This window comes from Brucella sp. MAB-22 (genome assembly GCF_025908475.1).
Classification (GTDB): domain Bacteria; phylum Pseudomonadota; class Alphaproteobacteria; order Rhizobiales; family Rhizobiaceae; genus Brucella; species Brucella anthropi.
In genome coordinates this window covers 397871-445000 of the sequence record NZ_CP109781.1, presented here as the reverse complement: position 1 = coordinate 445000, position 47130 = coordinate 397871, and the positions used below count along the sequence as shown (strand labels likewise).

Below are 47130 nucleotides of genomic sequence, written 5' to 3'. Positions count from 1 at the left end.
ATTGAATTGAAGCCCCAGTAAACGGCGGCCGTAACTATAACGGTCCTAAGGTAGCGAAATTCCTTGTCGGGTAAGTTCCGACCTGCACGAATGGCGTAACGACTTCCCCGCTGTCTCCAACGCAGACTCAGTGAAATTGAATTCCCCGTGAAGATGCGGGGTTCCTGCGGTTAGACGGAAAGACCCCGTGCACCTTTACTATAGCTTTACACTGGCATTCGTGTCGGCATGTGTAGGATAGGTGGTAGACTTTGAAGCAGTGGCGCCAGCCATTGTGGAGTCATCCTTGAAATACCACCCTTGCCTATATGGATGTCTAACTGCGGCCCGTTATCCGGGTCCAGGACCGTGTATGGTGGGTAGTTTGACTGGGGCGGTCGCCTCCTAAAGAGTAACGGAGGCGCGCGATGGTAGGCTCAGAACGGTCGGAAATCGTTCGTCGAGTGCAATGGCATAAGCCTGCCTGACTGCAAGACTGACAAGTCGAGCAGAGACGAAAGTCGGTCATAGTGATCCGGTGGTCCCGCGTGGAAGGGCCATCGCTCAACGGATAAAAGGTACGCCGGGGATAACAGGCTGATGACCCCCAAGAGTCCATATCGACGGGGTTGTTTGGCACCTCGATGTCGACTCATCGCATCCTGGGGCTGGAGCAGGTCCCAAGGGTATGGCTGTTCGCCATTTAAAGCGGTACGTGAGTTGGGTTCAGAACGTCGTGAGACAGTTCGGTCCCTATCTGCCGTGGGTGTAGGAATATTGATAGGATCTGTCCCTAGTACGAGAGGACCGGGATGGACGTATCTCTGGTGGACCTGTTGTCGTGCCAACGGCATAGCAGGGTAGCTATATACGGACGGGATAACCGCTGAAGGCATCTAAGCGGGAAACCCACCTAAAAACGAGTATTCCCTATCAGAGCCGTGGAAGACTACCACGTTGATAGGCCGGGTGTGGAAGTGCGGCAACGCATGTAGCTTACCGGTACTAATAGCTCGATCGACTTGATCACTCCCATTTACAATATCCATCAAGCGTAGCTTGATGAAAACTTTGCCCCTCACGCCTTATTCACTTCGTGAATGGCGTCCTAAGAGGGCGGCGCAAAGGCGCCGGCACACAGTCGTGTGCTTATTGTTTATCAGCGTTTATCGCTGATTTATCTGCACGAAAGACAACCAGCTTCTCATATTTGTGTTCTTCGCCGACCTGGTGGTTATGGCGGAGCGGCTGCACCCGATCCCATTCCGAACTCGGCCGTGAAACGCTCCAGCGCCAATGGTACTTTGTCTTAAGACACGGGAGAGTAGGTCGCTGCCAGGTCTGCCAAGCACACAAATAACATTCCATCTTCTCAAAACATACAAAACAGCTTTCGTAAGCGCGATGCGCAAAAACTACCCAACCGGTTCAAAATAAACACCCATAGCGCGGGGTGGAGCAGCCCGGTAGCTCGTCAGGCTCATAACCTGAAGGCCGCAGGTTCAAATCCTGCCCCCGCAACCATCTTTACTTGCGACCCCGTAGCACCCGCTGCGGGGTTTTTGCTTTGCGTGGAAATCGTAAGGATTCCAGCGAGATCGCCCTGAACGTCGATCTCCACCTTGCCGTCGACTGGGGTCAGCACGATCTGATCCACGAGCGAGCGCAGCGTGTCGGCGGCCTCGATCCGCTTCCCCTCATCTTCGTCCTGCAGAGCGTCGTAAAGCTGTTGGACCCGCTTGCGGTATTGCAGTGCCATGCTCGGGTGCAGCAGCGGTGGCGGCTCGTCGGCTTCGGCCAGGAACTGTTCCAGTTCGGTCTTTCGGGCCTCGAGCTTCTTGCTGCGTTCTTTCACCATGTCGACCGAAAGGGCGTCGCTCAGGTACAGGTCGAGGATCTTTTCCAGTTCTCGGTTGACCTTGGCCAGTTCCGCCTCGGCCGACGCGATACCCGCACGGCCTTCCATGCGCAGGCGGTTCATCTCCTGCGTGAAGACCTCGCAGAAATGGGCGAAGAGCTCCGGATCGACGAGCTTGGTGCGCAGCGCATTGAGTACACGCGATTCAAGCTCGTCGCGGCGGATGTTGACCCGGTTGTTGCAGGTCCCCTTGTTGCGCGCTGTCGCACATCCGATCAGCGTCGCCGAAATCGCGGAATAGCCGCCACCACAGCAGGAACATTTGGTCAGTCCCGAGAAGAGGTATTTGGGACGGCGGCGGGTATTGATCCGGGAGAGATCGGCCTCGCCGTTTTCCTTCCGTGCGATCTTGTTCTTTTCCTGTCGCGCCTTCACCGCGCTCCAGAGGTCGTCGTCGAGAATGCGCAGCTCCGGCGCCTCCTGGATGACCCATTCCTCTTCCGGGTTGGGGCGGGCCTGCCGCTTGCCGGTGCTCGGATCTTTGACGAAGCGCTGTCGGTTCCAGACGATCTTGCCGACATACATCTCATTGTTGAGGATGCCGTTGCCCCGTTTCGGGTTGCCGTTGATCGTGCTGAAGCCCCAGTCGCCGCCTGACGGAGCGGGAATGCCTTCCTTGTTCAGGGCGAAGGCGATGGTCTTGGCCGATTTGCCGGCGGCATAGTCGCGGAAGATGCGGCGCACGACTTCGGCCTGGAATTCGTTGATGGTGCGATCGCCGCGGATCGGCTCGCCGTTCGCATCGAACTTCTTGACCACATCGTAGCCATAGGCATTGCCGCCACCCGATTTGCCTGCCTCGACGCGGCCGCGCTGCCCGCGGCGGGTCTTGTCGGCCAGATCCTTCAGGAACAGCGCATTCATCGTGCCCTTGAGGCCGACATGCAGATGCGTCACCTCGCCTTCCGACAGGGTGAACATCTTCACGTCGGCATAGGACATGCGCTTGAAGATGCCCGCGATGTCTTCCTGGTCGCGGGAGAGGCGGTCCATCGCCTCGGCGAGGATCAGGTCAAAGCGGCCGCCCATTGCGTCGGCCATGAGCGCCTGAATGCCCGGCCGGATCAGCGAGGCGCCGGAGATCGCGTGGTCCGAATACTCCTCGACGATGTGCCAGCCCTGCTTCTCGGCATGGAGACGGCACATACGGAACTGGTCGGCGATGGAAGCGTCGCGTTGATTGTCGGAAGAATAGCGAGCGTAGATCGCGACTTTCAAAACTTGGCTCCCATCCATATCAGGAGGAGCGCTTCCTCCTTTGCCGTGACATCATCACTTCCTCTGCATAGCACTCCTGCGCCGCCTGCCTCGCCAGGATGCCGACCAGTCGCAGAAGGCGTGGGTCGGGATTGCCGCGTGGCGTAAACGTCAGCTCCGGCACGTCCAGCAGCAAGGATTCGAGCAGCGCTTCGCGCTCTCCTCCTGTCATCTTTGCCGGGTTTCCTGGGGCTCGCAAGGTCATAACTTGCAGCATTCGCCCCGAGGGAAGCATAAGCAACGGAAATTGAAGGCGAATATTCGGCGGCAATTGGCGCGGGTGAGCGTGCTATCGCGTAGCTCAGCGTGTCCTGGCGAGCCATGGCGTAGCAAAATAACCTATCGGAATCCCTCGCTGGCCCGGTCATCATTGGCCTCGTCGCCTCTCCTCATGAGGTCATTGACTGTAGGCGCAACCTTATCGTATTGTAATTCGCGATACAAGGCGCTATATGCCGACCAAGGAGATTCGCCATGGCCACGACCGCCGAACGCAAGGAATACCCGATCTCGATGCGCTTGCCCGAGGCGGATGTCGCAATGATCGATCGCGCCGCCAGCTTGCGCGGCCGCTCGCGCACCGATTTCGTGCGCGACGCCGCTGTGCGCGCGGCCGAGGAGGTCGTCATGGAGCAGGGCCTGATCCGGATGAGCCCGGAGGGCTTCGCCGAGTTCATGGATGTGCTGGCGCGTCCGGCCGCTCCCGTTCCGGAGATGGTAGACGTTCTGAAGCGGCCCGCGCCATGGGAGCCCGGCTACGTGGCGAAGCGGTAAGCTCTTGCACCTTTCGGGTCCTGAACCGCTCTCTGCCGAACACGATGTGTCCGAGTTCACCTGTGGCAAGCCCACGCTTGACCACTGGCTGAAATCACGCGCCCTCTCCAATCAGCAGAAGGGCTTCACCGCCGTCCTCGTCGTGCATGAGGCTGGGCGCGTGGTCGGCTTCTACGGCCTCGCGCCTACCGGTGTGGTGCCTTCGGTTCTGCCGCGTTCGATCAGGACGGGGCAGCCGCCCAACCCGGTCCCCTGTATGCTGCTCGGCCAACTCGCAACCGACACCGGATGGGCAGGGCTGGGCATCGGGACCGGTCTTGTGAAGCATGCTCTCCAGCGCTGCGTTCAGGCCGCATCGCTGATCGGCGGGCGGGCCTTGCTGGTCAACGCCGTCGACGGGGAGGCGGCCAAGTTCTGGAGGCGGCGTGGCTTCGAGCCTTCCAGGGATGATCCCCTGGTTCTGCTCCGCTCGATCAGCGACATCGCTGCCTCGCTCGGCGAGGGCGGTGGGTGAAAGCTTGGCTGGCCTCCAACCGTAGCGATCCGCCCCTTCAGTCAGATTGAAGTAGATCAGATCCGCCCATGCAAATTCGTCCTCCCCCATTGCCCACATTCCACTGGCAGATGTTCGTGCTTTCCTTCGCGCTATTCTGGGCGGTCGGCGGCATGCCCGAACCTGCCAAGGCTCAGCCTCGGCCGCAGATTGCGAAGTGCGTTCCCGGCCAGGCCCGTACCGCCGACGAATATTGCCTCGTTGATGGCGACACGATCTGGATCGACGGGGAAAAGCTGCGCATGGAAGGCTACGACACCCCGGAACCGCAAACCCACATCTGTGGTGGCGACGCCGAAATCGCGCTGGCACACCGAGCCAGTGATCGGGTGATCGAGCTGCTGAACTCGCACGACTGGACCGTCGAATATGGAGAGCCGGACAACACCGGCACGCGGACGCTCGTGACGATCAGAATCGGTGGTCGCGACATCGGTGACATCCTGATTGCCGAAAGGCTGGCCAGACCCTGGCCCGATGGCGAAGAATGGTGGTGCAACCCGTAGACGTTAGTTCCACGCCGTCGACCGCCTGGCGAGATCAAACTAACTCACTGTGCGCCCCTTCTCTGTCGTTTCGACGATGATCCGCTGATCCTGGAAGCAGCTTTTCAGCGCCCAGTGTGACCAAGGCTTTGCCGTGCGAGGTAGGCGCGACTTGATGGAGTAGCTGTTCATCGCACTTGCATTCCCGCCGCTCGGATTCGACAACTGGTGTACTCGGGGGAAAATGCCATGCAGCTTGAGCGTGCTCGCATCAGAAATTTCCGTTCACTTCGCGATGTCGAAGTCGTTTTTGGCGCACACACCGCATTGATCGGCGGCAATGGCGCAGGAAAGTCTTCAATCTTGAAGGCTATCGAGAAGTTCTACTCGACTACGAAAAACTGCGACGCTGACGATTTCTTTGGACGCGATCAAGGGCAGCCGATCGAGATTGAACTAACCTTTCACCAGCTTAGCGAGCAAGAAGCCGCAGCGTTCGAGGATCGGGTGCGGGATGGTAGGTTGGTCGTCACCCGCATTTTTGACGGAGGTCCATCAAGTGGACGCTATCATGGTGTCGTTCCACAGATTCCCGACTTCGTCGCTGTTCGGGCTCATTCCGCAGCCACACCCAAGCGCGCTGCTTATAATGCCCTGCGCGAGAATAACCCACTCTACGCCGACCTTCCCACTGCTGGCAGTGCGGCAGCGGTCGACCAGGCGATGCTAACCTGGGAGGCTGAGCATCCCGATCAGTTGGTGCTGCTGCCCGACGATGGTCAGTTTTTCGGATTCCAGAACAACAGCCGAGGCAAGCTCCAGCAGCACACGAGCTTCGTGTTCATTCCGGCGGTTCGCGACGCATCAGCGGACGCGGCGGACGGCAAGACGAGCGTCATCGGCAAACTACTCGAACTGCTAGTGCGCAGTCAGATCCTTCAGCGGCCGGACGTTCAAGCGTTCAAGGCGCAGTTGACCGAGGCCTACCAGGCCTTGGTATCCGCCGAAAATATGCCTGAACTCGGTGCGCTCGCTGGGACCCTCACCGCCGACCTGCGGGGTTTGTATCAAGATGCTGAAGTTTCGTTGGCCTGGCGCGAGGTCGGCGAGATGCCAGTCCCGTTGCCAATGGCGGATGTGTTTCTCAAGGACGAAGGCTTCGGTGGACCGGTGGACAGGCAAGGTCACGGCCTCCAGCGTGCCTTCATCTTTACACTTCTCCAGCATCTTGCGCGAACTGCCGTGCCGGAGGGCGACGAGGCACCCCCTGATAGTGACGTTGACGGCAGTGATGACGCGCCCGCTGCGGCTGCGGCTGCGGTCATGGCGCAGGCACCGACGCTTATCCTCGCAATTGAAGAACCCGAACTGTATCAGCATCCGACCAAACAGCGGCACTTCGCGGAAGTGCTGCGGGGCTTGAGTAGCGGTACGCTCCCTGGCGCGCAGGGCCACACACAGGTTATCTTCGGTTCGCACTCGCCAATGTTCATTTCGATGGGGAAGGCCGACGAGATCAGGCTTACCCGGCGCTCGCATTGTGACGACAGTGAATTCAAGCAATGCAGCCTGCAAGCGCTGGATCTCGGCACCGTTGCGCAGAAGCTCGAACGCGGCTGGAATAAGCCCGCTGGCACTTTCAGTGCACAGACTTTGATGCCGCGGTTGCACATTCTCGGTGCTGAATTGGCCGAAGGCTTTTTCGCCACCGGTGTGATTCTGGTTGAGGGCCGAAGCGATAAAGCGGCGCTCACCGCGACGGCGCGGATGCTCGGCGTGAATTTCGAGGCGGCCGGCATCGCCATCCTGTCAACCGAAGGCAAAGCCAATCTCGATCGTCCCTATGTGATTTTTCGCGAGCTGGGTATTCCAACCTTCATGCTATGGGATTGCGACCAGCAGTTACCCGAGGCTAAACGAACGCCGGCAACCGATCTTGCTTTGAGCAAGCTCGCTAAGCCGAACGATCAGATCGACGCCGCGCCCACTAGCGACCTCATCAGCGATTGTTACGCGCATTTCGAAAAGACATTGGAGCACAAGCTCAAGGAGGATCTCACGCCTGAAGTACACACGGCGTGCCTTGCTGCTGCCTGCGAACCCTTTGGTGTGCATCCGAGCAACGATGCGCAGAAGATACCGGAAATCGTCTATCAGACACTTCTCCGTGCTAAAGAACAGGGCCACGAGAGCGAGATGCTGAAGAGCCTCGTCCGTGCCATGTGGCGTTTCTTCCGCGATGAGGAAATCCCGGACCCGACGGAGGCGCAAGCTCCGGTAGCAGTGGGTGCGTGATCCATGTGTGGCACTGTAACGAGGAACTGATTCGTGGCGACGCTCAAGATCATCCATACGGCTGACTGGCAGCTCGGAAAGCCGTTCGGGCGCTTTCCGCAGGAGGTGCGTAGTGCGTTGGCTGAGGCTCGCCTCGATGCCATCGATCGCCTCGGTGCTGCGGCAATATCCAGCGGTGCCACGCACATCGTCGTCGCCGGTGATGTGTTCGACAACGTCGAACCCGGCGACCGCATCGTCACGCAGATGCTGTCACGTATGCAGCGGGCGTCGGTCACCTGGTGGCTGATGCCGGGCAACCACGATCATGCGCGAGCCGGTGGACTCTGGAGCAGGCTGCGCGGGCGTGCGCCTGCCTCAGTCCGGATCGTGGACACTCCCGAGCCTATTGAGATGGAGCAGGGTGCTTGGCTTCTGCCGGCGCCCCTGGAGCACCGGAAGACGGTGTCCGATCCTTCCGCGGCGATGGTCGATATGACGACGCCGCCGGGGGCACTCCGCATCGGTCTCGCACATGGCTCCATCACAGAGTTTGGCGCCACCGGAGAGAGCTCCAATCTGATCCCGCCGGATCGCGCCAAGTCCGCGGGCCTTGACTACCTCGCGCTCGGGGACTGGCATGGCTTTTTGACGGTTGGCGACCGGACCGCTTACAGCGGGACCCCTGAAATTGACCGGTTCGGGCGCGATGAGCCGGGCGGCTGCATCGGCGTGAGCCTGCGATCCAACGAAACGCCCGAGCTGCAGCGGATCGAGACCGGTCGATATCGCTGGATGTCGCGCCGCTGGAGTATGGAGAACATGGAAGACTTGGACCGTGAACTCGCCGCGCTCCGCAGCGAGGCGCGTTTGTCGGACGTGCTCCTTTCGCTCCATCTCGTCGGTGTGGTGAGTCTCGCCGACCGCGTCACGATGACGTCGGCCGTCCAGGACTGTCTGGCGCACGAACTGCGGCATTTGGAACTCGACGCGGATGGCCTGACCGCGCGTCCGACGGCAGAGGACGTCGCCCAAATCGATGTCCAAGGTGCGCTCGCCGGGGCGACTGCTACCCTACAGGCCAGGGCTACCGGATCGGGTTCCGATGCCCAGATCGCCGCCGCGGCGCTGGAGCGTCTCTATGTCGAGGCGATGCGATTCGATGCGGAGGTTGCGCGATGATCCTCAAATCCCTGGAGGTCGAGAACTTCCGCAAGTTCCGCGAACCGCTACGCATCGACGGCTTCACCGACGGTTTGAACATCGTAGTCGAGCCGAACGAGACGGGCAAATCTACCCTATTGGAGGCCCTGCGTGCGGCCTTCTTCATCCGCTACTCCGCCAAGACCGAACTCGTCCGTTCCTATGTCCCGACTGGTGATGACGTGGCGCCCCGTGTCACTGTCGGCTTCGGCCTCAACGGGCAGACTTGGAGGCTCGAGAAGCAGTTCATGAAGTCTCCCTCCGTGCGACTTACCGGCGCGAGCGGGCGACGAGAGAGCGATGCGGCCGAAGAAGCGCTGCAGGAGCTGCTCGGATTCGAGCGGGGCAACAACCGGGGCAGCGATCCCGAAACGCGCGGGCCCCTTGGCATGCTCTGGGTCGAGCAGGCGACGGCACTCTCCGTGGAGAGTCCAAACCGCATCGTGCGCGATACCGTTCGGGGAGTGCTCGAGGCGGAAGTCGGCGCGGTGACGGGTGGTCGACGCTTTGACGCGATCCGGGCCAGCATCGAAGCGGCATATTCAGCGCTGCGCACATCGGCGACGGGCAAGTCGCGCGGCGACTTAGCGGTGGCAGAGGCTCGCGTGTCCACGGCGACGGCTGCCCGCCAGGCGGCCGAGACCAACTTCCATGAATACGAGAACACTCTCACCGAGTTGGACGCGGCGAGGTCACGGCTTAGGATTATCGAGCGTGATCTCGTCGACCCAGAGGCGGCGGAGCAGCGAAAAAAGCTCGAGGCGGACCAGAAGGTCGCGGAGACCGCCTCTCTGCGGTCGACTGCGGCGGAGGCGCAATTCGGACGCGCCGACGAGGTCGCGAAGACGGCTTCGTCGAGGATCGAGCGATTGGACGCAGCCGAGGCTCGCGTCGGATCCGCCGGCACATACCTCGAAGAGAAGGCTCGTCTGCGGGACGAAGCCAAGGCTGAGGCTGCTCGTGCCGGTGAGGAGGAAAAATCACTCCGCGCCGCGCTCGACGAGGCTCGCGCGGAAAGGGAGAAACACGAGGAGGCACTGTCCTCCGCACGCGCGCGATTGCGCGGGTTCGCTAATGCCGCGGGCGCTCGTCGCGCGATCGATGCGCGAAAAGCTCTAGCCGAGCTAGAGGAGCGTGAGCGTGCGCTGGTTGATGACTCCGCCGGGGCCGTCGATAGTGACGACCTTGAGGAGATTACCGAACTCGAGCTTGCCGCCATCCAGGCACGCGCCCGGTTCGAAGCAGGCGCTGTGAAGGTAGAAGTCGAACTCGGGGCGGGCGCATCTTTGAGGATTGACGGGTTGACGACCGACGTCACCAGCGTTGACGTCCTCAAGACCACCAAGTTCGAGTTGGGTGATGCGGGCAGCCTAGTCGTGCGCCCGCCGCAGGGTTCGGGTCAGTCCATTGAGGCCGATCTTGCAGCGGCGACGGAAGAACTCGCTTCCGCCTTGCGGTCGCTCGGCATCAAGTCGCATGCGGAGGGCGTGGCCCGGAACGAACGGGCCTCCGCTGCCAAGCGCGAGTTGAAGGCGCTCCGGACACAGATCGCCTCGGCATGTCCTGGAGATCCGACAATCGGGTTGGCGCCCGGGGCAGATGCCCTGCGCGCCTTCGTGGCCGAGCTGGGCGACATCGCCGACGTTGTCGCCCCAACCGACAATGTCGACACGCTGGAGAAGGCGGTGGTCGACGCCAAGCTCGCCGAGGCTGCCGCATCCGGAAAGCGCGAAGACGGGAGGACGGCTCTGTCGAAGGCGGAGAGTACGCTCGCAACGGCCGAAGCCGATTATTCCGCAGCCATCCGCGAATCCGAGGCTGCGGCTGAAGATCTCCGGAACCTCCTAGAGATCGGGGATCGGGAAACGCTCGAAGCGGCGCGCGGTGAGGCTCAGCGGGAGCGTGCCGCGAAGTTCGAAGCTCTCGAGAAGGCGCGCGAAAGCGCCACGTCTTTCGACGCCGACGCTATCCGACGCCGCATTGTGAACCTCGATCGTGCCGCCAGCCGGGCCGGCGAGGAACGACTTGAACTGACCGCCCGGATCGCGTCGCTCGAATCCACGATCGTTAGGGAAGGGACAAACGGGCCTGCCGGTCGCCTTGCCGAAACGCGGGAGGAAGAGGAGGCCGCGATCGCCGCTTGCGATCGTTTGCGGCATGAGGCCGACATGCTTGAGGTGCTCCGCGAGGCGCTGTCGGATGCCGCGAATGAAGCGTCGAGGACATTCCTCGCACCCGTCACGGCTCGGGCTAGTCGATACATCCAGCAGCTTCTTCCCGGATGTGATCTGTCATTCAACGAGGAGCTCGGGCTGACCGGCCTCACGAGGGCGGGGATCGATGAATCCTGTGGTGATCTCAGTCGAGGCACGCAGGAGCAGTTGGCGATATTGACTCGGCTCGCGTTTGCGGACCTCCTGCTCGAGGATGGAGCGCCGATCTCTCTGATCCTCGACGACCCTCTCGTCTATTCCGATGATGCCCGCTTGGAGACGATGACCGACATCCTGCAGGACGCTTCGAAGCGGATGCAGGTGATACTTCTCACGTGCCGGTCGAAGGCTTTTCGTCACGTCGAAGCCAATAGGATCACGCTGAGATGAGCAAACGGATGGATGCGGCGAACCGCTACAGGCTCGCCTTCACTGAAGCGGAGGAGGCGCTGGTCGCACGGATCGATTTGCGTTGATCGCATGCCAACCATGCCGAGGCCCGTGCTGCCTACCTCGCGAACCAAGCCGATCTTGGATATGTTGAGATCGCTGAGAGAGCGGGACGCCGTGCCTGCTCAACGGATCAGCTATTGGACCCAGATTATCAGCCTGGACGCTTGAAGGGCTCATATGAGCAGCCGTTCGAGCGCAATGATTGCCGGAGCGAGGAAATCTATACTGGCCTTCCCGCGAGGCGCTCGTCGAGAACCGGCTCGTCCCAGGTGCGCGTCACCCCGAGCCACTTGTCGATCACCGCCTGAAACTGGGGCTCTGCGAAACAGGTCTGGAACGTGTAGAGGCGATTGACCACTTGCCGCATCAGGTCGCGCATCTCCTCATCGTCGAACCGCGACACGCTTCCCCAGGGGATGTGGTTGCCGTCGGCGTCGATGACGAAGACATCGGAATAGTCACCGGTCTTCGTGACCGGGACCGGCCCCGCATGCAGGTCCTCCAGCATGCTGTTGCGGACGCAGATCATCGCCATCGCCTTGGCGAGCGTCGCCGCTAACTGTTCTTCTTCCTTCCGGCCCATTTTCGTCCTCCGGATCATTGTCAGAGGCCCGGCAACATGCCATCGGCGGCTGCGCTCGCTGGCGTCTCCGCGATCACCAGCCGCTCGTCGGGCAGCGGCCGTTGCAGGTCCTTCGCTTCCTTCCAGTCGGCGGTTAGCCAGGTCTCGACTTCGTCACGGCCCGTCAGGATGACGGGCATGGCCTTCGGATGGATCGGTTTCACCACGCCATTGGCCTCGGTCGTCAGGAAGGCGAACAGCTGATGATCGCCCGGACGCGGGGTCCGGTTCGATCCGCGGGTTCCGCGCCATGGCGTCCAGATTCCCGCGAAGAAGAACAGGGGCTGGGTCTCATCGAGGGCGAACCAGTGCAGCGGTTTGCGCTTCGTGACCGGATCGGGCTTTTGCCCATATTCGGAAAAGGCGGTGGCCGGGACCACGCTGCGATGCTCAACTCCGAGCCATTTGCGCCAATGGGGGCTGGCCGTGTTGCGGATATTGGTGACGCCGGTGTCCGGTGCATCGCGGGACTTCAGATATTCGATGGGCGTCGGCATGCCCCAGGTCAGCGAAGCCAGTTCCCGTCCGCCATCGGTGTTGCGCACCACCGGAGCCGGCCGGTCGGGATAGACGTCGATCGAAGGTTCGAGATTGCCGATGCTGTCATGGGTGGCGGCCACGAAATCCCTGATCGCCTGCTGATTGGTCGTAATGCGATACAGGTTGCACATCGCCCCACTACTCTCCTTGCGAATACTTTACGCCACCATAGGGCATCGCGCGCCGTCGATCACTTCCGGGATGGCCGAGATTGACTCTCGACCCACAAGAGAACAAATAAAGAACATAGCAACAGAATCGACCAGTGCAAAGCCCCGGAGACGCCATCCTCATATGCCCAGCCGTGCCGACAGCCCAGCCATTGCCGAACTTCGGGCGCGCATCGCGCGGCTCGAAGGCGATGGCGTGCGTCCGCACGAGGTGCTGCCCTTCGGGATCGCGCCGCTGGATCGCAAGCTGCCCGGTGGCGGACTGGCGCTCGGATGCCTCCATGAAGTCGCCGGAGGCGGCAACGGGGCGGTGGATGGCGCGGCTGCCGCCTGCTTCACCGCCGGGATCGCCGCCCGCACCGCCGGCCAGGTGCTCTGGTGCGTGGCGCTCCAGGATCTCTTCGCACCGGGGCTGGAGCAGGCCGGATTGCCGCCCGGCCGGGTGATCTTCGTCGAAGCCGGGGACGACAAGGCGACTCTCGCCTGTATGGAGGAAGGGCTGCGGCATGGCGGGCTGGGGGCGGTCGTCGGTGACGTCGCGCGCCTGCCGATGCCCGCCTCGCGGCGGCTGCATCTGGCCGCGAAAGGTTCGGCGACGATCTGCATCGCGTTGCGCCGCTGGCGGCGGCAGGCGGAGGCGAGCGATTTCGGGCAGCCGACGGCGGCGATGACCCGCTGGCGGATCTCGGCGCTGCCGTCCGCGCCCCTTCCGGTTCCCGGTGTTGGACGGCCGCGCTGGCTCGTTGAGTTGATCCGGGCGCGGGCGGGCGAATGTCTCGATATCGAACTGGAGGCGTGCGATGGCTCGGGTCATCTCTGTCTTCCTGCCGAACTGGCCGACAGACCGGTTGCGGCGGAAGGCGGGCGACGCAGCGCCGCCCGGTGAGGCGCCGCTGGTCATCGCCGGAAAGGAGAAGAACCGCCGGGTGGTGACGGCGGCCGATCCGGCCGCGCAGGCGCTCGGCCTGCGCGCCGGAATGCCTGTCACCAAGGCCCAGGCGATGGTGCCCGGCCTCCACATCGAGCCCGCCGACCCGCGGGCCGACCTGGACAGCCTCGAACGCCTCGCGCTCTGGGTGCTGCAACGCTTCTCACCTATCGTCGCCGCCGACGCGCCGGACGGGATCGTCATCGACGCGACCGGCGCCGACCATCTGCATGGCGGTGAGGCGGCCATGCTGGAGGTGCTGACCGGTCGGCTTGTCATGTCCGGCGTCACCGCCCGCGCCGCCATTGCCGATAGCTGGGGCGCGGCCCATGCGCTGGCGCGCTACGCGGCCGATCCGCTGTTTGTCGCCCCTCCCGGCGAAACCGTCCCGGTCCTCGCGCCGCTGCCGCTGCAAGCACTGCGCCTGCCGCCCGCGATCGCGGTGGGGTTGAATGACCTGGGCTTTGTCCGCATCGGCGACCTGATCGGGCAGCCCCGTGCGCCCCTGACCCGGCGCTTCGGCCCGGAGCTCTGCCGGCGTCTCGATCAGGCCCTGGGTGCGGTCGCCGAACCCATCGAGCCGATCCGACTGGAGGAGCTGGTCTCCGTCCGCCGCGTCTTCGCCGAACCCATAGGCGCCGCCGAGACCATCGCGCGCTATATTCGCAAGCTGGTCATGGCGCTCTGCGAGGCGCTCGAAGGGCGGGGTCTTGGCGCGCGCCGTCTCGACCTGCTCTGCTACCGCGTCGACAACCGGGTCGAGACGGTGCGCATCGGTCTGGCCATGCCGGTGCGGAATCCCGCGCGCCTGACCCGGCTTCTCTGCGACAAGATCGAGACGATCGCGCCAGGCTTCGGCGTCGAGATCATGTCGCTGACCGCCACCCTGGCCGAACCGCTGGCCCTGAAACAGGCGGCCAGCAGCCTGATCGAAGAGGGGGCGCCGGATCTCTCCGGCCTGATCGACACGCTGGCGAACCGGGTCGGCGCGCGGGCGGTCTATCGCTTCGCCCCGGTGGCGAGCGATGTGCCCGAACGCTCGGTCCGCCGCCTGCCGGCGCTTGCCGAGGATACGGGCGCAGGCTGGCCGGACCATTGGCCGCGCCCCTCGCGGCTGCTCTCCCAGCCGGAGCCGATCGAGACCATGGCGCTGCTGCCGGACCATCCTCCGAACTGGTTCTCCTGGAAGGGCGTGCGCCGCCGTGTTCGCCGGGCCGACGGCCCCGAGCGCATCTTCGGGGAATGGTGGAAACGCGATGCCGAGCTCATCGCTGTGCGGGACTATTTCCGGGTCGAGGACGATGCCGGCGAACGCTTCTGGATCTTCCGCTCCGGCGATGGCGAGGATGCGGCCACCGGCTCGCATCGCTGGTTCCTGCACGGGATATTCGGATGAGCGCGCCCGCTTACGCCGAATTGCAGGTGACGTCGCATTTCTCCTTCCTGCGCGGCGCGTCCTCGGCCGAGGAGCTGTTCGCCGCGGCGGCCGCGATGGGGATCGAGGCGCTCGCCGTGACCGATCGCAACACGCTGGCCGGCATCGTGCGCGCCCATGAGGCGGCGAAGGAGGCGGGGGTGCGGCTGATCGTCGGCTGCCGCCTCGATCTTGCCTGCGGCATGTCGGTGCTGGTCTATCCGACCGACCGGGCGGCCTATTCACGGCTTTGCCGATTGCTGTCGCTGGGCAAGGGGAGGGCGGGCAAGGCGCGCTGTCATCTCGAATGGGACGATCTGGTCGCCTATGGCGAGGGGTTGATCGTGGTCCTGGCGCCGGACCTCGCCGACGAGACCTGCGGTCTGCGGCTGCGGCGCCTGCGCGATGCCTTTGGCGATCGCGCCTATCTCGGCCTGACGCTGCGCCGGCGGCCCAATGACCAGATGCGCCTCTGGGAGCTGTCGACGCTCGCTGCGGGCCTAGGTGTGCCCACCGTCGTGACCAATGACGTGCTCTTCCATGAGCCCGGACGCCGCATCCTGCAGGATGTCGTCACCGCGATCCGGCACAATCTCACCGTCGATGCGCTCGGCACCCGGCGCGATCGCCATGCCGACCGCTATCTGAAGCCGCCTGCCGAAATGCACCGGCTCTTCGCGCGCTGGCCCGAGGCTTTGGCCCGGACGCGTGAGATCGCGGATCGCTGCCGCTTCTCGCTCGACGAGCTGCGCTATCAATATCCCGAAGAGCGCGACGATCCGGCGCTGACCCCGCAGGAGACCCTGGAGCGGCTGACCTGGGAGGGCGCGGCGAGCCGCTATCCCGAGGGTGTCCCCGACGAGGTGACAGCGGCGCTGAAGCATGAGCTGGCCCTGATCGGCAAGCTCGACTACGCGCCCTACTTCCTGACGGTGAACAGCATTGTCCGCTTCGCCCGGTCGCGCGGCATCCTCTGCCAGGGGCGCGGATCGGCCGCGAACTCGGCCGTCTGCTATGTGCTCGGTATCACCGCGATCGATCCCGGCCGCAACGATCTCCTCTTCGAGCGTTTCGTCTCCGAGGAGCGCCGGGAGCCGCCGGACATCGACGTGGATTTCGAGCATGAGCGGCGCGAGGAGGTGATCCAGTGGGTCTATGAGCATTACGGCCGCGAGCGCGCCGCGCTAACCGCCACCGTCATCCGCTACCGCTCCAAGGGCGCGCTGCGGGACGTCGGCAAGGCCCTGGGGCTTCCCGAAGACCTGATCCAGACGCTGTCCGGCCAGCTCTGGGGCTGGTCCGAGGCCGGTGTGACCGAGCAGCAGCTCCGCGATCTCAATCTCAACCCGCAAGATCGCCGATTGCGCCTGACGCTCGAACTGGCCGCCCAGCTTCGCGGCGCGCCGCGGCATCTGTCGCAGCATCCGGGCGGTTTCGTGCTGACCCACGACCGGCTCGACGATCTCGTCCCCATCGAGCCCGCGGCGATGGAGGGGCGCCAGATCATCGAATGGGACAAGGACGATATCGACGCGCTGCGCTTCATGAAGGTCGATGTCCTGGCGCTCGGCATGCTGAGCTGCATGCGCCGGGGGCTGGACCTGCTGGCCGAGCACAAGGATATCCGCCTCGATCTGGCGTCGATCCCGGCCGAGGATCCGCGCACCTATGCGATGATCCGCAAGGCCGACACACTCGGCACCTTCCAGATCGAGAGCCGGGCGCAGATGTCCATGCTGCCGCGCCTGAAGCCCCGGACCTATTACGACCTGGTGGTGCAGGTCGCGATCGTGCGGCCGGGGCCGATCCAGGGCGATATGGTTCATCCCTATCTGCGCCGGCGCGAGGGTCTGGAAGAGGTCGACTATCCCCGGCCCGAGCTGGAGAAGGTGCTGGGCAAGACGCTCGGCGTGCCGCTGTTCCAGGAACAGGCGATGCGCGTTGCCATCGAATGCGCGGGCTTCACCGCTGGCGAGGCCGATCTCCTGCGCAAGAGCATGGCGACCTTCAAGCATACCGGCGGGGTCTCGAAGTTCCGCGACCGGCTGATCTCGGGGATGATCGAGCGTGGCTACGAGCAGGACTTCGCGGAGCGGACCTTCCAGCAGCTCGAAGGCTTCGGCTCCTATGGTTTTCCGGAAAGCCATGCGGCGAGCTTTGCGCTGATCGCCTATGCCTCGGCCTGGCTCAAATGCTGGCACCCGGATGTCTTCTGCGCTGCGCTCCTCAACGCCCAGCCCATGGGCTTTTATGCGCCGGCCCAGATTGTGCGCGACGCGCGCGAGCATGAAGTGGAGGTCCGCCCGGTCTGCATCAATGCCTCCCGCTGGGACTGCACGCTGGAGCCGACCGGAGACGAAAGCCGATTCGCCGTCCGCCTCGGGCTGCGGATGGTCAAGGGTCTCGCCAATGCCCATGCCGCCGCCATCGTCGCGGCCCAGGGCGATGAGATGTTCACCTCGGTCGACGATCTCTGGCGGCGGGCGGGTGTACCCGTGGCGGCGCTCGATCAGATCGCGGCGGCCGACGGATTCCGCCCGGCGTTCGGTCTGGCCCGGCGCGAGGCGCAATGGGCCATCAAGGGGCTGCGCGACGAGGAACTGCCGCTCTTCGCCGCCGCCTCGGAGCGCGAGGGACGGACCGTTCCGGAACTCGACGAGCCGGCGATCGCGCTCAGAGCGATGCCTGCTGGCCGCGAGGTGGTCGAGGATTATGGGCATATCGGCCTGTCGCTGCGTCGCCATCCGGTCTCCTTCCTGCGCGAGGACCTGGCGAGGCGCCGGATCGTCACCTGCGCCGAGGCGATGGCGGCCCGTGATCAGCGCTGGCTGGAGGCTGCCGGGATCGTGCTGGTGCGCCAACGCCCCGGTTCGGCCAATGGCGTCATGTTCATCACGCTCGAGGACGAGACCGGCATCGCCAATCTCGTCGTCTGGCAGAAGATTTTCGAGCGCTATCGCCGGGTCATTCTCTCATCGAGCATGATCGCCGTGCGGGGCCGCGTTCAGCGCGAGGGCGAGGTCGTGCATCTCGTCGCCCATCGGATCGTCGATCTGTCGCGGGATCTGGCGACTGTCGTGCAGCGCGAGGTGGCGACGGACGGGCAGCAGGGGCCGGGGGCCGGCGGTATCAGGGTGAAGGCGCGGGATTTTCGGTAAAGCCGGTGGCTTTGACAGAAGGCGGTATCGGTTCGAACCAACGAATCGGCCTGCCTCTCGGGGGTCACAAATCTTCTGGCCGGATCGACCATTCTGCGATTTCTCTATCGATCAATCGCCATTGCTCTAAAAGGTCGGCAAGGTCGGCGCTGTCTACGACCGCATGATCGAGGCCCTCGAATTGGTCACCGAGATATGTGGCGAGGCCCGCACCGCCTTCGTTGGCGAACCACACTCCGACCAGATCCGCGATTTCCTTCAACTGCCTGAGAGTCTTTTCGGCATCGCGAATGTCGAAATCACCAAGCTCCCTGTCCTGCCGACTTTGCTTGTTCCCGGCATGAGCAACATGCGAGTTAACGTGCTCGGCAATTCGATCAAGGCTGGCGAGCCGAGTTTCGATCTTCTCCAATACCGTGGCTGAGATCAGATCGCTCGGGTTACGCCCTGATGGAGACACGCCGCTCAAAACATCGAAATGCCGATGCGCGGCCTGACTTTTCATGAGCTCTGGATCACCCCACACCGGACGCCCATTCGCGGCGACGAGGTGGTCATGTTGTTCTTGATGCAGGCGATCGAGATCGTATTGCGCGTCAAGCACTTTCTCGACGTAGATTCTCCTGGTCAACCAGTTTTGGCTCGCTTTCACGTCGTTGACGACAGATCGGATCGAGTAAACTCCCTTGGGGCCATTGATCGGGGCCTTATCGAGAAGTCGGCGAGTGCCGAGAAGCAGGCTTGACCAGTATCCCTCGGAAACGAGATTGAACATCATCTGGTTAAGCGGGGGTCTCGAGCCTCTCTTCTCATTTGCAAGACGGACGATCCGAACCGTCGTGCGAAAGGCGGCGTAGTTCCAGAGCAGATCCTGAATGGTTCTGTGGATGCCCGTTGTCTCGTCGCGAAAAGCATCCCGCCACGTGGCGATGTGCTGGTCATGCTGCGTCATTAGTTTTCCAAGCCTGAGCGCCAAACTCACCTCATCATACCGGCAGACGCCAACACCGGCGACGGCTATTCGCTTCTGATTCTTCATTCGCGCGGGCTCTTTTTATTGTTCCCGCGAATAAACGCGCATCTTGCCGTGGGCCTGACGGGGGAAGGCCTTCCCCCTGGCCGGCACTATCGTTGCCGGCGCACCCCCTTCAGCGGGGAGACCCCGCAACGCCCCCTGAGAGGGAGAGTGCGGACGGGTTTTCCGTGACGGGTTGAGTGCTGGAGGAGTGGCCTCCGGCGCCCGTCGCGGAGATCATCCCGATGGCCAGACAGGACCGCGCTCGCCCAGGCGGCGCCCGCAGCAATCTCTATGACGACATCACCGACAAGATCATCGCCGAGCTGGAGGAAGGACGGCTTCCCTGGGTCCAGCCTTGGGGGACTGCGGCGAAAGCGCCGCTTGCCATGCCGCGAAACGCCGCGACCTCGCGGCAGTATTCCGGGATCAATGTGCTGATCCTCTGGGGTGCCGTGGTCCAGAACGGCTATCCGACCCAGCATTGGCTCACCTATCGCCAGGCGGCAGCCCTCGGCGGCAATGTCCGTAAGGGCGAGCACGGCACGACGGTCGTCTATGCCGACCGCTTCACCCCGGAAGACGAGAAGCGCCGAGCCCGCGAGACCGGTGAAGAACCGGGACGCGTCCCGTTCCTGAAGCGTTTCACCGTGTTCAACGCGGCGCAATGCGAAGGCTTGCCCGAGGACATCGCTGTCGAGGCACCACCACCACCGCCAGGCATGATCGAGCCGAGGGTCGAGGCGCTGATCTGTGCCACTGGTATCGATTTCCGCATCGGCGGGGATCGCGCCTTCTATGTTCCGGCGCTCGACTATGTCCAGGTGCCGCCACCGGCCGCCTATTTCGAACCGATCAACTGGCACAGGACGGCGCTCCACGAGATGGGTCACGCCACAGGCCATGCCTCGCGCCTGGGGCGGGATTTTTCGGGCAGTTTCGGCACGAAGAAATACGCCTTCGAGGAGCTGGTGGCTGAGATGAACGCGGCCTTCTGCTGCGCCTCGCTCGGCATCGTGCCGACCGTGCGCCATGCCGACTACATCGGCTCCTGGCTGGAGGTGCTGCGCGAGGATAACCGCGCCATTGTCCGCGCGGCCTCACAGGCCAGTAAGGCGGCCGACTGGCTGCTGGCGCATCTGCCGGCCGAAGATGCCGGGGAACCGGATCCGGCTGCAATCGACGGGAGGGTCGCGGCATGATCCTCCTGACCGGAACACAGCGTGACCGGCTTCTGGCCAATGGATGCCAGCGCGGCGGGGATCACATCCCCGTCGTGAAATTCTTCAACCCCTTCGGCGCGGGCGTCTGGCTCGCCACCGAGCTGGATCAGGGCGGCGACATCATGTTCGGCCTGGCCGATATCGGCTACCCCGAACTCGGCTCGTGGAGCCTGGAAGAGCTGCGTGGGGTCCGGTTGCCCTTCGGCATGGGGATCGAGCGGGATCTGCTCTTCACCGGGGATTTCCCGATCTCGGTCTGGGCGGAGGCTGCGTGGGAAACCGGCAGCATCCAGGCGGCGGAACGAGCCCTCTACCGCGCCGGTGCGGCATTCACCCGCACATCCACAGATACGGAAAGCCGGGAATCCTGATTTCCGGTTGCCGGCTTTGTGGCCTGGCGTCGCACTCTTCAGAGGAAGAGGGCGGCGCTTCGCTTCGTGACGGGTTGGAGGTCGAGAGAGTGGCTCCCGGCCGCCCGTCGCGGAGAAATCACCATGGCCAAAGCTGCCAGGAAGAAGCCCGTCGCCCCGATGATCGTCTTTTCACGGGCGCGCGACATTCCGTTCAACCGGATCAGGCTGTCGGACAGCAATGTTCGCGAGGCTGACGTCGAGGCGGGTCTGGACGAACTTACCCATGACATCGACCGGCGCGAGGATCTCGTGCAGGGCCTCAACGTTCGCGCCATCCTCGACGCGGACGGCGTTGAGACCGGCGATTTCGAGACCCCGGCCGGCGGCCGCCGCTACAGGTCCATCGCGCGCCTCGTCGAAGCCGGTCGCTTCCCGGCCGATGGCCTCGTCCCCTGCATCGTCAAGAAGGCCGATGCCAAGACCTCGGCAGTCGACGACTCGCTGGCCGAGAACCTGCTGCGCCTCGCCCTGCATCCGCTCGACCAGTTCAAGGCGTTCAAGCGGATGTTCGACATGGGCATGTCGAAGGAGGAGATCGCCGACGCCTGGCGGACCACGCCGCGCTACATCATGCAGCGCCTTCGTCTCGCGACGGTCGCGCCGGCGCTGCACGACGCCTATGCGCGGAATGAGATGACGCTGGCGATGCTGGAAGCCTTCACCGTCAATCCCGACCACGAGCGCCAGCAGCAGGTCTGGGAGCGGATCAGCACGTCGTGGCAGAAAGAGCCCTGGCACATCCGCAGCCTGCTGACCGAGACCACGGTTCCGGCTGCCGACAAGCGCGCCCGCTTCATCGGCATCGACGCCTATGAGGCGGCGGGCGGCCCGGTGCTGCGCGATCTCTTCTCCGACGAGAACGGCGGTTGGTTGCAGGACGTCACGCTGCTCGACCGCCTGGTTGACGATAAGCTGCGCACTGTCGCCGACGAGATCGCCGGACAGGGCTGGAAGTGGATCGACGCGGCAGTCGAACTTCCCTACGGCTACGCCAACGGCCTGCGCAGGCTGGTCGGTGTGACCCAGGAGCTGACCGACGAGGAGCGCACCGCCCGCGAGGCGCTGCGCGACGAGTATGACGAACTCGAAGCGCAGTATGCAGAAGCCGACGACCTGCCCGATGAGATCGACCAGCGGCTCGGGGAGATCGAAGCCGAGTTGGAAGGCTTCGAGAACCGGCCCGTCACCTTCGCGCCGGAAGACATCGCCCGTGCCGGTGTTTTCGTCAGCATCGACCGCGATGGCGAGTTGATCGTCAGTCCCGGTTATGTCCGCCCCGAGGACGAACAACCCGAGAGCGTCGATGGTGAGGATGCGGGCGAAGGTGCCGACCCGTCCGATCCCGATGCGGTGCAGCGCGCGGTTATCACCGTCGGCGGCGAGCCGGTCCCGGACGGCGATGAAGAGGAGGACGATGCCGTCAAGCCGCTGCCCGAGCGGCTGGTGACCGACCTGACCGCCTGGCGGACGCTGGCGTTGCGCAATGCGCTTGCCGAGAATCCGCGCGTCGCCATGACGGCGCTGCTGCACAAGCTGGTTCTCGATACTTTCGAGCGCACCGCCACCTCGGGAACCAGCCTCTATGCCGCCGTGCGTCACATCTATCTTCCCACGGATGCGACCGGGCTCGCTGACAGCGCCGCCGCGAAGATGATCGACGAGCGCGCGGACGCCTGGCGGGGCGACATCCCCGCTGGCGATGACGACCGGCTCTGGGACTGGATCGACGGTCTCGACGATGCCAGCCGCCTGGCGCTGCTCGCCCATTGCGTCAGTTTCGGGGTCAACGCGCTTTACGAGCGGCCCAACCCCTATTCGGGGAATGGCATCTCGCAGCACGGTCTCGACCGCCGCATGGCCGAGGCCGAACGGCTGGCACAGGCCACCGGCCTCGATCTCGTCGAAGCGGGCTGGAGGCCCACGGTCGAGAACTACCTGGGTCGCGTGACCAAGACCCGCATCATCGAGGCGGTGCGCGAGGGCGCCGGCGATCGCGCGGCCGATCTCATCGCGCATCTCAAGAAGGGCGATATGGCGAAGGAGGCCGAACGGCTCCTGGCCGATACCGGCTGGCTGCCGGAGCCGCTGCGCCCCGCCATCGAGGCGCAGGCCGTGGATGGCGCGACCGATCAGGACGAGGACAGCGTGGCGCTGCCCGACTTCCTCGCCGGTGGCCATGAGGACACGGCCGAGGCCGCCGACGATCCAGAGGCCCTCGTCGCCGCCGAGTGACGCGCAGCAGCGGGGCGGCCTCCGCCGCCCCGCATTCCATCCCTTCCATCTGAAGGCCCGGCATCTCGCCGGGCCGCTTTCGTTTCAGGAGCAAGATCATGTCCGCTTCCCTCATTTTCGACATTGCGCCTCTCGGCTCGCTCGTGGCCTATAGCGACGGCCAGCCGAAACCGCCCGCACGTTTCACCAAGAAGCTCGCCGCGTGGAAATCCCGCAACGGGGCCGGTCGCCTCGTGCGCAAGGAACCGGGCCGCGAGCGCCCGACCTACACGACGCCGCCGTCCTTCACCCTGCATGAGGGTGATTTCGGCGAAGGCGGCATCATCCTCATCACCATCATGCGCAGCTACGGCATCGACAGCGATCTGAGCTTCCGGGTTGTCGAACGCCCGAAGATCGGTCAGGTCCGTGTTGTGCAGGATGTCGGAGAGAACGTCGAATTGCTGCACCTCGCGGAGAACCACGAGGCGGCCGAACTCTGGCTAGCCAGGAACGGCTACAGCCGCGCGCGCCTCGAGGAGATCACCGCCGACGAGGCAGGCGCCGATGCCGTCGAGGGTCGAGCTGCCGCGTGACCATCGCCGATCCCGTTCATCCGGCCCGCTTGTCCCGTGACGGCGGGCCTTCTTCGTTTCAGGAGAACACAATGGCCATTCCCGATCCCGTTCGAACGAACTTCGACACTCTGCTTCGTGCTGCCGATGACGGCAATCTCGCCCTTATGGAATGCCTCGACGCCGCGACCCGTGAGACACGCTATGTCCTGTGCGCGGTCGGCCGCGACGGGGGTGATTACGTCTTCACGCCGTTCGGCCATCTCGCAAGCGGCAACCCCTATGACGCCTATCTGCCGCCGGATCCCGACGATCCTGCCGGCTTTGTCGAGAAGGCCGAAGATGGGGGCGCATCATGATGACGGTCGATGAAATCTTCGCCGATGACCGCCGCAATCCGCCATCGGAGCGCTCGCTTCCCTGGGAGGAAACCCGCAACGGCGTCACCGTCATCGTGGAACCGAAACCGCATTGGGCCGAGGACATGCGCGCCTTCCGGCTCGATGCCCGCGAATACTGCCGCTATGCCGACTGGACGGCCCATGGCGCCCGGACGCGCTTTTTCGGTCATATCGACACCTCCGGCGACGATGTGATGATGAAGGCCCGCGCCATGATCGCCCGCGAAATCGCCGATGGGTTCTGGGACTGACCGGCCCTGAAAGCCGAACCTTGCACACGGGGCTATCGGGTATCGCTGCACAAGCAGCGATGGATCGAGTTCGAGCTTCACCATTGCGCCAACTCCTTGGTGTTGTGGGGGCAACGGGTTCCGTCCCCGGCCTGAAACACACCCTGAATATCCGCCGGCAACGAGGCTGGCGCAGCAAAGCATCTGCGACGGGTTTCCGGCACCGGCTCGACGCAAAGCACCATCCCCCGCTTCCATTCGCTAACCTTGGTCCGACCGTCTCTTTGCATTCAACCCCGGTGGGGTCGGCTTACGCGCGCGTGCCGCCCTCGGGGATTCGGAAAGAATCCGAACGCCCGAGGGTGATTGCAGATCCGGTCAGACACTTCGGGCGCCTGTCGCGCGGGGGATGGTCCCCCGCCTCCAAAGACAGGAGCCGGAACCCATGTCCTACGCAGATGCCACCGCTTTCGCCGCCAGCCTCGCCACCACGCTGATGGTCGTGATCGTCGTGTTCCAGGCCGGGGACGGCACCCACGGCGTTTATCTGAACAGTCAAGCTGTCTCACTGGCATTTCGCTGAGCTCGCCGGCTCCCGGAACAGCGTCTCGATCAGCGGACATTCCCGCCGATTGCCTTCTGTGCATTGGGCCACCACGTCCTTCAGCACTCGCTCCATGCGTTTCAGGTCGGCGATCTTTTCACGCACGTCGTCGAGATGCGCGGCGGCAACGGCGCTTGCCTCGGCGCAGGGCTGGTCGCGCTCGTCGACGAGGCGCAGCAGTTCACGGACTTCATCGAGGGAGAAGCCGAGCTCGCGCGCCCGCAAGACGAAGCGAAGCCGTCGCTCGTGGGTGCTGTCGTAGCTGCGATAGCCGCTCGCCGTGCGCGGCGGCTCCGGCAGGAGGCCGACCTTCTCGTAATAGCGGACCGTCTCCAGATTGCACCCTGTGCGCTGTGCGAGTTCGGCGCGCTTGAGGCCTTTCACGCCAGCGTGATCGCGCATCCAAAAATACCCCTTGACCCTGTAGTTGCTACAGACCGCACATTAGCGCCTGGATAGGTTTTCGACAAGAAGAGCGAGGTCGAACATGAATGCATCCCGACACGGACCAGCAGACGTTGCACCGACTGCGGCAAACCTGACGACGCCAGAGCGAAGCGAGGCCGGGCGACAGCGCCTGGTCGCCGTCGGCGGCATACTCGGCGCCATCGCCGCCTCGTCCTGTTGCATCATTCCGCTCGTCCTGTTCAGCCTCGGCATCGGCGGCGCCTGGATCGGCAATCTGACGGCGCTTGCGCCCTACAAGCCACTGTTTGTCGCCGCAACGGCGGGCATGCTCGGCTACGGCTTCTACCTTGTCTACTGGAAGCCGCGACAGGCCTGTGCCGATGGGGCTGCCTGCACGCGCGCCGTCCCCAGCCGCCTCGTTCAGATCGCGCTCTGGTTCGCGACCGTACTCGTCGCCGCTGCTTTCGCCTTCGACTACGTCGCGCCGCTGCTGCTTTCCGCCTGACACCAAGAGGAGACTACCCCATGAGGAAGAGTTTGAGCGCTTTCACTTTGATCGCGTCGGTGATGACTGCGCCTGCCGCCTTCGCCGCCGAACGCACTGTGACGTTTGCCGTCGACAACATGACCTGCGCCTCGTGCCCCTACATCGTGAAGACCACGATGGCGGCAATCCCCGGTGTCGCGAAGGTGACCGTCTCCTTCGAGGCGAAGTCCGCGACCGTGACCTTCGACGACGCTAAGACGAGCACCGATGCCATCGCAGCCGCCAGCATGAATGCTGGTTATCCGGCCCACCCGACGCAGCAAGGCAGCTAGATGACTGATCGCGCCGTAATCCGCGCAGGTGCCGTTGGCGCCGTCCTCGCCGCGATCTGCTGCGCGGCGCCGCTCCTCGCCGTCGGCCTGTCTCTGGCGGGTCTTGGCACGTGGCTGACAGGTGTGGGTGCAGTGGTGCTTCCCCTGATCGTCGCGGGCTTCGGCTTCGGCGCGTGGGGGCCCCATCATCGCCGGGCAAGAGCCACGGCCTATGAGACGAAGATTCGCAAGGAAGGCGTGAAGCCATGAACGATTGCTGTGCAACCTCCTCCCGGGACAACCCGGCCGTTTCTCAGCCCGCGACACTGGCGAGCTTTGCCGTTCGACCGGGCGTAACGTTTCCGGATTGGTCGGCGGTCACGTCGCCTGTGGTCAAGAACGCTCTGCAGGCGATGGTCGGGTCCGACCACGTGCTCAATCGCTGGAGCGGTTACGATCCCGCCACCGACAGGGTGCGTGTTGCGTTGCTCCGACTCTACGCCGACCACGGGGGTGCCCCGACCATAAGCGCGCTTGCGGAGCGTACAAAACTCAGTGAGATGGTCATCCGGCCACTGCTCGACGAGCTCCGCCGGCGCGACCTCGTCGTTCTCGATGGCGAGCTGATCGTCGGCGCCTATCCGTTCAGCGATCATAACACCGGCCATCGGGTCACTCTGGACGGACGCACGCTGAATGCAATGTGCGCGGTCGACGCGCTGGGCATCGGTGCCATGACCGATCGCGACACCGCGATCGCCTCGCCCTGCGGCCATTGCGGCGCACTGATCCGGATCACCACGCAGGACCGAGGGCGGGCACTCGCCGACGTCGAGCCACAGTCGGCCGTCATGTGGCAGAGCGTCCGTTATGAAGGCGGCTGCGCCGCGAGCTCGCTCTGCGCGACGACCGCTTTTTTCTGCTCGGACGAGCATCTTTCCGCCTGGCGCGACGAACGTTCCACCGACGAGCCAGGTTTCCGGCTGTCGATCGAGGAAGGACTGGAAGCCGGCCGTGCTCTGTTCGGGCCGAGCCTCGCTGGTCTCGATGTGGCGTCGAAGAGCCTGGTGGTCGCCAACCGACCCTTGCGCACAAACGGTCGCAATGGAGGCGCTTACGATCTCGTCGTCATCGGCGCCGGCTCGGCCGGCTTCTCGGCCTCGATCACGGCCGCCGATCAGGGCGCACAGGTGGCGCTCATCGGCAGTGGCACCATCGGCGGCACCTGCGTCAATGTCGGCTGCGTGCCGTCGAAGACCCTGATCCGCGCGGCCGAGACGCTTCATAACGCTCGCGTGGCGGCACGTTTTGCCGGCATTACTGCTGAAGCCGAACTGACAGACTGGCGCGGAACCGTTCGTCAGAAGGACACGCTCGTGTCTGGGCTGCGCCAGGCCAAATACGCGGACCTGCTCCCCGCGTACAATGGTATCGCCTATCGCGACGGGCCGGCTCGCCTCCTCGACGGCGGTGTCGAAGTTGACGGCGCGCGTATTGCCGCTGGCAAGATCATTATCGCAACCGGCGCGCGGCCGGCAGTTCCTGCTATTCCTGGCCTCGAGACCGTACCGTATCTCACCAGTACGACGGCGCTCGACCTCGAGGAACTGCCGCGATCGCTGCTGGTGATCGGCGGCGGTTATATCGGCGCGGAGCTCGCCCAGATGTTCGCCCGTGCCGGCGTCAAGGTGACCCTCGTCTGCCGGTCCCGACTGCTCCCCGAGGCCGAGCCCGAGATCGGCGCGGCGCTCACGGGGTATTTCGAGGATGAAGGCATCACCGTTATCTCCGGCATCGCTTACCGCGCGATCCGCAAAACCGAGGGCCGAGCGTCACTGACCGTCACGCGTGACGGTCACGATGTCCAGATCGACGCCGATCAGGTGCTGATCACCACGGGCCGCACGCCCAACATCGAAGGCCTTGGGCTGGCCGAGCACGGGATCACCGTCTCGGCGAAGGGCGGCATCGTTGTCGACGACCGCATGCGCACGACCAAGGCTGGCGTCTATGCCGCCGGCGACGTCACCGGCCGCGACCAGTTCGTCTACATGGCCGCCTATGGCGCCAAGCTCGCCGCCAAGAACGCCCTCAATGGCGACAGCCTGCGCTACGATAACAGCGCCATGCCCGCTATCGTCTTCACCGATCCGCAGGTCGCAAGCGTAGGTCTCACCGAGGCGGCGGCGCGTGCGGCCGGGCATGAGATCCGCGTTTCGACGATCGGTCTCGATCAGGTGCCGCGCGCACTCGCCGCCCGCGACACTCGTGGGCTTATCAAGCTCGTGGCCGATGCTGCTGGCGGTCGTTTGCTCGGCGCCCACATCCTCGCGCCGGAAGGTGCCGACAGCATTCAGACCGCGGCTCTCGCGATCCGCCAGGGTCTCACCGTCGATGACCTCGCGGACACGATCTTTCCTTACCTCACCACGGTCGAGGGGCTGAAGCTCGCAGCACTTTCGTTCGGCAAGGACATCGCCAAACTCTCCTGCTGCGCCGGGTGAGCACAATCGGCGTCAAGGGCGTTTCCTGCCGATGATCGGTATGACGTCGGCGGTGCGGTTATCGCGCCGCCGTTCCATAAGCTGGCACAGCGCGCGGACTTGACGATGCTGGGCGAGCACGGTTTCGACGGCGCGCCGCTCCTGTTCGGCCCGGGCCGTCCCCGCCGGCCGATCCGTCGCGTTGCGCCGGGCTCTCGACTCGGCAACTGCATGGCGGAAGGCTTCCAGCACCTCGGAAGCGCGGTTCGCGGTCGCGCGACTGACACCTGCCTCGATGGCCAGATTCACAACCGTCAGCCTGCCATCAGCCACGCGGGGGCACCCATAAAGGAGGCGCGCCATCGCCTCACGAAGCGCCTGTTCCGTGGCTGCACTGACCGGCTTCATGATGTGCGTTCCTTCAACGGCGCGATGAGCCTGCGTTTTCTGTCGTTGTCCAGGCGCAGCGCTTCGCGTTGCAGCGGGGAGAGACGCTTGTCGGCGAGAAGATCCTCCGCCTGTGCAATGGAGGCTTCCCATGGCGGGAGATGTCGCTCGACGAGGCAGGCGTTGGGACATCGGTCGGGCGCGCATCGCGACAGGACCGGCACCGAGGCTGAAGGTTTCTCAGACTCCCGCAGGCAGAGCGCCGTCAATGGGTCGAAGAAGCAGTCGTTCAGATATCCGACATGCAGCGTGCGCGCCAGATGCGCCAGCATCGCCTTCAGGCGCTTGCGATCGGCCAGTTGCCCCGGAAGCGGGCCGAGTTCGCGGCCGACCCGCTCCAGTTCCACGCCGACGCGCTTACCGGCGGGTCCGCCTGGACCGTGACCGCGTCGATGGTTTTCGAAGTAGTCGATGATGTCGTCGAGTTGTCCGAGCGCCAGTTCCTGTTCGACCTCCTGCCTGAAGCCGGATGCGGACGAGCCGGCATAGCCGTTGAACATGGCCACGGAGGCGTGCTTGTACTGGATTTTGCCGGCGACAACCCCGAAGGGCCGGTTCGCGATGTACCAGGCCAGCGTTCGCCTGAACTGACGGGTGTTGAAGCGCCAGACGTCTTCTCCCACTCGGGGGATCACAGGACTATCGTCCGCGCCATATCGCTCATCGAGATGTTCTCGGAATTGGTTGATCTTCTTGGCGATGAGTATCGGCGTCTCGGCATTGTTCGTCTCGCGGTCGTCAAGGGCAAGCCATAGCCGCTCTGTCCCCGCATTCCGGCGGAATCGTTCCGAAAGACGCTCGGCAACCCGGATCGCCTGGACGGCGGCCTCGATGGTGATCCATTCGACCTGTTCGCCGCGAGCGCCGCGATCCTTCCAGGTCACGCCCTCGATCGCCAGCCTTTCTGTTCGCCCGTCCCGGTCGAGATTCCGTTTCAGGCAGCCGGATCGCAGCGACTGCACCTCACCGTCGCGCATGCCCGTCAGATAGCAACACACGATATAGGCGGCCGTCTGCAGGTGCCGTTCTTCCCGCGCCAGGCTGATGGCATCGAAGCGCTCCCACCACGGTCGCCCCGTGTCGGGATCCGGGGAGATCGGCGTGTCCATCCCGCCCACCTCGAACCCAAGCTCGTCGACAGCATCATGAACCATCGACAACAGGGCCGGATCTTTGTGGACGGTGGTGAGATGCAGCCCGCATTGCATCGTCAGGAGCTTCAGATTGATGACCTCGCCATCAAACCTGCCGCCCCGCGACAATCTGCCGGTCAGCCCCCCGATCGAAAGAGGTCTTTCCCAGACAGGAATGCCTCTTCCTTCCTCGCGACGCTTGTCGATCCAGGAGGCCAGCATTACCGCGGGCCGCGTGTGGCGGGCGCGCGAGCGTGCTGCGAACCGGCTGTTCAGTGCATCGGCTTCAGCCCGGGCAGTGAAGATGTCGTCGCAGAGGTGCTCGACATATTTCAAGGCCCATCGCAGCATTGCGCCGATGACCGGCTCCGGGATGCGCGCGGTCCGGTTTTCCGAACAGCGCGTTCCCTGGCCGGTTGCCCGATAGACCGGTCGGCCGCGCCACGGGGTGAAGGTGATGCCACCGCACGTCAGATAGGGCGCCAGGCGATGAAGCTGGACGATGGGCCTGAGGCACACACCCACGCGCCCCGGCGTGATCGGCCGCGCCCGGTGATGGGTCGCGTATGCATCGATCAAATCCTGATCGACGTTTGCCAGATCGAGCTTGCCGATCCGCGAGCGCACGAAGTCCAGGAACCGGCGCAGCGTCGCAAGCGCAGTATGGCCGGAGACTGGCCGCAACCGCGGCTCACCGTCGGCGCGCCGTTCATTCATCCAGGCATAGATGTATTCCTTCGCAAGCAACCGCTCTGCCGCGCAGGGGATCACGCCGAAGTCGACCGTTCGAAAGGCCTTTCTGGCCATGTTGAACATCGCCGGCGCCATATCCCAGACATCATCGCCGAACCGCGAGAGCGCCGCTCGGTCGGTACCATCCCTGAGAGGCATCGAAGCCAAAACGATGTCGTCATCGACCCTGAGGCGTGAGACGGCACGCTCATCGTTCAAAGGAGAGGTAGTGGTCATGAGCCGTAAGCCTCCGGCGGAAGATAGAGCAACCGCGCCGAGGATTCTGCCGCCTCAACCCGTGCGCCTCCGACGACGGAGGACGGGAACATCGGCAGAATTTGCTCCGTGATCCTGCGGTATGGCCGATCGAATTTCTCGTTCCAGTCGCCAGAAGGCAACGCCTCCCGCAGCTCGTCCATGAACGCCTGGAACGCGATCAGCGCCGGTAGTTTCCGTGCGGTAATGACCGCGTTGGAGCATTCCAGGCACCCCCAGAACGGCGTCGGACAGGCTTCGCCTTCCCGACCGAAAGGGCTGACGCGGAAGTTGCTGCACGCCGCCAGCCAAAGATCCTGCTCTCCGTCCAGGAGCGGGCCGATCTTTTCCGACGGCACCGGCAGCCCGGTCGCGTCGGCTGAGGTTCGCAGCCGGGCTTCATCCGCGGGCACAACGATCCAAGGTCGCAGAGCCGGCGCCATCGCGTCGGTCAGTGCCTCGACTATCGTCTGCTCATGCAGATGCCGAAGGGCGGGGATGTCGGCATAATGGTTGGCCGCCACCGCTACCGTGTGGCCGACGGCAAAGTTCTCCAACTGCCCTCCGGTCCGCTTATACCAGTCAGCCTTCTGGGTCTTGCGCAGCCTGGAGAGATTGAGCGCCAGCGATTTTCCGGCGTCATCGACGATTCCGTACTTCTCGACAAACGCGGCCACGCAGGTCCCCAGCTTTTTCGGCGACGACAGGCGCCCCGGCTTCCAGGTGATCCAGAGCTTGCTCGATCCAGTGTGCTGCCGAGCCTTTTCCGTCAGCTTGATCGCCAGCCGCAGGACGGCTCCGGGCGTCTCCCGTCCGCCATCGCGGACACGCAAGCGCTTCCACTGGGCATGATGCGCGCGCCGCTTTCGATACTCGATCTCGACATAACCCCGGTTGGGATTGCGCAAGCAGTCAGCCTCAAGCCCACGCAGCGCTTCGATCTCCATGCCGGTCGTCAAGGACAGCCAGACGAGGAAGCCGACGACATCGTACCGGGTCAGATGGAAGCCGGCATGCAGTTCCTCGACCGGAGGCGGCTCGAGCCCGCATCTATGAGCGTGGTAGCGCAGATTGTCGAACAGCGCGCCTTCCCCGGCGACTACTCCCGCCGTCACAATCTGTTCGACCACTAGGTCATAGCGACGGCGCAATTCTGGATCACGGCCTACATCCAGAAGTGGGGGAGGCAGAGCCTCGCCCGTCGCTATCCGGTCGCGAGCCTCGATGATCTGGCGCATCGCTGCCTGCAGCAACGTCGAGGCAATCCTCCCACTGTAGGCATCGCGCGGCTTTGAGACGCCGTGCTCGCCGTGACCGATGTATTTCAGGCGCAACAGTGTTTCGGGCGGAAGCCTTTCAGGATTGAGCTCGGCGGCGACGCGCAGCACCCCGATCAGAGCACCGAGCACATTGCGCTGATTGGGTCGCTCGCCGCCGTTCTGCTCCAGCCAGTCCTCATAGGCATTGATTACCGCCGGAGTTAAGTCGTCGAGACGACGAGGTTTTACCGACGCCCCTTCCAGGAACAGCCAGAACCGCCGCAGACGGCGGATAAAGGTGCCTGCGGTTTTCCAGAGTGGTGCCGGCCCCATCCGGTGGAGATACTCCTGCAGGAATGGCGCAACCTCATGGGTCAGCGCCGTCAGCGGCCAGGAAGACAGATTGACGTCGATCCTCCCGGCATCTTCCGTCCGAAGGACGAAGACGAGCGGATTTTGCGGATTTTCCTCTTGAGTGTCGAACAATTCGATTCCAACTGGGAAGGTGGCACGACGACCGCGTTTCATCACAGGGGTCCACCAGCATTAACGCGCAGTTCCCAGGCCTCGACCGCAGCGTCGATCATTTCCTGGCTTTCTTCCATGCAATCCAGGTAGATGTGAGTGCTTTCGATGCGGCTATGGCCCAGCAAACGCTGCAACTTCAGAAGAGGATCGCCAATCAAGCGGCGGTACGCCGCGCCGATATGGGATCGGCGTTCGTCGAGTACCCATCCGATCTGTTCACGCACGAGCAGCGACAGCATATGAACCGCAAAGGTGTGGCGCATCATGTGCGGAGTGACGTCGAGGTCGATCCCGAACCGCCTGCACCGTACGCTTGCCCTCCGGAAGACCACCTCCCAAGCGGCCGGGGGCATGGGCCGCGCCCCTTCCGCCAGCCAAAGACACAATGGTTCGGATGTTTCCGCCCATACCAAGCGGCTGCGTTCGCGCGGCGCCAGCACGTCGACACTGGCTCGAACTGTGTCCTTTTCCAGAAGGAGCCTTCCCCGATCGTGGCTGACGACACGGATCGGATGTTCGATTGACCTATTGCGCGGTTGCGAAAGGCGCATGAGGACATTGGTCCGTTCCAACGCCGCGTATTCATGCAGACGCTTCAGCACGCGCTCGGGCAAGCGGATCTCGCGCCCCTTGCTACCCTTGGCAATGGCCGGCGCCAGTCGGAAAGATCGGCTCCTCAATGCACCGACCGGCTCCGTCCTCGGGAACTCGATCCAGAGCAGACTTGCCGCTTCCTGGAGCCGCAGGCCCGTCGTGACGAGCAATTCGGCGAACAACGCATTGCGCTCGCTGTTGCGGCCCTGCCAGGTGGGATCCTCGCTCCCGTCTGGAAGACGACCACGCAAGCCGATCTCGCGAAACAGGAGATACCGATCCAGGGAAAGGAACCGGATATCGCGTGTCCGTGCGCCGCGCTCGGTGGCAACATTGGCAGCGACCGCTATGGCCCCGCCGCCGTTCGTCCGTCGCCATGATTGCCGATAGGTGAAAGGCGATTTGGCGATCATTCCCTCTTCAAGAGCCCATCGGTAAAGCTTGTCGAGCGCTGCTACCGACCGGTTCCAGCTCGCGGCCGAGATGCGCGCCGGAGGAAGCGCCAGACGTCGCGCCGCATGGAAGGCTGCGACATCGTGCCGATCAGCCGCCCAGAGGGCTCTGTTGTCTCGGCGCTCGGCAAGAAAGCGCATCCAGATCAGGATATCCCAACCATAGGCGCGCAAGCTGTTGGGCGAACGAACCCCCAACGTGGGGCAAGCTCGAAAGAACCGGTTCAGGTCGTGATCGTAGCTGTCGTCATCGCCAAGAATGAACGGCATGCCGTCCACGAGGTTCAGCTTCTCGGCGGCTGCGACTTCATCCACCGACAGCCTGTGGACGACGCCATCAACCGTAACAGACTGCCGCAGCGTCGAAAGATCCGTGAAGAAGAGCTGGGGCATCCTGTTCTCCTCGGCCGCGATTTTCCCGCCGGGACGGGCTCGAGCCCGTCCCGGCGGGAAAATCGCATCGCCTCACCTCAAGCGAAGGGGAATGTCGTCAACGTTGATCGTGTGCTGCGAACGTCACAGCGGTAAGACAGAACACAGAGTCAGGATAACGGCGCCATGCCCGCCGACGAGTTCGACGGCGACGAAGAGATGGTGAAGCTCGAACTCGATCCCTTCGGCTGAGGCGCGAAAGCGCCTCCGCCCGACGGCCCGGCCCGCGTCAGGCGCAGCCGGGCCTTGTGCCATGCGCAGGCTGCGCATCGCCAGCGGCGGTGCCGAGGCCTCGCCTCGGCTCTGGAAAGGGAGAGTTGGGCCGGGATCGGGGCGAGCCTGGCGGAAGGAGAGGAGAGCGCCGCCGGGCCATATCATCCCGCTCTCCTGGAGGATCATCCAATGACCGATACCGACAAACCAGCCACGCCGGAATTCGACATGGCCGCCAGCGTCGCGCGCTTCTTCGCCGAGCGCGATGAGCGCAACCGTCGCGCTGAAGCGGTCCGTCCCGACAACAAGACGGCGCTGTTCGATGCGCTGGCCGCCGCAGGCATCACTCTCGTGACCGTCACCTTCGACGGTTCTGGCGACAGCGGCCAGATCGAGGACATCACCGCGCAATCGGACGACCGGACCGTGGACCTGCCGCAGGGCGAGATCACCATTGCCACGGTGGCATGGGGAACCGACAAGGTGACCGCAATCTCAATGGGCGTTGAGGCGGCCATCGAACAGCTCGCCTATGACTTCCTCTCGGAAACCCATGGCGGCTGGGAGAACAATGATGGCGCCTATGGCGAGTTCAGCTTCGATGTGGCGGCGCGCACCATCACGCTCGACTACAACGAGCGCTACACCGCCACCGAATTCTACAGTCACGAGTTCTGAGGGGGTGGAAATGGCACATCCCTATCATCATGCGCTCTCGTCGGTGAAGAAATGGGGCGGCACGGTCGAGGATTACTTGCCCATCCATAGCTGGTTCGATGCCAGCAAGGAGATCCTGGCCGATTTTCGTCATCGCGCGCTTCGCCACCATGCCGAGGGCATCTTCATGGCCGAGACCATTTTCGGGGCGACGATCACCCTGTCCACCGGCAGGGTGATCCCGGCCCGATGGGTCGGGGAGCAGCATGTCCGCGAGGATCTGGGCCGTATCCCGTCCTTCGCCGATTGGGCGCGGGCAATCCACCCGGCGCCTTGGATGGGGCGGACGCAGCGGATCGAGGCGGAGGTCGATCCGCATTGCGTCAATGGCCGACTTCAGGAAGAAGTCTGAGCAGTCGCGTCAGCCTCCCCCTTATGAAAGCCTCTTGCCATGCTCAGCCATATCGTCATCTCCGTCCTGCTCTGCACGGCTTCCTGCGAACCGGCGGAAATCCGCGTCTGGGACGGTGACTCGATCCGGCTGGGTATGGGACAGCAGTCCGAAGCTGTTCGGATATTCAACATCGACGCTCCCGAAATGGAGGGCCGCTGCATCCATGAAACCGACCTTGCCCGGCAAGCGAAGATCAGGCTGGCGGAAATCCTGCAAGGTCGGCGGGTCGAAATCCTGCGTCAGGGGACCGACCGCTATGGCCGGACCCTGGCGGCGATACGCGTCGAAGGCCGCGATGTCGGCGATATTCTCGTCGATGAAGGGCTGGCGAGAACCTGGGCCGGGCGGCGTGAGCCCTGGTGCTGATCGCCGGATCGTCCCGCCGAGGTGCGGGACGATCCACCGTCGGGACGGGAGAGTAAGAGTGCGGGCCGGTTGGCCGTGACGGATTGTGAGGCGGGAGAGGGGCTTCCGCCGTCCGTCGCGGAGCATTCCCCATGAGCCTTTCCCACCACACCACTTTCGCCTCGATCGGCGAAATTGTCGCGCGACAGATCCTGCCCCGGCTGCGTCATGCCCAGAAGCTGCCGCTGCGCATCTCCTGCATCGGTATCGCCAGCGATGACGAAAGCGATGACGTCGGCGGCTTCGAGCGCACGCTCGTCATCGGCCAGTGCCAATCCCCCGAAGAGGCGTTGATCATCGCCAGCCAGCGCGTTGCGCGCGGTGATTTCCGCGTTGGACAGGGCGATGCGCTGCGCTTTCGCCCCCGCGTCATGGTCATTCAGGACAACGAACTGGGCCTTGTCCTTGCCGGTGAGGTCCGGGCCGGGATCGTGCTCTGGCAGCATCCGGTCGCCTCCGACGCCGAGGCTCGCCGCACCGTCACGGAGGCCAGCCGTCTGCGGGGCATGGCCTTCACGGCATCCGGGCGCGGCGATGCGGTATCGGCTCGTGATCTCCGCCACCGCGCCAGCCTGCTCGAGGCGCGGCTGGTCGATCCCTTCTGGCGCGAGACGACTGCCGATCTGCTGCGGCTGCCACAAGCTGCCTGACCTGTCGCCCCTTTCCATCCACTAGGCCCGGCCCCGCGCCGGGCCTTCTCGTTTCAGGAGCCTGACATGGCCGACTACTTCACCCATTTCTCCTGCCTGCTCGACGTGGGCAGCCCCGAGAACGCCGCCCGCGCGCTTGATCTCTACAACGCGCTGGCGCGCGAAAACGCCGCCGAAGATCCGCCCTCGGACGGCTTCATGCTTTCGATCCAGCCCGAACATGGCGGCACCCAGCTCTGGATGCGCGATGACGGCACCGGCGATCCCGAGCATGTCATCCAGTTCGTCAAACGCTGTGCCGCCGCGTTCGGCCTGACCGGGCTATGGGGGATGCAATACGCCAATACCTGCTCACGTCCGAGAATCGACGGGTTCGGGGGCGGCGCGCATGTCCTCGACCTCGCCACCGGCGAGACGGTGGACTGGATCTACACCGACGGTTGGCTTTCCACCGTTCTGGACGGGGGCGACCCCAATGCCTGACGTCATCGAAACCACGGTCTATCGGCTCGACGAGCTTTCCGAAGCCGCGAAAGACAATGCCCGCGCCTGGTATCGCGAGGGCGGCTTCGACTACGATTGGTACGATGCCGTCTATGAGGATTTCCGGCGGATCGCGGACATCCTCGGCATCCGCATCAAGAGCCGCACCGTCCGCCTCATGGGCGGCGGCGTGCGACAAGAGCCTTGCATCTGGTTTACGGGCTTCTGGTCGCAGGGCGATGGCGCCGCGTTCGAAGGCCACTATTCCTATCGCAAAGGCACGGCGGCGGAAATCCGTACCTATGCGCCGAAGGATGTGGAGCTGCACCGCATCGCGGATGCCCTGCACCAGGCGCAACGCCGCAACTTCTACCAGTTGACCGCCGAGGCGACCCATCGGGGGCGATACTATCACGAATACTGCATGGCGATCTCGGTCACCCGCGACAGCCCGACCTGGCAGGACATGACCGCCGATGCCGAGGAGACCGTCATGGAGGCATTGCGCGATCTCGCCCGTTGGCTTTATCGCCAGCTTGAGCGCGAATACGACTACCTGACTTCGGATGAGGCGGTCGATGAGGCCATCGTTGCCAACGAATACAGCTTCACAGTTGATGGAAAGCGCTTCGGCTGAAACCCTTCTGCGCTGCCTCACAGAACCGACAGCAGGTCCGTCCGTGAGAAGTCGTCGCCGACGAAGAGCAACGGGCAGCCGCGTTCGCTGGCGACCTCATAGGCGAAGCAATCCCCGTAGTTGAGTCCGGCGGGATGAACGCCCTTGCCCCAGCGGGCATAGGCTTCGGCGATCCTGCGTGCCGAGGCTTCAGTGACGGAGACCACCTCGAACCCAAGGCCCTCGACCAGGGCGGCGATCTCTTCACCGACATTGCGCCGCCCGGCGACGATCAGCGCCTCGGCCACTGTTCCGGCCGAGATCAGCAGGCCGTCTGCCGCCTCGATCGCCACCATGCAGGTCTCGGCCTGCGGCTCGTCCAGCACGATGGCCATCAGCGCCGAGGTATCGACGGCGATCATGCCGGCATCCCGTCATCCCCGTAGAGGAAATCCTGGCTGCGCGCGGCAGCCGCGCCGGGCAATGCCTTGCCCCGCGCCGTGGCCCGGACCCGCTCCATCAGCGCGCGCCGGCCTTTCGGGGTCGCCACCACGGCAACCGGCACGAGGCGGGCGACCTCGTGGCCCCGCCGCGTCAGGATCACCTCGTCGCCGGCTTCGGCCCGCTTCACCAGTTCGGTGAGCTGCCCCTTCGCCTCGGTGACAGAAACCCTCATCGCATATCACTCCAGATGTTCTCCGCTATTCTGCACAAGATGGTCCAGATAATGGTCCACTTCAAGCCCCCAGAGCGAAAGGAGGGCCGGGAACAGGTGCCCCCGGACGGGTTGAGAGAGGGTCGTCCGGCAGGTGCCCCTTTCCCTCTCGGAGACCGATCATGGCTTTGCCCGAACTTGCTTCCCAATCCGCAATCCGCGTCCCCGACGAGCGCCGCATGGACTTCCTGCCGCGCCTTTTTGGCCGGCGCCTGCTCATCATCGGCGAGCATACCGTCTTTCGCTTCATGGAGATACTCAGCCCCGGCGATTACGGCGGCGGGCTCTGGGATTTCTACGAACGCGCCGGCCAGCCGCTCTATCTCGCGCCGACCTCAAAGCCCCGTTGCCGCCTGTTCTGCGAAGGCAACGGCTTCGAGGGCGAGGTCTCAAGCGATGCCGCCGGGATCATCGCCACGCTCTTCGCCTTCTCGCATCTTTCCTTCCGCTACGATGACGACGAACTCGCCGAGGGCTATGGTCGCCTCTACGAGCATGCCGCCGATCACGCGGAGGCGGCGGCGATTTTCCAGGCCATCGACTGAAACCCACAAGCGCCCAGCCTGACGGTCGGGCGCTTGTTTCATGCCTGCTTTCGCCACGGCTTCAGAGCGAGAGATGGGCCGGAAGGGGTTTGAGCCGGTGCGGTCGAGAGAGAGCGCTGCCCGGCTTGATCCTGACTTGCTCTCCCGAGGAATCCCCGATGAACATGATTTCCGCATCCGCGGCGGCATCCGCCACCGCGCCGCTTCCGTTCGACCATGACGCTGAGACCGCGGCCTGCGTTTTCACCGCTGCCGGTCTGCTGCTGCCGCATCTGGAACGCGGTCAGCGTGTCGACGCCGCCACGCTGCGCGGCGCCATGGAGGCCGCCTTCGGCACGTCCGATGCCGCCGGCGCTTGGGACTGGAAGACCGCCTATGATGCCTGCGAGGCGGCGACCGTCCTCTTCCTGCGCAAATACGGCAATGCACTTTTCCGCAAAGCCGGGTCTCCGTCGGCAATCCTGCCGCAGCTTACGAAAATTGCCGGGCTCCTGCCGACCCACACCCGGCGTTCCGAGGAAGCGCAGACCTTCCAGCAGTTCTCCACCCCGATCCCTCTCGGCTTCGCTGCGGTGACGGCGGCGGCGATCACGCACGCCGACCGCGTGCTGGAGCCCTCGGCCGGCACCGGGCTCCTCGCCATCCTGGCCGAGATCGCCGGCGGTGCGCTGCTCGTCAACGAACTGGCCGAGGTCCGCGCCGGCCTGCTTTCCTCCCTCTTTCCGGCCCTGTCCATCACCCGCTTCGACGCCGCCCAGATCGACGATCATCTCGATCCCGGCCTGATCCCGACAGTGGTGCTGATGAACCCGCCGTTCTCGGTCATGGCCCATGTCGAGGGCCGCGTGGCTGATGCCGCCTTCCGCCATGTCGCCTCGACGCTGGCGCGCCTTGCGCCCGGCGGGCGGCTCGTCACCATCACCGGCGCGAGCTTCGCCCCCGACAATCCGGCCTGGACGGCTAACTGGAAACGGCTGCAGGAGCGCGGCCGCGTGGTCTTCTCGGCCGTCATCGATGGATCGGTCTATGCCAAGCACGGCACCACCATCGACACGCGGCTGACCGTCATCGACAAGCTGCCCGCCGAAGACCCGGCGGTGTTCCCGGCAGCGCCCGGTGTGGCGTCGGATGTTGCCACCCTGATGGGCTGGCTGGCGGAGCAACTTCCGGCCAGGCTTCCCGTCGATCCCGGCCTGGCCGTGCCGGTGGCACGACCGACCGCGCCGCGCACCGTGCGCGGCTATGTCAACCGCGCCGCGCGATCCGCGCCCGACGCGCCCCTTGCGGAACCGGAGGCCGTGCCGGTCGCCTACGAGATCGTGGATTGGGAACCGGCCGAGGGCGGCCGCCTCTCCGACGCGATCTACGAGGAATACGGTCTTCAGACCATCCGCATCGCCGGGGCGCAGGCGCATCCGACCCAGCTCGTGCAGTCGGCCTCGATGGCGAGCATCGCGCCGCCGAAGCCGAGCTATCGTCCGGTGCTGCCCAAAGACATTCTCGGCAGGCTGTCCGAGGCGCAGTTGGAGACGGTGATCTATGCCGGCGAGGCCCATATGGGATTCCTCGCCGGGGCTTGGACGGTGGACGACACGCTCGACAATCTTGCTGCCACGCCGGAGGACGCCAAGGGCGCCGTCCGCTTCCGCCAAGGGTTCATGGTCGGCGATGGCACCGGCGTCGGCAAGGGCCGGGAATCCGCAGCGATCATCCTCGACAACTGGATGCAGGGGCGGCGCAAGGCGGTCTGGATCTCGAAGTCCGACAAGCTGCTGGAGGATGCGCAGCGCGACTGGTCGGCGCTTGGCATGGAGCGGCTGCTGGTCACGCCGCTGTCGCGATTCCCGCAAGGCGCAAAGATCACCCTGAACGAAGGCATCCTATTTCTAACCTATGCCACGCTGCGCTCCGACGACCGCGGAGAAAGGATTTCCAGGGTCAGGCAGATCGTCGAATGGTTGGGTTCCGACTTCGATGGAGTGGTGATTTTCGACGAGGCGCACGCAATGGCCAATGCCGCAGGAGGCAAGGGAGAACGCGGCGATGTCGCCGCCAGCCAGCAGGGCCGTGCCGGGCTGCGCCTCCAGCACGCCCTGCCGCAGGCCCGCGTGGTCTATGTCTCGGCCACCGGCGCCACCACCGTCCACAATCTCGCCTATGCGCAGCGGCTCGGTCTCTGGGGCGGCGAGGATTTCCCATTCTCGACCAGGGCGGAGTTCGTCGAGGCGATCGAGGCCGGCGGCGTCGCGGCGATGGAGGTGCTGGCGCGCGACCTGCGGGCGCTTGGCCTCTACACCGCCCGCTCGCTGTCCTTCAAAGGCGTGGAATACGAGTTGCTCGACCACGAACTGACCCCTGAACAGGTCCGCATCTACGACAGCTATGCCGATGCCTTCGCCATCATCCATAACAATCTCGATGCGGCGATGCAGGCCGCCAACATCACCGGCGGCGAGGGCGGGTCCGGCACGCTGAACCGGCAGGCCAAGTCCGCCGCCCGCTCGGCCTTTGAGAGCGCCAAGCAGAGGTTCTTCGGGCACCTGTTGACGTCGATGAAAACCCCGACGCTGATCCGGTCCATCACGGCCGATCTGGAAGCGGGACATTCTTCCGTCATCCAGATCGTCTCGACCGGCGAGGCGCTGATGGAACGGCGGCTGGCAGAGATCCCCACCGAGGAATGGGGCGATCTGAAAATGGACCTGTCGCCGCGCGAGTATGTCCTAGACTACCTCGCTCATTCCTTCCCGGTGCAGCTTTATGAGCCGTTCACGGATTCGGAGGGCAACCTGTCGTCGCGCCCGGTCTATCGTGATGGCCAGCCGGTCGAGAGCCGCGAGGCCGCGGCCCGGCGCGACGAGATGATCGCCAACCTCGCCAGCTTGCCGCCGGTTCCCGGCGCGCTCGACCAGATCATCCAGCATTTCGGCACCGACACGGTGGCGGAGGTCACGGGCCGCTCGCGTCGTATCGTCCGCAAGCGCGGCGGCGGCGTTACCATCGACCGGCTCGTCGTGGAAAGTCGCGCCGGTTCGGCCAACCTGGCCGAGACGCAAGCCTTCATGGACGATCAGAAGCGGGTGCTGGTGTTCTCCGATGCCGGCGGCACCGGGCGCAGCTATCACGCCGAACTGTCAGCGAAGAACACCCGGCTGCGCGTCCATTACCTGCTCGAAGCCGGCTGGAAGGCGGACGCCGCCATCCAGGGCCTTGGCCGGACGCATCGCACCAATCAGGCGCAGCCGCCGCTGTTCCGGCCGATCTCGACCAATGTGAAAGCCGAGAAGCGCTTCCTCAGCACGATTGCCCGCCGCCTCGACACTTTGGGCGCGATCACGCGCGGCCAGCGCCAGACCGGCGGCCAGGGCCTGTTCCGGCCCGAGGACAATCTGGAAAGTCCCTACGCCCGCGACGCGCTGCGCCAGCTCTATCTCCTGCTGGTGCGCGGCAAGGTCGAGGGATGTTCGCTCGAACGCTTCGAATCCGCCACCGGGTTGAAACTGATGGACGCGAACGGCATCAAGGACGAGCTGCCCGCCATCACGACTTTCTTGAACCGGCTGCTGGCGCTGACCGTCGAGCTTCAGGGCGTTCTCTTCAGCGCTTTCGAGCAGCTTCTGACCGCGCGGATCGAGGGCGCCATCGCGTCCGGCATCTATGACGCTGGGCTGGAGACGCTGCGCGCCGAGAGCTTCACCGTCACCGACCGTCAGGTGATCTACACCCATCCCCGCACCGGGGCCGAGACCAGCCTGCTGACGATCACCGAACGCAAGCGCAACCGGCCCGTCATGCTCGATGCCGCCCTAGCGGAACTCGACGATCCGCGCGCGAAGCTCCTGATCAACGGGCGCTCAGGCCGCGCGGCGGTGCAAATCCCCACCACCAGCGTCATGCTGGACGATGGCGAGATCGAGCGCCGCGTCAGGCTGATCCGGCCGATGGAAGCACACAATATCCCCATCAGGATGATGGGCGAGACCCATTGGGTCGAGGCCGACCGGGACGCATTCGCTGCGGCCTGGAATGCGGAACTTGCGGAGGTGCCGGAGTTCGCAGACAGCACCCTGCATATGGTGACGGGCTTGCTGCTGCCGATCTGGAAACGGCTGCCGAACGAGTCCACCCGCGTCTATCGCCTCCAGTCTGACGCGGGCGAGCGCATCATCGGCCGCAAGGTCTCCCCGGCCTGGGCCGCGAACGCGACCACGACCGGCATCGCGAAGGTCACGCCGAAGGATGCTTTCGCGGCGCTGATGGAAGGCCGGACGATCCTCGATCTCTCCGAGGGCCTCCAGCTTCGCCGGGTCCGCGTCATGGGGGTGAACCGCATCGAGCTTTCCGGCTTCACCGACACCATGCGCCAGCGTCTCACGGCATACGGCCTCTTCCACGAGATCATCTCCTGGAAGCTGCGCATGTTCGTGCCAGTCGATGCCAGCGGACCCGCCGTGCTGGCCAAGCTCTTCGACCGCTGGCCGGTCGAGCGCATCGGTGAACGGGAGGCAGCCTGATGCCGCGTCACGACGCCTTCGAACTGGCGACCCGTCTCGGCCGAGAGGCCGAGGCGGTCTGCCGCCACTATCTCTCGTCCGGCCACCGCGCCGGGCGATATTGGCTGGTCGGCGATGTGCAGAACACTCCTGGCCGCTCGATGTTCGTGCGCCTGACCGGCCCGGGTTCCGGCAAGGGCGCGGCGGGGAAATGGACCGACATGGCCACCGGGGAGCATGGCGATCTGCTCGACGTCATCCGCGAGGCGCTTGGCCTTGTCGACTTCAAGGACGTGGCCGAGGAAGCGCGCCGTTTCCTTGCCCTCCCGCATCCTGAACCGGAGAAGACGAGGACGCCGACCGGCAGCACATCCAGCAGCGTGCCCGGTTCGCCTGAAGCGTCGCGCCGCCTCTTCGCCATGGCGCAGCCGATCCACGGCACCCTTGCGGCGATCTACCTCAACGGGCGGGCGATCACCTCCCTCTCGGACACCACCGCGCTGCGCTACCATCCGAGGTGCTACTATAGACCCGACGAGTCTTCACCCACCGAGATCCGGCCGGCACTCGTTGCCGCCGTCACCGATCTTGCGGGCCAGCAGACCGGCGCGCATCGCACCTGGCTCGCCCCGGACGGTTCCGGCAAGGCGGCTGTCGAAACACCGCGGCGGGCGATGGGCGTCCTTCTCGGGCACGCTGTCCGCTTCGGAACCGCCGCTGAGGTTCTCGCCGCCGGCGAGGGCATCGAGACCGTGCTGTCGCCCCGTCAGGTTCTGCCCCGCATGCCGATGCTGGCGGCGCTTTCGGCCGCTCACCTCGCTGCCATCCTGTTCCCGCCGTCGCTGCGCCGGCTCTATGTCGTCAGGGATCGCGACCCGGCCGGGGACGGTGCAAGAGACGGCCTGGCCGCCAGAGCAGAGAGCCTCGGGATCGAGGCGATGTCGCTCACGCCGCTCAACGGCGATTTCAACGATGATCTGCGACGCCACGGCGCCGATGCCCTCCGGGCGCGTCTGAAGGATCAGCTTCATCCTGAAGACGTCCGCCGGTTCATGGAGAGGTGAGGTCGTGATCGGTCCCGGAGGCGCGGCCCAGCGTCATCCTCTGCCGGTTTCAGTCTTTCGCCATCGGCAGGTGCATCCATCGTCGGAGAGTCCCGCGCCCACGGCCTTCGGAGAGGGCGATCGGCGCACAAACGGGCCGGGCAGGCAATGGCCGGGTTTGGACTATTTTCCGCCGGCGGGGACGAACCCCGCCTTTGCATCGCGAAAGTCAAAATAGCCCACCCCCGGCCATCAAGGCCCTCGCGGAGCGGGCGAGGGCTGCCAACCCGTCCCGCCCGTGCGCTTCGACGCCTGCGAAGGCCGCGATGGGCGCGGTCTCCAGACGAAGGACGCTCCCGATGACGAACGAAACCTATTCCGCAGGCGACGAGCCGGTCCACACCTCCTCCCAGACCGATCACACCCTCACCGAACTCCAGCTCTACGGCTGGCGCCCGTTCCAGGACGAACCCGATCCGAGGCCGCTGCCCGAGGGCAACACCGTCGCCGCCGCCGTCACCGACATCTTCGACGCCCTCGTCGCGACGCTCGGCGACACCCGCTTAGAGCCCGACCTCGAAGAGCTGCTCTGGGGGACCGTCAATCTCTTCCACCGCGCCACCGGCCGGGTGGAGCGCGATCTCGACGACAACGAGCAGGCGCAGCGCCGGCTTCAGCGGGAACAGGACGGCAGCGAGGTCAAGTCGGTCGAACTCGAACGCCTCACGGCCGAGGGGCAGACCCTGATCGAACGGCGCGCCAGCATGGAACTCTTCCGCGACCTCGCGGCCGAGGCTTTCGAGCACCACACCGGCAGTGCCTGGCGGCCGCGCAGCGGCTCGATGGTCAACCATCGCAACCTGACCGCCGCGATGATCGACAGCCGCGACTTCCTTGCCGCGAAGCGCCGGGCCGAGACCGAGGTGATGCTGCCCGCCGGCCCGAAGGTTGTCGTGACTGGCGGCGCGGACTTCAACGATCACCGCCTGATCTGGGCGAAGCTCGATCAGGTCCATGCCAAGCACCCCGAGATGGTGCTGCTGCACGGCGGGTCGCCGAAGGGAGCCGAACTGATCGCTTCCCGTTGGGCAGATCACCGCAAGGTGCCCCAGGTCGCCTTCCGGCCCGACTGGACCAAGCACGCCAAGGCGGCGCCGTTCAAGCGAAACGATGCCATGCTGGACGTGCTGCCGGTCGGCGTCCTCGTCTTCCCCGGCACCGGGATTCAGGAGAATCTCGCCGACAAGGCCCGCAAGCTCGGCATCCCGGTCATGAAGTTCGACGGCGGCGCGTAAGCGCCGCCGCCTGGCGGCTTTCGGCCGCCGATACTTGACAAGATGCAAGGCCGCGCCTTTGATGGAACATCCTTGCAGAACCGGCGAAGCAGCATAGTCGCAGGCGGAGCGCATCTCCCGGCAGCCTGTCGTGATCCCCAACCGTTCTCTGGAGGTTTCCATGACGCTGATCCTGCTCGCCATCTCGCTCACCATCGCGGCCTGCGTGATCGCCTGGAATCTCGCGATCTATGCCTTGCCCGTCATGGCAGCCATCACGGCCGCGCAATATGCCTGGGGCGCGGGCGCCGGGGTCGTGATGTCCGGCCTCATGGCCATCGGCGCCGCCGTGCTCTCGATCGCGCTTGTGATCGTGACTCTTGGCTTCGCGAAGAACCCGGCCCTGCGGCTCATTGCGCTCGCTCTCTTCGCCGTGCCCGCCGTCATCGCCGGCTATGCCCTTGTCTATGGCATCACCAAGAACGCCATCGACTCGGGGCTGGTTCTCAACCTGTTCGGCGGCATGGGCGGTCTCGTCCTCGGCATCTCGGCCATCGTCAATCTGAACGCCCTCGGCGAGTCGGTGTTCTCGCGCTGAAACGGCAGACGCGATCAGCCACTTCTGAGGAAGGCCGGCAGCTTGCGCCGCCGAGCCCCGGTCGTTTCGCCCAAGACGGAAAAGCAGTTCGTCGCAGCATGTCACCATCGCACCCGGTCTGCTTCTCGCGGCGCTTGAAATGGTCTGCGGTGCGAACCGTGGTCCCGTGCGGTCGATGCCCCGCTGCATCGGTCCACGTCGTTTCGTGGGGCCTTCGCGAACACCTTCCTTGTCCCTTCACGATGCTGAGGGACCGAGCCTTTGGCCGATGAAGCAGGGCGGCGCCATACCGGACCTGAGAACCCGATAGCCTGTCCGATCACATCGCGGATGACATGGCCTTCCGGCGGCGGACACGACGGTGACCGGCAAAGACGGTTGAAGGAGTGCCATGCCGGTGGTCTCGGTTCGCATGGGGGCCTGCCTGGTCGCTGTCGCCAGCAAGGACGATGGTTCTGCTGTGCGTCCCCGATCTGCTTTCGAAAGCACCATCCCTCCGCCTGACTGATCCCCTAAGTCCGTTCGGCTTCCACCAGCAACCCCCGCGGCTCCCAGCCGTGTTGCCGCGCAAACGCGGCTGCCCGCCCCACCTGGGGCCTTGGGGGCAAGCTGCAGCAAGGGCGGCAGTTGCAGGAGTCTTCCGACGGCCTTGGCCGGGTCTCGTCGGAGGGACGGTCCCTCCGAGGAGCAACGGAGACCTACAATGCAGAACATCGTCATCCTCGCCGGCAACATCGGCCAGGCCCCCGAAACCCGCACCACCCAGGGCGGCACCGGCATCACCCACTTCACCCTGGCCACCTCGCGCCCCCGCTATTCGGAAGGCCGCGTCCTGCGCGACGAGAACGGC

At 64.5% G+C, this 47130-nt stretch carries 43 protein-coding genes, 1 tRNA gene and 2 rRNA genes (2 of these 46 only partly in view); 35 read left to right on the top strand and 11 right to left on the bottom strand.

Annotated elements, in window-relative coordinates; all coding sequences use genetic code 11:
- From OHI65_RS02070 to OHI65_RS02060, 3 genes are all read left to right on the top strand, one after another.
- A 23S ribosomal RNA gene (locus tag OHI65_RS02070) occupies positions 1–1009 on the top strand (it extends 1895 nt beyond the left edge of the window).
- Between the two features lie 196 nt (positions 1010–1205).
- Positions 1206–1320 (top strand): 5S ribosomal RNA (gene rrf, locus OHI65_RS02065).
- A gap of 106 nt (positions 1321–1426) precedes the next feature.
- A tRNA-Met gene (locus OHI65_RS02060) sits at positions 1427–1503 on the top strand.
- Here the strand turns inward: OHI65_RS02060 and OHI65_RS02055 are convergent.
- Positions 1460–3133 carry a recombinase family protein gene (locus OHI65_RS02055; protein WP_235823042.1) on the bottom strand — a complete coding sequence of 558 codons (1674 nt, stop codon included), beginning with the start codon at positions 3131–3133 and terminating at the stop codon, positions 1460–1462. The two genes, OHI65_RS02060 and OHI65_RS02055, sit on opposite strands and share 44 nt — an antisense overlap.
- Before the next feature lie 495 nt (positions 3134–3628).
- Here OHI65_RS02055 and OHI65_RS02050 point away from each other — a divergent pair, with 495 nt between their 5' ends.
- The 6 genes from OHI65_RS02050 (at position 3629) to OHI65_RS02025 (ending at position 11046) form a co-directional block, all read left to right on the top strand.
- Positions 3629–3928: a DUF1778 domain-containing protein gene (locus OHI65_RS02050; RefSeq protein WP_012092580.1), complete on the top strand. Its 300-nt coding sequence runs from the start codon at positions 3629–3631 to the stop codon at positions 3926–3928.
- A gap of 4 nt (positions 3929–3932) precedes the next feature.
- Positions 3933–4442 (top strand): GNAT family N-acetyltransferase, encoded by a 510-nt coding sequence (locus OHI65_RS02045; protein ID WP_012092581.1) that lies wholly within the window; start codon positions 3933–3935, stop codon positions 4440–4442.
- 68 nt (positions 4443–4510) lie between these two features.
- The gene (locus OHI65_RS02040; protein ID WP_012092582.1) at positions 4511–4987 is read left to right on the top strand and encodes a thermonuclease family protein; all 477 of its coding nucleotides are present in this window, start codon (positions 4511–4513) and stop codon (positions 4985–4987) included.
- A gap of 228 nt (positions 4988–5215) precedes the next feature.
- Positions 5216–7261: an ATP-dependent nuclease gene (locus OHI65_RS02035; RefSeq protein ID WP_012092583.1), complete on the top strand. Its 2046-nt coding sequence runs from the start codon at positions 5216–5218 to the stop codon at positions 7259–7261.
- 33 nt (positions 7262–7294) lie between these two features.
- Positions 7295–8422 carry a metallophosphoesterase family protein gene (locus OHI65_RS02030; RefSeq protein ID WP_012092584.1) on the top strand — a complete coding sequence of 376 codons (1128 nt, stop codon included), beginning with the start codon at positions 7295–7297 and terminating at the stop codon, positions 8420–8422.
- On the top strand, positions 8419–11046 hold the full coding sequence (locus OHI65_RS02025; RefSeq protein WP_012092585.1) for an AAA family ATPase: 2628 nt from the start codon (positions 8419–8421) through the stop codon (positions 11044–11046). Before OHI65_RS02030 ends, OHI65_RS02025 begins: the two co-directional genes overlap by 4 nt.
- A gap of 283 nt (positions 11047–11329) precedes the next feature.
- On the opposite strand, the gene OHI65_RS02020 is transcribed toward OHI65_RS02025, so the two are convergent.
- Positions 11330–11692, bottom strand: a complete 363-nt coding sequence (locus OHI65_RS02020) for a hypothetical protein (protein WP_012092586.1) — start codon at positions 11690–11692, stop codon at positions 11330–11332.
- A 20-nt stretch (positions 11693–11712) separates the two neighbouring features.
- A complete protein-coding gene (locus OHI65_RS02015) occupies positions 11713–12402 on the bottom strand; it encodes an SOS response-associated peptidase (RefSeq protein ID WP_028034378.1) in 690 nt (229 codons plus the stop codon).
- Between the two features lie 163 nt (positions 12403–12565).
- On the opposite strand from OHI65_RS02015, the gene OHI65_RS02010 reads away from it, so the two are divergent.
- Genes OHI65_RS02010 through OHI65_RS02000 form a run of 3 tightly spaced genes read left to right on the top strand, consistent with a single transcriptional unit; the run spans position 12566 to position 17941 of the window.
- On the top strand, positions 12566–13327 hold the full coding sequence (locus OHI65_RS02010) for an ImuA family protein (protein ID WP_012092588.1): 762 nt from the start codon (positions 12566–12568) through the stop codon (positions 13325–13327).
- The gene (locus OHI65_RS02005) at positions 13242–14765 is read left to right on the top strand and encodes a Y-family DNA polymerase (protein ID WP_012092589.1); all 1524 of its coding nucleotides are present in this window, start codon (positions 13242–13244) and stop codon (positions 14763–14765) included. Before OHI65_RS02010 ends, OHI65_RS02005 begins: the two co-directional genes overlap by 86 nt.
- Positions 14762–17941: an error-prone DNA polymerase gene (locus OHI65_RS02000; RefSeq protein WP_012092590.1), complete on the top strand. Its 3180-nt coding sequence runs from the start codon at positions 14762–14764 to the stop codon at positions 17939–17941. Before OHI65_RS02005 ends, OHI65_RS02000 begins: the two co-directional genes overlap by 4 nt.
- A 64-nt stretch (positions 17942–18005) precedes the next feature.
- Here OHI65_RS02000 and OHI65_RS01995 read toward each other — a convergent pair whose 3' ends face one another.
- Positions 18006–18980 (bottom strand): hypothetical protein, encoded by a 975-nt coding sequence (locus tag OHI65_RS01995; protein WP_012092591.1) that lies wholly within the window; start codon positions 18978–18980, stop codon positions 18006–18008.
- A 221-nt stretch (positions 18981–19201) separates the two neighbouring features.
- On the opposite strand from OHI65_RS01995, the gene OHI65_RS01990 reads away from it, so the two are divergent.
- The 7 genes from OHI65_RS01990 (at position 19202) to OHI65_RS01960 (ending at position 24592) form a co-directional block, all read left to right on the top strand.
- Positions 19202–20158: an ArdC family protein gene (locus OHI65_RS01990; RefSeq protein WP_036749324.1), complete on the top strand. Its 957-nt coding sequence runs from the start codon at positions 19202–19204 to the stop codon at positions 20156–20158.
- Positions 20155–20550: a DUF2958 domain-containing protein gene (locus OHI65_RS01985; protein ID WP_012092593.1), complete on the top strand. Its 396-nt coding sequence runs from the start codon at positions 20155–20157 to the stop codon at positions 20548–20550. Before OHI65_RS01990 ends, OHI65_RS01985 begins: the two co-directional genes overlap by 4 nt.
- Before the next feature lie 123 nt (positions 20551–20673).
- The gene (locus OHI65_RS01980) at positions 20674–22824 is read left to right on the top strand and encodes a ParB/RepB/Spo0J family partition protein (protein WP_012092594.1); all 2151 of its coding nucleotides are present in this window, start codon (positions 20674–20676) and stop codon (positions 22822–22824) included.
- Between the two features lie 98 nt (positions 22825–22922).
- Positions 22923–23399: a hypothetical protein gene (locus OHI65_RS01975; RefSeq protein WP_012092595.1), complete on the top strand. Its 477-nt coding sequence runs from the start codon at positions 22923–22925 to the stop codon at positions 23397–23399.
- Between the two features lie 71 nt (positions 23400–23470).
- On the top strand, positions 23471–23737 hold the full coding sequence (locus OHI65_RS01970) for a DUF6117 family protein (RefSeq protein WP_012092596.1): 267 nt from the start codon (positions 23471–23473) through the stop codon (positions 23735–23737).
- Entirely contained in the window at positions 23734–24030 is a 297-nt protein-coding gene (locus OHI65_RS01965) for a hypothetical protein (protein ID WP_012092597.1), read from the top strand. The genes OHI65_RS01970 and OHI65_RS01965 overlap by 4 nt, the downstream gene beginning before the upstream one ends.
- A gap of 424 nt (positions 24031–24454) precedes the next feature.
- A complete protein-coding gene (locus OHI65_RS01960) occupies positions 24455–24592 on the top strand; it encodes a hypothetical protein (protein ID WP_166436082.1) in 138 nt (45 codons plus the stop codon).
- On the opposite strand, the gene OHI65_RS01955 is transcribed toward OHI65_RS01960, so the two are convergent.
- Positions 24575–25015: a MerR family transcriptional regulator gene (locus tag OHI65_RS01955; protein WP_012092599.1), complete on the bottom strand. Its 441-nt coding sequence runs from the start codon at positions 25013–25015 to the stop codon at positions 24575–24577. The genes OHI65_RS01960 and OHI65_RS01955 overlap by 18 nt on opposite strands.
- A gap of 85 nt (positions 25016–25100) precedes the next feature.
- Here OHI65_RS01955 and OHI65_RS01950 point away from each other — a divergent pair, with 85 nt between their 5' ends.
- The 4 genes from OHI65_RS01950 to merBA are packed head-to-tail and all read left to right on the top strand — an operon-like array spanning position 25101 to position 28323.
- Positions 25101–25526, top strand: a complete 426-nt coding sequence (locus OHI65_RS01950) for a mercuric transporter MerT family protein (RefSeq protein ID WP_012092600.1) — start codon at positions 25101–25103, stop codon at positions 25524–25526.
- A 20-nt stretch (positions 25527–25546) separates the two neighbouring features.
- Positions 25547–25840, top strand: coding sequence for a heavy-metal-associated domain-containing protein (locus OHI65_RS01945; RefSeq protein WP_012092601.1), 294 nt, complete (start codon positions 25547–25549; stop codon positions 25838–25840).
- Complete coding sequence (locus OHI65_RS01940) at positions 25841–26089, top strand: hypothetical protein (protein WP_012092602.1); 249 nt, start codon at positions 25841–25843, stop codon at positions 26087–26089.
- Positions 26086–28323 (top strand): bifunctional organomercurial lyase/mercury(II) reductase MerBA, encoded by a 2238-nt coding sequence (gene merBA, locus OHI65_RS01935; protein ID WP_012092603.1) that lies wholly within the window; start codon positions 26086–26088, stop codon positions 28321–28323. Before OHI65_RS01940 ends, merBA begins: the two co-directional genes overlap by 4 nt.
- A 12-nt stretch (positions 28324–28335) precedes the next feature.
- Here merBA and OHI65_RS01930 read toward each other — a convergent pair whose 3' ends face one another.
- From OHI65_RS01930 to OHI65_RS01915, 4 genes are read right to left on the bottom strand one after another with little or no spacing between them, the layout of a single operon-like run.
- Positions 28336–28710 carry a hypothetical protein gene (locus OHI65_RS01930; RefSeq protein ID WP_012092604.1) on the bottom strand — a complete coding sequence of 125 codons (375 nt, stop codon included), beginning with the start codon at positions 28708–28710 and terminating at the stop codon, positions 28336–28338.
- Entirely contained in the window at positions 28707–30851 is a 2145-nt protein-coding gene (locus OHI65_RS01925) for a hypothetical protein (RefSeq protein WP_264358722.1), read from the bottom strand. Before OHI65_RS01925 ends, OHI65_RS01930 begins: the two co-directional genes overlap by 4 nt.
- Positions 30848–32656 (bottom strand): hypothetical protein, encoded by a 1809-nt coding sequence (locus tag OHI65_RS01920; protein ID WP_012092606.1) that lies wholly within the window; start codon positions 32654–32656, stop codon positions 30848–30850. Before OHI65_RS01920 ends, OHI65_RS01925 begins: the two co-directional genes overlap by 4 nt.
- Positions 32656–34095, bottom strand: coding sequence for a tyrosine-type recombinase/integrase (locus tag OHI65_RS01915; RefSeq protein WP_012092607.1), 1440 nt, complete (start codon positions 34093–34095; stop codon positions 32656–32658). Before OHI65_RS01915 ends, OHI65_RS01920 begins: the two co-directional genes overlap by 1 nt.
- Before the next feature lie 441 nt (positions 34096–34536).
- On the opposite strand from OHI65_RS01915, the gene OHI65_RS01910 reads away from it, so the two are divergent.
- The 6 genes from OHI65_RS01910 to OHI65_RS01885 all read left to right on the top strand — a co-directional run bounded on the left by OHI65_RS01910 (position 34537) and on the right by OHI65_RS01885 (position 37633).
- Complete coding sequence (locus OHI65_RS01910; RefSeq protein ID WP_012092608.1) at positions 34537–35025, top strand: DUF6878 family protein; 489 nt, start codon at positions 34537–34539, stop codon at positions 35023–35025.
- A 10-nt stretch (positions 35026–35035) separates the two neighbouring features.
- The gene (locus tag OHI65_RS01905) at positions 35036–35416 is read left to right on the top strand and encodes a DUF6915 family protein (RefSeq protein ID WP_012092609.1); all 381 of its coding nucleotides are present in this window, start codon (positions 35036–35038) and stop codon (positions 35414–35416) included.
- A gap of 39 nt (positions 35417–35455) precedes the next feature.
- The gene (locus OHI65_RS01900; protein ID WP_012092610.1) at positions 35456–35824 is read left to right on the top strand and encodes a thermonuclease family protein; all 369 of its coding nucleotides are present in this window, start codon (positions 35456–35458) and stop codon (positions 35822–35824) included.
- Positions 35825–35955: 131 nt separating this feature from the next.
- Positions 35956–36513, top strand: a complete 558-nt coding sequence (locus OHI65_RS01895; RefSeq protein WP_012092611.1) for a hypothetical protein — start codon at positions 35956–35958, stop codon at positions 36511–36513.
- Between the two features lie 66 nt (positions 36514–36579).
- On the top strand, positions 36580–36996 hold the full coding sequence (locus tag OHI65_RS01890; protein WP_012092612.1) for a hypothetical protein: 417 nt from the start codon (positions 36580–36582) through the stop codon (positions 36994–36996).
- The gene (locus OHI65_RS01885; RefSeq protein ID WP_012092613.1) at positions 36989–37633 is read left to right on the top strand and encodes a hypothetical protein; all 645 of its coding nucleotides are present in this window, start codon (positions 36989–36991) and stop codon (positions 37631–37633) included. Before OHI65_RS01890 ends, OHI65_RS01885 begins: the two co-directional genes overlap by 8 nt.
- A gap of 17 nt (positions 37634–37650) precedes the next feature.
- Here OHI65_RS01885 and OHI65_RS01880 read toward each other — a convergent pair whose 3' ends face one another.
- Positions 37651–38034: a type II toxin-antitoxin system VapC family toxin gene (locus OHI65_RS01880; RefSeq protein WP_012092614.1), complete on the bottom strand. Its 384-nt coding sequence runs from the start codon at positions 38032–38034 to the stop codon at positions 37651–37653.
- Positions 38031–38288 carry a type II toxin-antitoxin system Phd/YefM family antitoxin gene (locus OHI65_RS01875; protein ID WP_028034381.1) on the bottom strand — a complete coding sequence of 86 codons (258 nt, stop codon included), beginning with the start codon at positions 38286–38288 and terminating at the stop codon, positions 38031–38033. The genes OHI65_RS01880 and OHI65_RS01875 overlap by 4 nt, the downstream gene beginning before the upstream one ends.
- 161 nt (positions 38289–38449) lie before the next feature.
- On the opposite strand from OHI65_RS01875, the gene OHI65_RS01870 reads away from it, so the two are divergent.
- From OHI65_RS01870 to OHI65_RS01845, 6 genes are all read left to right on the top strand, one after another.
- The gene (locus tag OHI65_RS01870) at positions 38450–38872 is read left to right on the top strand and encodes an antirestriction protein (RefSeq protein ID WP_012092616.1); all 423 of its coding nucleotides are present in this window, start codon (positions 38450–38452) and stop codon (positions 38870–38872) included.
- Positions 38873–39030: 158 nt separating this feature from the next.
- Complete coding sequence (locus tag OHI65_RS01865; RefSeq protein ID WP_012092617.1) at positions 39031–43386, top strand: strawberry notch-like NTP hydrolase domain-containing protein; 4356 nt, start codon at positions 39031–39033, stop codon at positions 43384–43386.
- Positions 43386–44429: a toprim domain-containing protein gene (locus OHI65_RS01860; protein WP_036749060.1), complete on the top strand. Its 1044-nt coding sequence runs from the start codon at positions 43386–43388 to the stop codon at positions 44427–44429. The genes OHI65_RS01865 and OHI65_RS01860 overlap by 1 nt, the downstream gene beginning before the upstream one ends.
- A gap of 338 nt (positions 44430–44767) precedes the next feature.
- Complete coding sequence (locus OHI65_RS01855) at positions 44768–45703, top strand: DUF2493 domain-containing protein (RefSeq protein ID WP_264358721.1); 936 nt, start codon at positions 44768–44770, stop codon at positions 45701–45703.
- Between the two features lie 160 nt (positions 45704–45863).
- On the top strand, positions 45864–46280 hold the full coding sequence (locus OHI65_RS01850) for a hypothetical protein (RefSeq protein ID WP_012092620.1): 417 nt from the start codon (positions 45864–45866) through the stop codon (positions 46278–46280).
- A gap of 703 nt (positions 46281–46983) precedes the next feature.
- Positions 46984–47130, top strand: the 5' portion of a protein-coding gene (locus OHI65_RS01845; RefSeq protein WP_012092621.1) for a single-stranded DNA-binding protein. 255 nt of this gene lie beyond the right edge of the window; only the first 147 of its 402 coding nucleotides appear in the window; it begins with the start codon at positions 46984–46986; the stop codon falls past the right edge of the window.

What these genes read in the sequence shown, in the direction of transcription:
- OHI65_RS02015 (WP_028034378.1), bottom strand. Translation starts at nt 12,402, where the DNA reads ATGTGCAACCTGTATCGCATTACGACCAATCAGCAGGCGATCAGGGAT.
- OHI65_RS02005 (WP_012092589.1), top strand. Translation starts at nt 13,242, where the DNA reads ATGGCTCGGGTCATCTCTGTCTTCCTGCCGAACTGGCCGACAGACCGG.
- merBA (WP_012092603.1), top strand. Translation starts at nt 26,086, where the DNA reads ATGAACGATTGCTGTGCAACCTCCTCCCGGGACAACCCGGCCGTTTCT.
- OHI65_RS01900 (WP_012092610.1), top strand. Translation starts at nt 35,456, where the DNA reads ATGCTCAGCCATATCGTCATCTCCGTCCTGCTCTGCACGGCTTCCTGC.
- OHI65_RS02025 (WP_012092585.1), top strand. Translation starts at nt 8,419, where the DNA reads ATGATCCTCAAATCCCTGGAGGTCGAGAACTTCCGCAAGTTCCGCGAA.
- OHI65_RS01875 (WP_028034381.1), bottom strand. Translation starts at nt 38,288, where the DNA reads ATGAGGGTTTCTGTCACCGAGGCGAAGGGGCAGCTCACCGAACTGGTG.
- OHI65_RS01855 (WP_264358721.1), top strand. Translation starts at nt 44,768, where the DNA reads ATGACGAACGAAACCTATTCCGCAGGCGACGAGCCGGTCCACACCTCC.
- OHI65_RS02050 (WP_012092580.1), top strand. Translation starts at nt 3,629, where the DNA reads ATGGCCACGACCGCCGAACGCAAGGAATACCCGATCTCGATGCGCTTG.
- OHI65_RS01965 (WP_012092597.1), top strand. Translation starts at nt 23,734, where the DNA reads ATGATGACGGTCGATGAAATCTTCGCCGATGACCGCCGCAATCCGCCA.
- OHI65_RS01985 (WP_012092593.1), top strand. Translation starts at nt 20,155, where the DNA reads ATGATCCTCCTGACCGGAACACAGCGTGACCGGCTTCTGGCCAATGGA.
- OHI65_RS01860 (WP_036749060.1), top strand. Translation starts at nt 43,386, where the DNA reads ATGCCGCGTCACGACGCCTTCGAACTGGCGACCCGTCTCGGCCGAGAG.
- OHI65_RS01885 (WP_012092613.1), top strand. Translation starts at nt 36,989, where the DNA reads ATGCCTGACGTCATCGAAACCACGGTCTATCGGCTCGACGAGCTTTCC.
- OHI65_RS01920 (WP_012092606.1), bottom strand. Translation starts at nt 32,656, where the DNA reads ATGAAACGCGGTCGTCGTGCCACCTTCCCAGTTGGAATCGAATTGTTC.
- OHI65_RS01905 (WP_012092609.1), top strand. Translation starts at nt 35,036, where the DNA reads ATGGCACATCCCTATCATCATGCGCTCTCGTCGGTGAAGAAATGGGGC.
- OHI65_RS01945 (WP_012092601.1), top strand. Translation starts at nt 25,547, where the DNA reads ATGAGGAAGAGTTTGAGCGCTTTCACTTTGATCGCGTCGGTGATGACT.
- OHI65_RS01865 (WP_012092617.1), top strand. Translation starts at nt 39,031, where the DNA reads ATGAACATGATTTCCGCATCCGCGGCGGCATCCGCCACCGCGCCGCTT.
- OHI65_RS01895 (WP_012092611.1), top strand. Translation starts at nt 35,956, where the DNA reads ATGAGCCTTTCCCACCACACCACTTTCGCCTCGATCGGCGAAATTGTC.
- OHI65_RS01870 (WP_012092616.1), top strand. Translation starts at nt 38,450, where the DNA reads ATGGCTTTGCCCGAACTTGCTTCCCAATCCGCAATCCGCGTCCCCGAC.
- OHI65_RS01910 (WP_012092608.1), top strand. Translation starts at nt 34,537, where the DNA reads ATGACCGATACCGACAAACCAGCCACGCCGGAATTCGACATGGCCGCC.
- OHI65_RS01950 (WP_012092600.1), top strand. Translation starts at nt 25,101, where the DNA reads ATGAATGCATCCCGACACGGACCAGCAGACGTTGCACCGACTGCGGCA.
- OHI65_RS01975 (WP_012092595.1), top strand. Translation starts at nt 22,923, where the DNA reads ATGTCCGCTTCCCTCATTTTCGACATTGCGCCTCTCGGCTCGCTCGTG.
- OHI65_RS01940 (WP_012092602.1), top strand. Translation starts at nt 25,841, where the DNA reads ATGACTGATCGCGCCGTAATCCGCGCAGGTGCCGTTGGCGCCGTCCTC.
- OHI65_RS01915 (WP_012092607.1), bottom strand. Translation starts at nt 34,095, where the DNA reads ATGCCCCAGCTCTTCTTCACGGATCTTTCGACGCTGCGGCAGTCTGTT.
- OHI65_RS01880 (WP_012092614.1), bottom strand. Translation starts at nt 38,034, where the DNA reads ATGATCGCCGTCGATACCTCGGCGCTGATGGCCATCGTGCTGGACGAG.
- OHI65_RS01850 (WP_012092620.1), top strand. Translation starts at nt 45,864, where the DNA reads ATGACGCTGATCCTGCTCGCCATCTCGCTCACCATCGCGGCCTGCGTG.
- OHI65_RS01960 (WP_166436082.1), top strand. Translation starts at nt 24,455, where the DNA reads ATGTCCTACGCAGATGCCACCGCTTTCGCCGCCAGCCTCGCCACCACG.
- OHI65_RS02010 (WP_012092588.1), top strand. Translation starts at nt 12,566, where the DNA reads ATGCCCAGCCGTGCCGACAGCCCAGCCATTGCCGAACTTCGGGCGCGC.
- OHI65_RS01995 (WP_012092591.1), bottom strand. Translation starts at nt 18,980, where the DNA reads ATGAAGAATCAGAAGCGAATAGCCGTCGCCGGTGTTGGCGTCTGCCGG.
- OHI65_RS02040 (WP_012092582.1), top strand. Translation starts at nt 4,511, where the DNA reads ATGCAAATTCGTCCTCCCCCATTGCCCACATTCCACTGGCAGATGTTC.
- OHI65_RS01890 (WP_012092612.1), top strand. Translation starts at nt 36,580, where the DNA reads ATGGCCGACTACTTCACCCATTTCTCCTGCCTGCTCGACGTGGGCAGC.
- OHI65_RS02055 (WP_235823042.1), bottom strand. Translation starts at nt 3,133, where the DNA reads ATGGATGGGAGCCAAGTTTTGAAAGTCGCGATCTACGCTCGCTATTCT.
- OHI65_RS01930 (WP_012092604.1), bottom strand. Translation starts at nt 28,710, where the DNA reads ATGAAGCCGGTCAGTGCAGCCACGGAACAGGCGCTTCGTGAGGCGATG.
- OHI65_RS01970 (WP_012092596.1), top strand. Translation starts at nt 23,471, where the DNA reads ATGGCCATTCCCGATCCCGTTCGAACGAACTTCGACACTCTGCTTCGT.
- OHI65_RS01925 (WP_264358722.1), bottom strand. Translation starts at nt 30,851, where the DNA reads ATGACCACTACCTCTCCTTTGAACGATGAGCGTGCCGTCTCACGCCTC.
- OHI65_RS01990 (WP_036749324.1), top strand. Translation starts at nt 19,202, where the DNA reads ATGGCCAGACAGGACCGCGCTCGCCCAGGCGGCGCCCGCAGCAATCTC.
- OHI65_RS01955 (WP_012092599.1), bottom strand. Translation starts at nt 25,015, where the DNA reads ATGCGCGATCACGCTGGCGTGAAAGGCCTCAAGCGCGCCGAACTCGCA.
- OHI65_RS02035 (WP_012092583.1), top strand. Translation starts at nt 5,216, where the DNA reads ATGCAGCTTGAGCGTGCTCGCATCAGAAATTTCCGTTCACTTCGCGAT.
- OHI65_RS02000 (WP_012092590.1), top strand. Translation starts at nt 14,762, where the DNA reads ATGAGCGCGCCCGCTTACGCCGAATTGCAGGTGACGTCGCATTTCTCC.
- OHI65_RS01980 (WP_012092594.1), top strand. Translation starts at nt 20,674, where the DNA reads ATGGCCAAAGCTGCCAGGAAGAAGCCCGTCGCCCCGATGATCGTCTTT.
- OHI65_RS02020 (WP_012092586.1), bottom strand. Translation starts at nt 11,692, where the DNA reads ATGGGCCGGAAGGAAGAAGAACAGTTAGCGGCGACGCTCGCCAAGGCG.